At 71.1% G+C, this 55,831-nt stretch carries 53 protein-coding genes, 1 tRNA gene, 3 pseudogenes and 1 riboswitch (1 of these 58 running past the window's edge); of the genes and pseudogenes, 36 read left to right on the top strand and 21 right to left on the bottom strand.

The window, feature by feature from the left end; translation table 11 throughout:
* The 5 genes from ACWGJY_RS14760 to ACWGJY_RS14740 all read left to right on the top strand — a co-directional run.
* Positions 1-1,355: the 3' portion of an FAD/NAD(P)-binding protein gene (locus tag ACWGJY_RS14760; protein WP_453261170.1), read on the top strand. It extends 736 nt beyond the left edge of the window; 1,355 of the gene's 2,091 nt are visible here — the last part of the coding sequence; its start codon lies beyond the left edge, outside the window; its stop codon occupies positions 1,353-1,355.
* Positions 1,356-1,434: 79 nt separating this feature from the next.
* Positions 1,435-1,899 (top strand): DoxX family protein, encoded by a 465-nt coding sequence (locus tag ACWGJY_RS14755; protein ID WP_453261169.1) that lies wholly within the window; start codon positions 1,435-1,437, stop codon positions 1,897-1,899.
* A gap of 280 nt (positions 1,900-2,179) precedes the next feature.
* The gene (locus tag ACWGJY_RS14750; RefSeq protein WP_453261168.1) at positions 2,180-2,848 is read left to right on the top strand and encodes a DedA family protein; all 669 of its coding nucleotides are present in this window, start codon (positions 2,180-2,182) and stop codon (positions 2,846-2,848) included.
* Positions 2,849-3,027: 179 nt separating this feature from the next.
* Positions 3,028-4,248, top strand: a complete 1,221-nt coding sequence (locus tag ACWGJY_RS14745; protein ID WP_453261167.1) for a methyltransferase — start codon at positions 3,028-3,030, stop codon at positions 4,246-4,248.
* 125 nt (positions 4,249-4,373) lie between these two features.
* Entirely contained in the window at positions 4,374-5,030 is a 657-nt protein-coding gene (locus ACWGJY_RS14740; RefSeq protein ID WP_453261166.1) for a nucleoside/nucleotide kinase family protein, read from the top strand.
* On the opposite strand, the gene ACWGJY_RS14735 is transcribed toward ACWGJY_RS14740, so the two are convergent.
* On the bottom strand, positions 4,987-5,412 hold the full coding sequence (locus ACWGJY_RS14735; protein ID WP_453261165.1) for a hypothetical protein: 426 nt from the start codon (positions 5,410-5,412) through the stop codon (positions 4,987-4,989). The genes ACWGJY_RS14740 and ACWGJY_RS14735 overlap by 44 nt on opposite strands.
* A gap of 119 nt (positions 5,413-5,531) precedes the next feature.
* On the opposite strand from ACWGJY_RS14735, the gene ACWGJY_RS14730 reads away from it, so the two are divergent.
* The 3 genes from ACWGJY_RS14730 to ACWGJY_RS14720 all read left to right on the top strand — a co-directional run bounded on the left by ACWGJY_RS14730 (position 5,532) and on the right by ACWGJY_RS14720 (position 8,683).
* On the top strand, positions 5,532-6,236 hold the full coding sequence (locus tag ACWGJY_RS14730) for a MarR family winged helix-turn-helix transcriptional regulator (protein ID WP_453261164.1): 705 nt from the start codon (positions 5,532-5,534) through the stop codon (positions 6,234-6,236).
* Positions 6,233-7,081, top strand: a complete 849-nt coding sequence (locus tag ACWGJY_RS14725) for an alpha/beta fold hydrolase (RefSeq protein WP_453261163.1) — start codon at positions 6,233-6,235, stop codon at positions 7,079-7,081. The genes ACWGJY_RS14730 and ACWGJY_RS14725 overlap by 4 nt, the downstream gene beginning before the upstream one ends.
* 184 nt (positions 7,082-7,265) lie before the next feature.
* A riboswitch (cobalamin riboswitch) is annotated at positions 7,266-7,479 on the top strand.
* A gap of 31 nt (positions 7,480-7,510) precedes the next feature.
* Positions 7,511-8,683 carry a HoxN/HupN/NixA family nickel/cobalt transporter gene (locus ACWGJY_RS14720; RefSeq protein ID WP_453261186.1) on the top strand — a complete coding sequence of 391 codons (1,173 nt, stop codon included), beginning with the start codon at positions 7,511-7,513 and terminating at the stop codon, positions 8,681-8,683.
* A 68-nt stretch (positions 8,684-8,751) separates the two neighbouring features.
* On the opposite strand, the gene ACWGJY_RS14715 is transcribed toward ACWGJY_RS14720, so the two are convergent.
* The 4 genes from ACWGJY_RS14715 to ACWGJY_RS14700 all read right to left on the bottom strand — a co-directional run bounded on the left by ACWGJY_RS14715 (position 8,752) and on the right by ACWGJY_RS14700 (position 11,765).
* A complete protein-coding gene (locus tag ACWGJY_RS14715; protein ID WP_453261162.1) occupies positions 8,752-9,252 on the bottom strand; it encodes a VOC family protein in 501 nt (166 codons plus the stop codon).
* Between the two features lie 516 nt (positions 9,253-9,768).
* On the bottom strand, positions 9,769-10,077 hold the full coding sequence (locus tag ACWGJY_RS14710) for a hypothetical protein (protein WP_453261161.1): 309 nt from the start codon (positions 10,075-10,077) through the stop codon (positions 9,769-9,771).
* 41 nt (positions 10,078-10,118) lie between these two features.
* The gene (locus tag ACWGJY_RS14705) at positions 10,119-10,787 is read right to left on the bottom strand and encodes a methyltransferase domain-containing protein (protein WP_453261160.1); all 669 of its coding nucleotides are present in this window, start codon (positions 10,785-10,787) and stop codon (positions 10,119-10,121) included.
* Positions 10,788-10,868: 81 nt separating this feature from the next.
* Complete coding sequence (locus ACWGJY_RS14700) at positions 10,869-11,765, bottom strand: NAD(P)H-binding protein (protein WP_453261159.1); 897 nt, start codon at positions 11,763-11,765, stop codon at positions 10,869-10,871.
* 68 nt (positions 11,766-11,833) lie between these two features.
* Here ACWGJY_RS14700 and ACWGJY_RS14695 point away from each other — a divergent pair, with 68 nt between their 5' ends.
* The 6 genes from ACWGJY_RS14695 (at position 11,834) to ACWGJY_RS14670 (ending at position 15,626) form a co-directional block, all read left to right on the top strand.
* The gene (locus tag ACWGJY_RS14695; protein ID WP_453261158.1) at positions 11,834-12,643 is read left to right on the top strand and encodes a LysR family transcriptional regulator; all 810 of its coding nucleotides are present in this window, start codon (positions 11,834-11,836) and stop codon (positions 12,641-12,643) included.
* A 576-nt stretch (positions 12,644-13,219) separates the two neighbouring features.
* The gene (locus tag ACWGJY_RS14690; RefSeq protein WP_453261157.1) at positions 13,220-14,323 is read left to right on the top strand and encodes a glycosyltransferase; all 1,104 of its coding nucleotides are present in this window, start codon (positions 13,220-13,222) and stop codon (positions 14,321-14,323) included.
* A gap of 69 nt (positions 14,324-14,392) precedes the next feature.
* On the top strand, positions 14,393-14,779 hold the full coding sequence (locus ACWGJY_RS14685) for a DUF6415 family natural product biosynthesis protein (RefSeq protein WP_453261156.1): 387 nt from the start codon (positions 14,393-14,395) through the stop codon (positions 14,777-14,779).
* A gap of 88 nt (positions 14,780-14,867) precedes the next feature.
* Entirely contained in the window at positions 14,868-15,056 is a 189-nt protein-coding gene (locus ACWGJY_RS14680) for a hypothetical protein (protein ID WP_453261155.1), read from the top strand.
* 29 nt (positions 15,057-15,085) lie between these two features.
* Positions 15,086-15,226, top strand: coding sequence for a hypothetical protein (locus tag ACWGJY_RS14675; protein ID WP_453261154.1), 141 nt, complete (start codon positions 15,086-15,088; stop codon positions 15,224-15,226).
* Positions 15,227-15,311: 85 nt separating this feature from the next.
* Entirely contained in the window at positions 15,312-15,626 is a 315-nt protein-coding gene (locus ACWGJY_RS14670; protein WP_453261153.1) for a hypothetical protein, read from the top strand.
* Between the two features lie 305 nt (positions 15,627-15,931).
* On the opposite strand, the gene ACWGJY_RS14665 is transcribed toward ACWGJY_RS14670, so the two are convergent.
* A tRNA-Val gene (locus ACWGJY_RS14665) sits at positions 15,932-16,003 on the bottom strand.
* 256 nt (positions 16,004-16,259) lie between these two features.
* Here ACWGJY_RS14665 and ACWGJY_RS14660 point away from each other — a divergent pair.
* The 7 genes and pseudogenes from ACWGJY_RS14660 to ACWGJY_RS14630 all read left to right on the top strand — a co-directional run bounded on the left by ACWGJY_RS14660 (position 16,260) and on the right by ACWGJY_RS14630 (position 21,410).
* The gene (locus ACWGJY_RS14660; protein ID WP_453261185.1) at positions 16,260-17,531 is read left to right on the top strand and encodes a hypothetical protein; all 1,272 of its coding nucleotides are present in this window, start codon (positions 16,260-16,262) and stop codon (positions 17,529-17,531) included.
* A 427-nt stretch (positions 17,532-17,958) separates the two neighbouring features.
* Positions 17,959-18,735 (top strand): DUF4383 domain-containing protein, encoded by a 777-nt coding sequence (locus ACWGJY_RS14655; protein ID WP_453261152.1) that lies wholly within the window; start codon positions 17,959-17,961, stop codon positions 18,733-18,735.
* A 210-nt stretch (positions 18,736-18,945) separates the two neighbouring features.
* Positions 18,946-19,659, top strand: a complete 714-nt coding sequence (locus ACWGJY_RS14650) for a FadR/GntR family transcriptional regulator (protein ID WP_453261151.1) — start codon at positions 18,946-18,948, stop codon at positions 19,657-19,659.
* A gap of 39 nt (positions 19,660-19,698) precedes the next feature.
* Positions 19,699-19,974, top strand: a pseudogene (locus tag ACWGJY_RS14645) (enolase C-terminal domain-like protein); the annotation flags it as partial.
* A gap of 266 nt (positions 19,975-20,240) precedes the next feature.
* Positions 20,241-20,861 carry a bifunctional 4-hydroxy-2-oxoglutarate aldolase/2-dehydro-3-deoxy-phosphogluconate aldolase gene (locus ACWGJY_RS14640; RefSeq protein WP_453261150.1) on the top strand — a complete coding sequence of 207 codons (621 nt, stop codon included), beginning with the start codon at positions 20,241-20,243 and terminating at the stop codon, positions 20,859-20,861.
* Positions 20,862-20,946: 85 nt separating this feature from the next.
* Positions 20,947-21,084: pseudogene (locus ACWGJY_RS14635) on the top strand (sugar kinase); the annotation flags it as partial.
* A gap of 113 nt (positions 21,085-21,197) precedes the next feature.
* On the top strand, positions 21,198-21,410 hold the full coding sequence (locus ACWGJY_RS14630) for an FmdB family zinc ribbon protein (RefSeq protein WP_453261149.1): 213 nt from the start codon (positions 21,198-21,200) through the stop codon (positions 21,408-21,410).
* Positions 21,411-21,515: 105 nt separating this feature from the next.
* Here ACWGJY_RS14630 and ACWGJY_RS14625 read toward each other — a convergent pair whose 3' ends face one another.
* The 4 genes from ACWGJY_RS14625 to ACWGJY_RS14610 all read right to left on the bottom strand — a co-directional run bounded on the left by ACWGJY_RS14625 (position 21,516) and on the right by ACWGJY_RS14610 (position 27,149).
* Complete coding sequence (locus ACWGJY_RS14625) at positions 21,516-22,139, bottom strand: O-methyltransferase (protein ID WP_453261184.1); 624 nt, start codon at positions 22,137-22,139, stop codon at positions 21,516-21,518.
* Positions 22,140-22,278: 139 nt separating this feature from the next.
* Positions 22,279-23,109: an HAD family hydrolase gene (locus tag ACWGJY_RS14620; protein WP_453261148.1), complete on the bottom strand. Its 831-nt coding sequence runs from the start codon at positions 23,107-23,109 to the stop codon at positions 22,279-22,281.
* On the bottom strand, positions 23,109-25,835 hold the full coding sequence (locus ACWGJY_RS14615; protein ID WP_453261147.1) for a phosphoribosyltransferase: 2,727 nt from the start codon (positions 25,833-25,835) through the stop codon (positions 23,109-23,111). The genes ACWGJY_RS14620 and ACWGJY_RS14615 overlap by 1 nt, the downstream gene beginning before the upstream one ends.
* A gap of 141 nt (positions 25,836-25,976) precedes the next feature.
* Positions 25,977-27,149: an HpcH/HpaI aldolase/citrate lyase family protein gene (locus ACWGJY_RS14610; RefSeq protein ID WP_453261146.1), complete on the bottom strand. Its 1,173-nt coding sequence runs from the start codon at positions 27,147-27,149 to the stop codon at positions 25,977-25,979.
* Positions 27,150-27,368: 219 nt separating this feature from the next.
* Between ACWGJY_RS14610 and ACWGJY_RS14605 the strand changes: the two genes are divergently transcribed.
* Positions 27,369-28,511, top strand: a complete 1,143-nt coding sequence (locus tag ACWGJY_RS14605) for a TerD family protein (RefSeq protein WP_453261145.1) — start codon at positions 27,369-27,371, stop codon at positions 28,509-28,511.
* A 143-nt stretch (positions 28,512-28,654) separates the two neighbouring features.
* Here the strand turns inward: ACWGJY_RS14605 and ACWGJY_RS14600 are convergent, their stop codons facing one another.
* From ACWGJY_RS14600 to ACWGJY_RS14575, 6 genes are all read right to left on the bottom strand, one after another.
* Positions 28,655-29,398: a TerD family protein gene (locus ACWGJY_RS14600; RefSeq protein ID WP_453261144.1), complete on the bottom strand. Its 744-nt coding sequence runs from the start codon at positions 29,396-29,398 to the stop codon at positions 28,655-28,657.
* 99 nt (positions 29,399-29,497) lie between these two features.
* On the bottom strand, positions 29,498-30,625 hold the full coding sequence (locus ACWGJY_RS14595; protein WP_453261143.1) for a DUF475 domain-containing protein: 1,128 nt from the start codon (positions 30,623-30,625) through the stop codon (positions 29,498-29,500).
* A 51-nt stretch (positions 30,626-30,676) separates the two neighbouring features.
* A complete protein-coding gene (locus tag ACWGJY_RS14590) occupies positions 30,677-31,252 on the bottom strand; it encodes a TerD family protein (RefSeq protein ID WP_453261142.1) in 576 nt (191 codons plus the stop codon).
* Between the two features lie 185 nt (positions 31,253-31,437).
* Complete coding sequence (locus tag ACWGJY_RS14585; protein ID WP_453261141.1) at positions 31,438-32,013, bottom strand: TerD family protein; 576 nt, start codon at positions 32,011-32,013, stop codon at positions 31,438-31,440.
* 176 nt (positions 32,014-32,189) lie between these two features.
* Positions 32,190-32,648, bottom strand: a complete 459-nt coding sequence (locus tag ACWGJY_RS14580; RefSeq protein ID WP_453261140.1) for a peroxiredoxin — start codon at positions 32,646-32,648, stop codon at positions 32,190-32,192.
* 148 nt (positions 32,649-32,796) lie between these two features.
* Positions 32,797-33,228, bottom strand: a complete 432-nt coding sequence (locus tag ACWGJY_RS14575) for a DUF3052 domain-containing protein (protein ID WP_030081424.1) — start codon at positions 33,226-33,228, stop codon at positions 32,797-32,799.
* A gap of 514 nt (positions 33,229-33,742) precedes the next feature.
* On the opposite strand from ACWGJY_RS14575, the gene aceE reads away from it, so the two are divergent.
* Positions 33,743-36,475: a pyruvate dehydrogenase (acetyl-transferring), homodimeric type gene (aceE, locus tag ACWGJY_RS14570; RefSeq protein ID WP_453261139.1), complete on the top strand. Its 2,733-nt coding sequence runs from the start codon at positions 33,743-33,745 to the stop codon at positions 36,473-36,475.
* A gap of 128 nt (positions 36,476-36,603) precedes the next feature.
* Here aceE and ACWGJY_RS14565 read toward each other — a convergent pair whose 3' ends face one another.
* A complete protein-coding gene (locus ACWGJY_RS14565; protein ID WP_453261183.1) occupies positions 36,604-37,017 on the bottom strand; it encodes a peptidase inhibitor family I36 protein in 414 nt (137 codons plus the stop codon).
* A 452-nt stretch (positions 37,018-37,469) separates the two neighbouring features.
* Positions 37,470-39,111: pseudogene (locus ACWGJY_RS14560) on the bottom strand (MFS transporter); the annotation flags it as partial.
* 115 nt (positions 39,112-39,226) lie between these two features.
* Between ACWGJY_RS14560 and ACWGJY_RS14555 the strand changes: the two are divergent.
* The 7 genes from ACWGJY_RS14555 (at position 39,227) to ACWGJY_RS14525 (ending at position 47,300) form a co-directional block, all read left to right on the top strand.
* A complete protein-coding gene (locus ACWGJY_RS14555) occupies positions 39,227-39,880 on the top strand; it encodes a TetR/AcrR family transcriptional regulator (RefSeq protein WP_453261138.1) in 654 nt (217 codons plus the stop codon).
* Between the two features lie 190 nt (positions 39,881-40,070).
* Positions 40,071-41,285, top strand: a complete 1,215-nt coding sequence (locus ACWGJY_RS14550) for an alpha/beta hydrolase (protein WP_453261137.1) — start codon at positions 40,071-40,073, stop codon at positions 41,283-41,285.
* A 208-nt stretch (positions 41,286-41,493) separates the two neighbouring features.
* Positions 41,494-42,372 carry a DUF4429 domain-containing protein gene (locus ACWGJY_RS14545; protein ID WP_453261136.1) on the top strand — a complete coding sequence of 293 codons (879 nt, stop codon included), beginning with the start codon at positions 41,494-41,496 and terminating at the stop codon, positions 42,370-42,372.
* Positions 42,373-42,512: 140 nt separating this feature from the next.
* The gene (locus ACWGJY_RS14540) at positions 42,513-43,880 is read left to right on the top strand and encodes a sensor histidine kinase (protein WP_453261135.1); all 1,368 of its coding nucleotides are present in this window, start codon (positions 42,513-42,515) and stop codon (positions 43,878-43,880) included.
* Positions 43,877-44,566, top strand: coding sequence for a response regulator (locus ACWGJY_RS14535; RefSeq protein ID WP_453261134.1), 690 nt, complete (start codon positions 43,877-43,879; stop codon positions 44,564-44,566). Before ACWGJY_RS14540 ends, ACWGJY_RS14535 begins: the two co-directional genes overlap by 4 nt.
* Positions 44,567-44,755: 189 nt before the next feature.
* On the top strand, positions 44,756-45,922 hold the full coding sequence (locus ACWGJY_RS14530; protein ID WP_453261133.1) for an alpha/beta hydrolase: 1,167 nt from the start codon (positions 44,756-44,758) through the stop codon (positions 45,920-45,922).
* Positions 45,923-46,061: 139 nt separating this feature from the next.
* On the top strand, positions 46,062-47,300 hold the full coding sequence (locus ACWGJY_RS14525) for an acyltransferase family protein (RefSeq protein ID WP_453261132.1): 1,239 nt from the start codon (positions 46,062-46,064) through the stop codon (positions 47,298-47,300).
* A 195-nt stretch (positions 47,301-47,495) separates the two neighbouring features.
* Here the strand turns inward: ACWGJY_RS14525 and ACWGJY_RS14520 are convergent, their stop codons facing one another.
* Positions 47,496-48,521, bottom strand: a complete 1,026-nt coding sequence (locus tag ACWGJY_RS14520; RefSeq protein WP_453261131.1) for an aldo/keto reductase — start codon at positions 48,519-48,521, stop codon at positions 47,496-47,498.
* Between the two features lie 7 nt (positions 48,522-48,528).
* A complete protein-coding gene (locus tag ACWGJY_RS14515; protein WP_453261130.1) occupies positions 48,529-49,017 on the bottom strand; it encodes a MerR family transcriptional regulator in 489 nt (162 codons plus the stop codon).
* A gap of 184 nt (positions 49,018-49,201) precedes the next feature.
* Between ACWGJY_RS14515 and ACWGJY_RS14510 the strand changes: the two genes are divergently transcribed.
* Positions 49,202-50,023, top strand: coding sequence for a serine hydrolase domain-containing protein (locus ACWGJY_RS14510; protein WP_453261129.1), 822 nt, complete (start codon positions 49,202-49,204; stop codon positions 50,021-50,023).
* 61 nt (positions 50,024-50,084) lie between these two features.
* Here ACWGJY_RS14510 and ACWGJY_RS14505 read toward each other — a convergent pair whose 3' ends face one another.
* Positions 50,085-50,756, bottom strand: a complete 672-nt coding sequence (locus ACWGJY_RS14505; RefSeq protein ID WP_453261128.1) for a pirin family protein — start codon at positions 50,754-50,756, stop codon at positions 50,085-50,087.
* Positions 50,757-50,795: 39 nt separating this feature from the next.
* Between ACWGJY_RS14505 and ACWGJY_RS14500 the strand changes: the two genes are divergently transcribed.
* The 5 genes from ACWGJY_RS14500 (at position 50,796) to ACWGJY_RS14480 (ending at position 55,795) form a co-directional block, all read left to right on the top strand.
* Entirely contained in the window at positions 50,796-51,998 is a 1,203-nt protein-coding gene (locus ACWGJY_RS14500) for a PucR family transcriptional regulator (RefSeq protein ID WP_453261127.1), read from the top strand.
* Positions 51,999-52,087: 89 nt separating this feature from the next.
* Positions 52,088-53,038: an ACP S-malonyltransferase gene (locus ACWGJY_RS14495; protein WP_453261126.1), complete on the top strand. Its 951-nt coding sequence runs from the start codon at positions 52,088-52,090 to the stop codon at positions 53,036-53,038.
* A 13-nt stretch (positions 53,039-53,051) separates the two neighbouring features.
* Positions 53,052-54,098 (top strand): beta-ketoacyl-ACP synthase 3, encoded by a 1,047-nt coding sequence (locus tag ACWGJY_RS14490; protein WP_453261125.1) that lies wholly within the window; start codon positions 53,052-53,054, stop codon positions 54,096-54,098.
* Between the two features lie 105 nt (positions 54,099-54,203).
* Positions 54,204-54,452 (top strand): acyl carrier protein, encoded by a 249-nt coding sequence (locus ACWGJY_RS14485; protein WP_006605825.1) that lies wholly within the window; start codon positions 54,204-54,206, stop codon positions 54,450-54,452.
* A gap of 77 nt (positions 54,453-54,529) precedes the next feature.
* Entirely contained in the window at positions 54,530-55,795 is a 1,266-nt protein-coding gene (locus ACWGJY_RS14480; RefSeq protein ID WP_453261124.1) for a beta-ketoacyl-[acyl-carrier-protein] synthase family protein, read from the top strand.
* The last annotated feature ends 36 nt before the right edge of the window (positions 55,796-55,831 follow it).

The raw sequence follows: 55,831 nt of genomic DNA, 5'->3' as shown, positions 1-55,831 counted from the left end.
TCGTCCGCGGTCGCGACGGGTCGCTGAGCTATCTGCCGTCCGGTCGCGAACCCCGGCTGTACGCGGGTTCCCGGCGCGGCATCCCGCACCACGCACGCGGCGACAACGCGAAGGGCGCGCACGGCCGCCATCTGCCGCTGCTGCTCACCCCGGACGTGATAGCGGCCTTCCGCAAGCGCGCGGACTGCGGTGATCTGCCCGACTTCCTGACCGAGGTCTGGCCCCTGGTGGCCAAGGAGGTGGAGGCGGTCTACTACGAGGCACTGCTGACCCGGCGCGGTGCGGGCGACGGGCCGCGCCACCGCTTCCGGGAGCGCTTCCTCGGCAGCGCGCACCGCGGCCGCGAAGAGGCCGCGGCGCTGGACGCCTTCAAGATCGCGCCGGCCGCACGCTGGGACTGGGACCGGATCGCCCGGCCGCACGCACAGCGGTCGTTCGCCGGCCGCGCCGCCTTCCGGGAATGGCTGCTGGGGCATCTGCGCCAGGACGTCGCACACGCCCGGCAGGACAATGTGTCCGGCCCGCTCAAAGCGGCGCTCGACGTGCTGCGCGATCTGCGCAACGAGCTGCGGCAGATCGTCGACCACGGCGGGCTGGCCGGCGCGTCCCGCCGCGACCACCTGGACCGCTGGTACACCCCGCTCAACGCCTTTTTGTCCATCGGGCCGCCGCGGCGCCGGATCGAGGAGATGACCGCGCTGATCGAGGCGGGGGTGCTGGAGGTGGTCGGTCCCCGGATGACGGTCCGGCCCGGCAGCGCCGACGGCAGCAGGCCCGGTTTCACGGCTCACTCACCGGACGTGGTGGGGTCGGAGGTGACGGCGACGGCACTGATCGAGGCGCGGCTGCCGGAACCGGATCTCCGGCGCACCACGGACGCCCTGCTGGCCGGGCTGCTGGCCGACGGCGGCTGCCGGCCGCACACCGCGGACGGCTATGAGACGGGCGGGCTCGATGTGTCGCCGAGCCCGTATCACCTCGTCGAGGCCGACGGCGGGCTTCATCCGCGGCGGTTCGCGGTCGGGGTGCCGACGGAGGGCGTGCACTGGGTGACGGCGGCGGGGGCGCGCCCCGGGGTCGGGTCGGTCACCTTGGCCGACACGGATGCGGTGGCGCGGGCGGCGCTGCGGGCCGCGGTGGCGGGGGCGGGCTCGGGTGCAGGGGCGGGCGCGGGGGCTGGGGCAGGCACGGGCCCGGGGGCTGGGGCAGGGCCAGGGGCGGTCGCGGCTCCGGTGACGGGGCCGGTGGCGGGGCCGGGTACGGGGCCGGGTGGCGGTGCGGTTCCGGCGGCAGGTGCGGTTCCGGCGGCAGGCGTGGCTGCTTCAGGTCAAAGGTCCCGTTCCGCCAGAGGTTGAACTTGCAAGTACTCCTTAGGTTTCCCTAACCTGTGCCTCCGACGGTTACCTCGTCCCCAAAAACCGCAGGAGCCCCCACATGTCCGCACCCCTGACCTCTTTCACTCAGAGAGCGACCCCGCACGTGCTCGCGCTCTTCCGCGTCGTCGTCGGGCTGCTCTTCGCCTGCCACGGCGCGTCCTCGCTCTTCGGCGTCCTCGGCGGCGCCATGGGCCAGGGCGGCACCGTCCCCACCGGCGCCTGGCCGGGCTGGTACGCCGCCGTGATCCAGCTGGCCGGCGGCCTCCTGGCGATGCTCGGTCTGGGCACCCGCGCCGCGGCGTTCATCAGCTCCGGCTCGATGGCGTACGCGTACTTCTCCACTCACCAGGGCTCGGCGCTGTGGCCGATACAGAACGGCGGTGAGGCCTCCGCGATGTTCTGCTGGGCCTTCCTGCTGATCTTCTTCACCGGCCCCGGCCTGTGGGCCCTCGACCGGATCTTCTTCGGTGCGGACGAGCGGGAGCAGGCTCCGGCCGCTCACCAGGAGCCCTCCGCCGCCTGACGCACCGCCCCTGACGGACCCGGCGCTCCCCCGGCCCGCCCCCGCACGGCCCGTACGGCACCTCCGCGCCCGTACGGGCCGTGCGGCGTCCACGACGCCCCCGGCACCCCGACGCCCTGGCCCGCCTCCCGCGCCCCGGCTCCCCCCGCGATCGCCCGATCCCGGGCATTCCACCCCCGTCCGCCGGCCCGCGGGAGCCCAGGCGTACGCTGTATGGCTGTAGGGCCGCCCCTGCCGCACCGAGCGACGTCGCGGCGGGGTTCGGACCGGGAGTACGACGTTGCTGGAGAGCCTGGGGTCCCTGCGCGGCACCCCGTGGGTGTATGTGATCGTCAGCCTCTCGATCGTCCTCGATGTGTTCGTGCCGATCCTGCCCAGCGGAGTCCTGGTGATCGCCGCGGCCACCACGGCCGCCGGCACGGGCAGCGGCACCGGCACCGGCACCTCGGCGGACGCGGTCGGCGTCGATGTCACCTCATCCGTCCACACCGGTGCCCACCTGGCCGGGATGATCTCCCTGATACTGTGCGCGGCCACCGCCTCGGTACTCGGCGACATGGTCGCCTACCGGCTCGCCTGGCACGGCGGCGACCGCTTCGACCGCGCCATAAGCCGTTCCCGCCGGCTGACGGTCGCACAGAAACGACTGGGCACGGCACTGACCCGGGGCGGTGGCGGCATCGTCGTGCTGGCCCGCTTCGCCCCCGCCGGACGCTCCGTGGTCAGCCTCGGCGCCGGCGTCGCACACCGTACGGTCCGCGAGTTCCTCCCCTGGTCCGCACTGGCCGGTCTCACCTGGGCCGTGTACAGCGTGAGCCTCGGCTACTTCGGCGGGCACTGGCTCGGCACCTCCTGGGCGGGAACCGCCCTCTCCGTCGCCGCCCTCTTCGCCGCCGGATCGGCCGCCGCCTTCCTGATGCGCCGGCCGGACCGCGCCACCGCGCACTGACGGCCCGGGGAGCCGGCGGTACGGACCGGGGCGATCCCGCCACGGAGTAAAGTCAACCGTCACACCCCACCCCGCCCACCGTCTCCTGAGAGCGCCTCACCGCTCCCCCGGCGCCGGACCGGCGCCGCAGCAACGGCACCCATGGGACGGGCCCGAACCACTGACGCGAGGCTTTTTCGGTGAACCAACCGCCGGTCGTCGAATGGACCGAGGCCGACGAGCCCCGTTCCGCCCGTTGGCGCTCCGAGAACGGCGCCCCGCCACCCCGCCGTATCGTCATCGCGGACGACCGGACGAAGGCCGACGACGCCTACCGATTCGCCTGCGAGGGCACCGCGCTGCTGTGGCGCGGCGACTTCCACAACGCCCGCCAGCTGCTGACGGCACTGGCCCGCCGCATCGACCGCCGCCCCCGCAAGGCGCCGCCCGCCGATGTCACCCAGGCATTCCATGTGCACCGCGCGGCGCAGAATCACCGGGCCCGCATCCTGGGCATGCTGCTGGTCCCGCTCGATGCCACCCTCGCCGTCCCGCTGCACCGCGCCCCCGATGTCCGCGAGGCCTGCACCAGGGCGTACGGCCCCGGTGAGCCCGCCGCCGGGGAAGCCGGAGGTGCCACCGAAAGCGCCGACGAAGGCGCCCTGCACGGCCCGGCCCCGACCGCCTCGCTCGTCTCGCTGCGCGAACTCCTCGCTCTCATCGGCGCCAACGAATGGCGCAAGAAGGGCGTCGAGATCCCGGCCCTCGGCGGCGACCGGATCCATCCGCATTACGGCGTCTTCTCCCCTGCCCGCGGCGAGTACGTCGACCTGGTGGCCGAGGTGCCGCTGCCCGGCGAGGAGCTGGCGTTCGACATCGGTACCGGCACCGGCGTACTGGCCTCCGTACTCGCCCGGCGCGGCGTCCGCAGGGTCGTGGCCACCGACCAGGATCCGCGGGCACTGGCCTGTGCCCGCGAGAACACCGAACGGCTGGGCCTCGCCGGTCAGGTGGAAGTCATCCAGGCCGATCTGTTCCCGGCCGGCCGCGCCCCGCTGATTGTCTGCAACCCCCCGTGGGTGCCGGCGAAACCGACCTCCCCCGTGGAGCATGCGGTGTACGACCCGGGCAACCGGATGCTGCACGGCTTCCTGAGCGGCCTCGCGGACCATCTGACTCCCGGCGGCGAGGGCTGGTTGATCCTCTCCGACCTGGCGGAACATCTCGGCCTGCGCCCGCACACCGAGCTCCTCGACGCCTTCGCCGAGGCCGGGCTCACGATCCTGGGCCGACACGACATCAGCCCGCGCCATCCGCGCGCCCGCGACGCCTCCGACCCGCTCCATGTGGCCCGCGCGGCCGAGGTCACCTCACTGTGGCGCCTGGGCATCACCGACCGGGGTGCGTCCACCCCTCGTTAGGGCCTGTCGTCAACGCCCCGCCTGCCTCCCTCCGTCCGACCGGCCGGCCGACCGGCCCCGAGACCGTCCCCGTTGGGGGGCCGCACCCGACCGGCGCCCCGCGCCTCAGGCACGATGGACGCACCATGGATCCCCGGCATCTCCTCTCCCGCGCCCGTCGGCTCGCCGCAGCCGCGAGTCCCGGCCGGCGTCGGCTGCTCGGTATCACCGGCCCGCCCGGCGCCGGCAAGTCCACCCTCGCCGCCCACCTCGTGGCGGAGCTGGCCGGTCAGGCCGCGCTCGTGCCGATGGACGGCTTCCACCTCGCCGAGGCGGAGTTGCGCCGGCTGGGCCGTACGGACCGCAAGGGCGCGCCGGACACCTTCGACCCGGCCGGCTATGCGGCACTGCTGGCGCGCCTGCGCTCCCCGGAACCGGACACCGCCGTCTACGCCCCGGCCTTCGACCGCCGTATCGAGGAGCCGGTCGCCGGCAGCATCCCCGTGGCACCCCACATTCCGCTCATCGTCACCGAGGGCAATTACCTCCTTCTCGACTCCGCCCCGTGGCCGCGGGTCCGCGCGCTGCTCGACGAGGTCTGGTACGTGGAACTGGACGCTCCGGAACGGATCCGTCGGCTGGTCGACCGGCACGAGCGCTTCGGGCGTCCGCGCGCCGACGCCGAACGGTTCGTGCTCACCTCGGACGAGGCCAATGCCCGTGTCGTGGCGGCCACACGGGAACGTGCCGACCTCGTCATCACCTTCGCACCCGAAGAGGCCCCGCCCCCACCGAGCGCATAGCCCCGCTCCCCCGCCCCTGTCCGCGGGCGAGCATCCCGGCCAACGACAGCGCGCCCCACCCCACGGACACCGCGACCGCCTTCAGCTTCCGGTCGCGGCCCGGCAGCGTCGCACCGAGCAGTACGGCATCCCCGAAGTCCGCGGCCATTCGCACATATGCGGCGGTACGCAGCGCCGGGCCGTCCGGAGCCAGCACCAGCGCCAGCCCGCTCACCGCATCCCGCCAGGCCAGCGGTCGCAGCGAGGTACGGGTCGCCGGCGCGGTCCGCCCTGCGCCGTCGACCAGCCCCGAGGGCCGGGCCAGCAGATCGGGCACCGCCGCCACCGCCACTCCGTACACGGCCGTGGCCACCCCGACCGCACGCAACAGACCGACCTTCATCCGCCCTCCGCCTTCCTCGTCCACCGGCCGCGCGGGCCGGCTCCTGCCCACCCGCCTCATCAACTCCTTTCCGCGGCAACCCCCTTCCCAAACGACATCACCGATGCCATCATGACATCATGAGTGTCATCGGGGGGGGAGTCGAGGGGGAAACGGGCATGCACATCGACACGCACATGGACACGCACATGGACACGCACATGGACATGCACACCGAGGCGGCCACCGAAGGCACCGGCGGCGGGGAACCGACGCCCGCCGAAGACCTGTTGTACGGCGTCATCCGACGCCTGTGGCCACTGCACCGCACGATCATCCGCGTGGTGGAGCGCGAGCTGACGGGCACGGGCATGACCGCCGGCGAACACGCCCTGCTCGATGCCCTGCGCACCCAAGGCCCGCAGACCGTCCCGCAGTTGGCGCGCGCGATGGGGCTCGACCGGCAGCCGGTGCAGCGCTGGGTGAACCACGCCGCGGAGCTGGGCCTGGTCGTGACGGCCCCGAATCCCGCGCACCGCCGCTCGTCCCTGATCCGGCTCACCACCCAAGGCACGGCGGCAATACGCGGGATCAAGGAGTTCGAGACGTCCGAGCTGCGACAGCGGCTGGCCGATCTGCCCGCCGAGGACCTCCGTACCGCAGCGCATGTACTGGACCGGCTCGGCGAGGAATTCCGGCACCTGGCGAACGGCTCACGCATCCCCCCGGAGGAAGCCGACAGTAACGGCAGTCGCGGCAGTTACGGCAGCAGCGGCAATAGCGACGACAATGGCATCACACCCAGTTCATCGCATCCGGCACACAAAGGACGGCCCGCAAGATGACCCGAGGAATCACCGCCTGGTCCGAGATCGACAACGGGATCGTGCCGATCTACGACGGCGAGCTGTTCTACGAGACGGCCGGCTCGGGCCCCGCGGTGGTGCTGCTCCACGGCGGCATGCTCGACCAGCACATGTGGGACGAGCAGTTCGCCTGGCTGGTCAACTCCGGCCTGCGCGCGATCCGTTACGATTTCCGCGGCCATGGCCTGTCCTCCACCGTGGCCGGGGACCACGCCCACCACGATGACCTGTGCGCCCTGCTCGACGCGCTCGATGTCCCCGCCGCCGTCCTCGTCGGCCTCTCCCATGGTGCGCGGGTCGCACTCGACACTGCCATAGCCCGCCCCGACCGGGTGACCGCTCTCGCACTCGCCTCCCCCGGGATCAGCGGCCGCGCCTTCACCGACCCCTTTCTGCTGGAGCACATCAAGGCGCAGGTGGCGGCGATCGGCGCACCGGACGGCGCGGAACGGTATGTCGAGCACTTCCTGCGGATGTGGGTGGACGGACCGCATCGCGAACCGGCCGCGGTGCACCCGGGATTCCGTGAGCGGATGCGTGCCTCGGCCGAGGCCAATGTGGAGGTGCATGCCGATGGCGGGGGCGCCGGCATGCCCCTTGAGGTCGGCGCCGCCGACCACCTCGGCGAGATCCGGGTGCCGACGGTCGTGTTCGACGGTGACCTCGACAGCAGCGACATCTCCACCAACGCCCATGCGATAGCGCTGACCGTCCCCGGCGCCCGGAGAGTCCGGATACCGGGCGCGGCCCACATGGTCAATCTGGAGAACACCGCACTCTTCGACCACGAACTCCACGCCTTCCTCTCATCCCTGGACTACTGACCCACCGCGCATCACGGCACAGGGACCACGGCCCCAGGAACGACCGCGGCGGCCACGGCCACCCGGGGCAGAACGGGCCGCCGCACGCCAAGTGCTCCCGCACACCCCACGGACAAACCGCATGGACAACCGCATGGACGAACCGCACGGACAAACCCCACGGGCCTCACCCCTCCGGCCGCAGTTAGAGTGAACGGGCCGTGGTGTTCGGGAAGCCGGTGACGGACCTTGTGGTCCCAGACCGGAGCGGCCCTCGCCACTGTGATCGGGGAGTTTCCACCCCTTCCGCGGGCGCACGGCGCGCCTGCGGCGCCACTGACCGCAGCCCGCGGCCGGGAAGGCGGGGGCGGACGCGGGTACCCGTAAGCCAGGAGACCGGCCACGGCATCTCACGAACTGATCCACGAGGTGCTGGAGCGTGACCGCCGGATGGCCCTGCCCACCGATACCCGTAACACCCCTGCTCCCGCCGCTTTTCGCTGGCGCCGGCAGGACACCGTCCGCACCGCGGGCCTGATGGCCGTCATAGCCGGTCTGCATGTCGTCGCCTTCGGCGTGCTCTTCCTGCTCGTGGTGCCCCACCACTACACCGTGGGCAGCCAGGTCTTCGGCGTGGGGCTCGGCATCACCGCCTACACCCTCGGCATGCGGCACGCCTTCGACGCCGACCACATCGCCGCGATCGACAACACCACCCGCAAGCTGATGGCCGACGGCAAGCGACCGGTCTCGGTCGGTTTCTGGTTCGCCCTCGGCCACTCCAGCGTGGTCGTCGCGATGGCCGCCCTGGTGGTCGGCGGCGCCCAGCTCGCGGGCACGCTGCTCAACGACGAATCCCGTACCCACCAGATCCTGGGCACGGTCGGCACCACCATCTCCGGGACCTTTCTCTACCTCATCGCCGCCCTGAACCTGGTCGCGCTGACCGGGATCTGGCGGGTCTTCCGCGGTATGCGCAACGGCCACTTCGACGAGGCCGAGCTGGAGCAGCGCCTCGATGCGCGCGGCTTCATGAACCGCATCCTGGGCCGGTTCACCCGCTCGGTCTCCCGCCCCGGCCAGATGTTCCCGCTCGGCTTTCTCTTCGGGCTCGGCTTCGACACCGCGACCGAAGTGACCCTGATGGTGATGGCGGGCAGCGGCGCCGCGGCCGGCCTGCCCTGGTACGCGGTGCTGTGCCTGCCACTGCTCTTCGCCGCCGGAATGAGCCTGTTCGACACCCTCGACGGCACCTTCATGAATTTCGCCTACCAGTGGGCGTTCTCCAACCCGGTGCGCAAGGTCTACTACAACCTCACCATCACCGGCCTGTCGATCGCCGTCGCCTTCTTCATCGGCACGATCGAGCTGGTGACCGTGCTGCACGACAAGCTCGCCCTCAGCGACCCGTTGACCGGCTGGATTTCCGGCCTCGACCTGGGCAATGCCGGCTTCCTCATCGTCGGCCTGTTCGTGGTCGTGTGGGCCGCGGCGCTGGCGTACTGGCGGCTGGCCGGCGTCGAAAAGCGCTGGGCGGAGCGGGCGGAACGGGCCGATCGGACAGACCGGAGGAAGCAGGTGGAGCGAGCGGGGGCGGCGGATCCTGCCGCGTCGGACTCCTGAGACGCCTCCGCCCAGGAACCCCGTACGCACCCACCGCCCGCATCACCACCAGGACGGGGCCGGCCCGGTCAGGTGGCCGAACCGGCCGCCGCGCCCGTCACCAGATCCGGCCCCCAGCGCTCCAGCGCCGCCGCCAGATCGAGCGGCAGCAGCCGTTCCGGCTGGTCCGGGCCCGGCCAGTCCTCCCGCGGGACCCGCCACATCACCTCGAACTCATTGCCGTCCGGGTCCTTGGCGTACAGCGACTTGGCGACGAGGTGATCACTCGATCCCACCAGCGCGCCCCGCTCGACGAGCTGCGCATGTGCCGCGGCCAGTTCGCCGAGCGTGCCGGTCTCCCAGGCCAGGTGGTAGAGCCCGACCCGTCCGGCCTCCGGCCCCGGTGCGTCCGGCCCCACCGCGAACAGCGCCAGGTCATGATCATTGAGCGAGCCGGGAGCGCTGAGGAACGCGGTCCGCCCCGGCACTTCGACCCCCACCGTGAGTCCGAGGGCCTCGGTGTAGAACGCGACCGACCGCGCCACATCGCGGACGTAGAGCACCGCGTGGTTAAGACGTCGTACGGACATGGAGCCTGCTCTCCGATCTCCCGCAGCGGTACCGCAAGGCGCCGCCGCACCCTCCCCCGCTCTGATGTTCCTCCCCCACTCCATACCTGCCCAGAGTCCTTCGGCCGGTACACCGAGCTTTTCCGGCCCGACCGCCGAAGTCCGGGCAATGGTTCACTTGCGGCCGTCGCCGGCATACAGGCACGGCGATGCGCGACCGGGACCGGGAACGGGAACGGGAACTGTCCAGCTGATCGCGATCGGGTGCGGCCGGGCATCGGCCACGAGGCGGTCATACGCCCTGCGGGCCGAAGTGGCTGCCATGGATGCCATGGGTGCCTCGGCAGTGGATCGTCACGGTGAACGCCGTCGGGCAGCCCGCCAGTCACAGGGAGTAATGGCGATTCGCCGGGGAAGGCCGGTGCGTCCCTACCTCGGCGGGCAGCTCGGCGGGCAGGGGGGACGGTCTTCGCGGCCCCGGAAGCGTGCCACGCCTCCCCCGTCTGCGGATGCTGCGGCACCAGGAAGATACGGCGATCAGGCTCCCGGGACCGCTGCGGCGGCCGACCGCCGGCCGAGGAACGCGGCGACCGACCGGTCGAAGTCGGTCCGTGCCACCGCCGGCCGTGGATTGGCGGCGGCTGCCGTCCGCTGCGGCGCCAGCGCGGCGGCCACCGCCAGCTTGGCGGCCCGGATCGCCGCGGGCGGCTGCCCGGCGACGGAGGCGGCGAGACCGGAGGTGCGGGCGGCAAGCTGCTCCTCGGGCACGCTGTCGTCCGCCAGCCCGAGGGCCACCGCGCTGCGGGCGTCGGCGAGGAGCAGCAGGTGGTCGAGGACCGGACTCATGTGCCCGTTCTCGATGCGGCTGACGGCCTTCCTGTGGACCGTCAGCCGGGGCGCTTGGCCATGACGACCAGACCCGGCCCGCTGTACTCCTCGGCGGGGAGCCGGAGTTCGGCGACCGGGTGCAGGCCGGCCTGCTCGATCAGGTCCACGAGTTGTTCCGGCCGCCATTTGTGTGTCGTCCACTGAACGGGTACGCCCCCGTAGGCCTCGGTGCGCACCGCGTCTTCGTCGCCGACGTGTGTCCCGGTGATGAAGTGCCCGCCCGGCTTCAACGCGCGCGCGAACAGGGCGAGAACCTGGGGAAGGACGTCACGGGGGAGGTTGAACAGTGACCACCACCCGAGCACGCCGCCGAGGGACGCTTCGCCAAGGTCGAGGTCGGTGGCAGAGGCGACACGGAAACGGCAGTGCGGATGAAGACGGCGCGCGTTCTCGATCATGCGAGGAGAGAGATCCACCCCGGACACGTCGAGTCCGCGTTCGGCGAGGTAGGCGGTCACCGTCCCGGGTCCGCAGCCGACGTCGAGAACAGGCCCAAGCTCCCTCACGGTGTCGGCGAAGGCGTCGATCGATGCCTTGAGCCATGGATGACGACGGATGTCGCCGACACCCGTCGTCACCACCATGTGGGCGTAGTTGTCGGCCACGCGGTCATAGGACTCACGAACCACGTCGAGGTCGGCCGGGCGGTCAATACGGTGTGCGCGCATCAGCCAACGATACGAGTCCGCCGCGCGGGCCGATGAGGTGCTGTGCCGGAACGGGGGAAGACCTGTACCCGGTCTTGGTGCTCATGCCAGGACCGCCGGCTTCAGGACCTCTTCACACCATTCGCGGAAGGTTGTCGGGCTCGCGGTCCGAGGGGTGCGCTGCACTCCGTCGTCGAGGCCGTCGTCCTTGGCACGCATCATGTCCACGTAGCCTTCGGCGATCGCGTTCCCGGTCCCGCGTCCGGTGAGTGCGGCGCGGAAGTCGTCGAGCGACTGCCGCTCGTAGCGGACCGGGCGGCCGAGCACGTCGGAAATGGTGCGCGCCATGTCGTTCGCCGAAAGGTCCTCGGGGCCCAGCACCGGGACCTCGCCCGTCCCCGTCCATGAGCGGTCGAGCAGCAGGCCGGCGGCGGCTGCGGCGATGTCCCGGGTGGCGGCCGTCGGCGCTTTGCGGCCGGCGGTGACGGTGTCGGTGAACACGCCGTGGTCGCGGATCGGCGCCACCTGCCACAGCAGGTTGTCCATGAAGGTCGGGTTCGCGAGCGCCCGATAGGCCACGCCTGTACTCGCGATGAGGTCGTCCATGGCCAGCGACGCTGTCACCAGCCCGGCGCGGCCGGCGACAGGGGTGCCGCGGCCGAGCGCCGAGACGCCCACGACGTGTCCCACGCCGTGGGTCTTGAACGCCTCTGCGGCGACGCGAGTGAACCCGGAGTACACCGCGTCCAGGCTCGGTGCCCGCGGGTTCGGCGGGACGAGCCAGAAGACGGCGTCCGCGCCGGCGAAGGCCCGGTCGACGACCTCGGCGTCGCCATGGGAGCCGGTGACGACGTCGACGCGGGCGCGGGCCGCGGCGTGGAGTTTTCCGGGGTCGCGCATGATGACGCGCAGCTCTTCATCGCGAGTGGGGGCCTCGTTGAGCAGGATGTCCAGGAGCCGGCTGCCGATCTGGCCGGTGGGAGCGGTGATGACGATCATGTTTTGAGTCTCGGCGCATGCCCTCTGTGGCGTCCAATACCCTTCCCGGCAATTGATACCTTGACGGCATGGATCTCGACCTGCGCAAGCTCCGGTACTTCGTCGCGGTGGCCGAGCACCGGCACTTCGGCCGGGCGGCGGAACAGCTCTACATCACCCAGCCGGTGCTCAGCCGTCAGGTCAGGTCTTTCGAGCAGGAGTTGGCATGCACTCTGCTGGTGCGGACCACCCGCAGCGTGGAGCTGACCGCCGCCGGGAAGCATCTCTACGAGGAGGCACAGGGCATCCTCGCGGCCGTCGCGGCGGCGGTGCGACGCGTGCACGACGTCGACCACAGCGTCCAACGGCTCGTTGTCGCTTTCTCCCCCGGGCTACACGTGTCGGACGCGATCCGGGCGTTCACACTGCGCCACCCCCATGTCGAGACCGACGTCGTCCCGGCACGCTGGTGGGAACAGGACGCGCCGCTCCGGGACGGCCGGGCCCAGGTGGGGTACCTGCGGCGGCCGTTCGACGACTCGGGGCTGCACACCATCCCTATCGGCCACGAGCCCAGGGTCGCCTGCATGCCCGCGGCGCACCCGCTGGCGCGCCGTGCCGACCTCACCTCCGCCGACCTCGACGGCGAGCGGATGCTCGACACACCGACGCGGCGGACGTCTTCACTTGAGGAGAAGTTCGAGCTCATTGCCTCGGGGCACGGCATCGCGCTCATCCCGCTGAGCGTCGCGCGCTCCTACTCCCGCCCCGACCTCGCCCACCTCCCCGTCACGGACGCCCCCGGGATCGAGACATGCCTGGTCGTCCTCGCGGACCGGCGCGAGAAGCTGCTGCGCGACTTCCAGGAGATCGCCACCGCGACGCTGCGGCGCACCTGAGCGATCAGCGGCCGGGCCACGGACGGGCGAGACGATCGCAGTGGAGGACGTCGAGCACATCCAGGATGTGCTGGGTGCCGCGCACGAGGCGGAACTTCTCGGAGATCTGCCCGTGTGCGGATCACGCAGCTGCCGCAGGCCCGGCGCGGTCGGCCGGGTGAAGGCGTAGCGGCCGAGGAAGTTGATGTGGCCGTACTGGAGCGGGGAGAGCCGGGTGAGCAGCCCGTCATCCACTTCTCCCTGGCCAGCAATTTGGTGCGGGGGCGCCCCGGCGGTCGCCGTCCATTGTCGACAATGTGCGTGGCGTGGGGCGACGGGCCTTCCGCGCGGGCTCCGGTGGCCGTCACGAGTCAGCAGGCGGCGTGTCCAGCAGGCCCGCGCGCCCGGCCGGCGGTGCGCTCAGGACGGAACCGGGGTCTCTTGCTGGTTCCGCTCAGCCAAGAACGCCCCCTGACGTCTGCAGGGGACACGAGCCGATGCACCATGAACAGATCGCTGCAGCCAACCTCGGTGAAACTCTTTGGAGCCTCCATGCCATTACGGATAGCAATCACTGCTGAGCCGATACCTTCACATGTGTCCGCGCTCGATTACGTCACCGGCCCGGCCCTTGAGCAGGGCCACGATGTCGCGCTTTACGCCCCTCTCATGTTCCGCCGCGAAGCCCAGCGGCGAGGAGTGGAGTTCCACAGGGCAGGGACGGACTGGACCTGCGATCCCGCCGTTCAGCAGACAGCAAGTGAGATCTGGAAGGAGTCCGGAAACGGACCCTTCAACCGCTACGTCTTCGGTCGGCTCTGGCCGGATCAGGCCGGGGCGAAGGCCCATGACCTCCTCACCGAGTGGACACGGGCGCGGCCTGATCTGGTGATCGCCGAGTGCAGTGATCTCGGCGCGCACCTTGCGGCGAAGGTCCTGCGTCTGCCCGTGTTCGCAGCGGACAACGGTCTCGGCCCGGTGCTCCTGGATCTCTGGGATACCGACATTGCGCCCGCGTTGACCTCCCTCCACAAGCAACACGGGCAGGACACCCCCGTACTGCCTCCGATGCTCACCCCCGCGCCGGTCCCGTGGTTCCACGAGACGCCCCCGCCCTCGGCGCGCGCGGTCCGGCGCACCGTCGCGGAATTCCGGACCGCCCTCCCCGAGCGGCTGTACCGCTCCCCCTCCGCCCGCCCGCTCATCTACGTGAGCCTCGGCACCTTGACCACCGCGATGTCCGGTCTCCGGACCGTGGTGGGGAGTGTGTACCGGGAGATCATGGCGGCACTCTCCGGAATCGGCTGCGAGGCGATCGTGTCCGCGGGAGACCTCGCAGAGGAGCTGCGGAGCGCGGACCCCCGCATCAGGGTTGTCGAGCATGTCCCGCAACCCGCGCTCCTGCGTCGTGCCGACCTGTTCGTGACGCACGGAGGCCGGGCATCCCTGCTCGACGCGGTGCAGGGCGCAACGCCCGTCCTGGGCATGGGCGTTCTCGCCGACCAGCCCGACAATGCCGCCGCGTTCGCCCGGCGCGGCCTCGGCCGCGCGCTGGAACTCACGGCGACGCGCGGCGAGATCGCCGACGCCATGACGGCCATCCTCGGCAACTCCTGCTACGACGCCGCCATGGCTGCCGCCAATGCCGAGCTGTCACAGCTGCCACCGCTCGACATCACGGAACTGCGGGACAGTGGGTGATTCAACAGTGGGTGATTCATGAGACGACTTCGGGAGTTACTTCGCGGCTCGGCAGCATGATCAATGCCAATGAGTCCGGGAGTCACCGCGGCCTTCCTCGCGGGCCGGATGTGGCCGCCGCTCGCCGTTCCTCCCCATTCCTCCCTGATCCAGGAGACGGTAGACCAAGCCCCGCGCTCTGGCCCGCTCCCGCCGTACGACGAGCTGGTGGCGCTGGAGCAAGCACTACTCGTCATCGTCGCCGGCCTGTGGGCGGCTGTGGACGAAGCGGAGCGCCGGGCCCCGGACGTACCTGGCCGCGAGTGGCTGCGCTCAGGGCTGACCGCCATCCGGTACCAGACCGCCGTCGGCCTCGGCTCCGGCCCGGTGTCCGCGCACATACAGGTGCGCGCTCCGGCTCGGGCATGCCGGTGGCTGCAGGACCGGCACAACATCCTGGTGGACGGTGCGTCATGAGTCGACAACGTCGTGTTCTCACCTACCTCACCTACCTCGCGGCGGTCGGGTTCATGCTGGCCGTCGGTATCGCCGGGGGTGGGCACCGATGACCGCCTACACCCGCTGCGACTGCGGCAGCACGCTGAACCTGAGGGACGTGGAAATCGACTCGGCGACCGGCCCGGCGCACGTCGTGAGGCCGGATGACGAGCTGCTCTCGGTCGCCGCGCAGTGCCAGCACTCCGAGCCCAAAGAGCAACCGATCATCATCCGGCCCAAGCCGAAGAAGGGCTAGCCTGCTGGTCCGCAACGAGAGGGAATGTCATGGAATGGATCAACTCCCGGTATGCCGACCTCGTAGCAGCCGTGCGGACCGCCAAGGCCGCCAAGGCCACCATCGGTAGCGAGGAGGGGCCGCCGCCGGTCCGTGTGTTCCTGGTCCCGGATGCGGACGACGAGAGCTAGCCACACCCCTACGAGTGATAGGCGCCACCCGCCCTGTGAGCCGACCATAGGGCGGTGTCCATCTCGTACGAGAGGTAGCCATGCCATGACCACAGCGACAGCGTTACCGCCGCCGACAGAGACCGCGGTGCGGTACTGCGAGGCGTGCTGGAAACACCCCGCCACGAAGATGAGGAGCACCGACGGGGGGCGCATCTGCGACGGGTGCGCCGAGGCCGGATACCCGCGGCGCGTCGACTTGTTCCCGCCGCTGGGAATCTTCGGTCTGACGGAACGGAAGCTGTCCGCGCCGGAGATGGGGCGGCACGGGACCGGTAGCCCGAAGATGCCGCCGGACCCGGGCCCGCATCTGCCGTCGCCGCCGCCGACCCCGTCCCCGCCCGGGACTCCGCCGGTGTAGCTGCGCCTGCTGCGCCTTGTGCGCTCCACTCGTGTGCTGCCTCGGTGGCCTGCGAGCGGGGTGTTGCCGTGCGCGGTGCCGGGGTCCCACAGGACGTGGAGAGGCGCGCGCCTGGGCGCGCGGGGAGACGTGCCGGCCCCTCTCGCCACAAGCGTTACGTGGCCCCTACACCGGACGACAGTCCCTCGTGCGGGTGCCCCGGTGAGGGTCCACCGTGGGGAGGTGGATTCTTAGTGGACTGCGAACATGAAAGAGGCCCCCGGCTCGAACACTCCGGGGGCCTTTGACCTGACGTTTTACCGCTGTGGGCACAGACGGATTTGAACCGCCGACATCTGCTTTGTAAGAGCAGCGCTCTACCGCTGAGCTATGCGCCCTGGCCGAGCCGACAGACTACCTTGCCTCCTGGGCCGAACGGTAAACCAGTGCTCGAAGTGCGAACTTACCGGCCGGTGTGTTCGTTTCCGGTGAGTGGGAGAATGATATTCGGTCCTGGGGCGATCCGATCGGGAGAGGGAAGTGACGGCGAAAGACACGCAGCCGCTTGAGCAGCGAGAGCGCCGTCGCGTCCGTGGGGGCCCGCTCCGGGATGTGGTGGGTCTCGCGTTGCTGCCGTTGTCGCTGTTGGTGGCGATGGTGCCGATGTCGTTCGCGGGCGGCGGGACGCGTCGCTGGTTCGGGCGCGGGGAGAGTCAGCGGGCCGATGCGCAGGCCGCGAAGGATGCCGCAGCGACGGCGTTCTACGAGCTGGACACCGCGCACCGTGACCTGCGGATCTCCATAGAGACGATCACCGCGGTCGACAATTCGCCGGGCGCGCGGAAGGCCGCGGAGGATTACGAGGGCTTCGGCCGGCGGATCGACGAGGTGAGCCAGCGGTACATCACCGCTGTCGACTCCCATGATCTGGACCGTGACGATCTGGACGGCGCCGCGGTGGCGCGCGCCCGCGCCGATCTGACCCGTGCCAAGGAGGACCTGGATCGCGTCAAGGGCGAGCTCGAACGGTTCGCGCAGGGGCTCGGGCCGCTGCTGCAGACCGCCGAGACGCAGCTGGCGCGGCTGGCCCCGGCCGTGGAGCGGGCGCGGCAGGCGCTGCTGGCGTCGAGCAATGCGCTGGACGCGGTCCGTGCGCAGGGTCTGCGGGCCGATGACCTCGCGGCCCGGCTGGCGGCGCTCGGGCCCGAGCTGACCAAGCTCAATCAGGGTGCCGGGCAGCATGGCGTGCAGGAGACGATCCGGCGCGCCGACGATGTGCTGCGCAAGGCCGAGGGCGTACGGACCGAGGCCGAGCGGCTGCCGGGGAAAGCGGCGGAGATCGACAAGCGGCTGGTGTCGTTGCGGACCCGGGCGCAGGCGATCACCACGCGTGCCGGGCAGGTCGACCCGGTCCTCAGCGAGCTGCGGCGCCGGTACAGCGCGGCGTGCTGGCAGGATCTGCAACAGGTTCCGGAGCAGGCCGCGCAGTCCGTCCAGCAGGCCGAGGTCAAGCTGCGGGAGGCCCAGCGGGCACGTGACGAGCAGCGCTGGGCGGATGCCACGAGCCTGCTGGCGACCGTACGGGCGCTGCTGGACGGCACCGACGAAGCGGTGTCGGCGGCCGGTGACCGGCTGCAGCGGCTCGATGCGGTGTCGTTCGACCGGCAGAAGGAGGTCGAGCGGACGCGCTTCGCGGTCCGGGACGCGCAGCGGCTGGCGATGGCCGGGCGCAGTACTCCCGATCCGCGGCATGCCGGCCCCCTGGACGAGGCGGTGGCGCGGCTGGACCGTGCGGTCGCGGGCCTGGAAGGGCGGCATCCGGACTGGTGGCACTTCCTGACGGAGACCGAGGCGGTGCGGCAGACGGCGGCCCGGGTGGTGCAGGAGATTCGCGGGGCCAGGGGCGGCGCGGGGGCCGACGGCTGAGGTCCGGACCGGCCACCAGTGACTGAGTCCAGCGGCTGAGGGCCAGTGGCTGGCGGCCGCGGTCCAGTGGCTGAGGCCCGGTGACTGAGTCCGGTGGCTTGGGCGGGGCCTTGCCGGGGCGGTGGGTGGTGGCCTGCTGCCGAGACGTGGTGGCCGGTGCTGCCGAGACGTGGCTACGGCGTGCCCGCGGCCCAGGCGGCGTACACGGGGTGCCCGCGGCCATACGGCGTCGGCGTGCCCGCTGCGTACACGGTGCCCGCTGCGTATACGGTGCCCGCTGCGTACCACAGTGTCCGCTGCGTACGGCGTGCTCGCTCGGCGCCCGGGTGTGACGGCCCGGTGTCCCACGATGGCGTGATGTCCCCCGCGGACGGATCCTGGAGAGAAGTACGGCCCAGGCGGCACACCTGCGTGAAGGAGGCCGGAGATGGCTACTGGGGCTACTGGCCAGACCCTGCACGGGCCCTCGAACCCGTTCCACCGGGTGAAGACGCACCACCACACACGGCTCGATGAGCATCTGCCCGTGGACCACCGGCTCAGCAAGGTCTATCGCATCGGCGCGGGACTGATGGGCTTGGTACTGGTCGCATTCGGCATCCTCGGACTGATCCACCACATCGGATTCTTCGACACCGGCGGCGACACCGTTTCCGGGCTGAACACCAATGGCGCCCTGAGCGTGCTCTCGATCGTCTTCGGGGTGATTCTCGTCGTCGGCATGGTGATCGGCGGAAACTTCGCCTCGACCCTGAACATCGTGTTCGGCGGCCTCTTCCTCCTGAGCGGCTTTGTGAACCTGGCGCTGCTGCAGACCAAGGCGAACTTCCTCGCGTTCCAGCTCCAGAACGTCCTCTTCAGCTTCGTGGTCGGCGTGATGCTGCTGGTCTTCGGGATGTACGGACGGGTCAGCGGCGGCCTCTCACATGACAATCCGTACTGGCGCGCCCGGCACCCGGACGAAGCGCGGCAGTTCGACCGCGGTCAGCTGCATCCCGTCTCCGGCATGACAGCGGCACGGCAGGCGGCGCGGGTCAAGATGCAAGGCGCCTCGCATGCCGGGCGCGGTTCGATCGGCGCCGGCACCAGCGGGAGCAGATCCCGCACCGGTAGCGCCACCTCCGCCGGCATGGGTACGGGCACGGGCACGGGTACCGGCACAGGTACCGGCGCGGACACCGGAACCCGTGGCAAGAAGTCCTGAGCCGGGGGCGAGGAGACGTCAGGGCGTACCGAGACGGGATGTGGGGATGCCCGGTACGCCCTGACGGCTGGTGCGGGGTGGTTGATGGCCGGTGGCTATTGGTTGGCGGCCGGTGATCGGTGGGTGGTGATCGGTGGGTGGTGATCGGTGGCCGGTGATCGGTGGGTGGGGGAACACGGGGAGCAGGGAGCAGGGAGCAGGGAGCACACGATGAGCCGTTCGGGGCACACCGCCTCGTCCACCTCGTCCACGGGGCACGGGGTGCACCACGTGGCGGTCGAAGCGCTCGCCAAGCGGATCTTCAAGGGCACTTACGGCGAGGGCGACAGCCTCGCCATGCCGGAGGTAATGGCAGAGCTGGACGTGACTCAGACCGTACTGCGTGAAGCGATCAAGGTACTGACCACCAAAGGCCTCCTCGATACCGACAAAAAGCGGGGCACCTTCGTCCGCCCCCGTGAGGACTGGAACCTCCTGGACACGGACGTACTGCGCTGGAAGCTCGCGGCCGGAGTCTCGTCCGACTTCTACGCCGATGTGCTCGAACTGCGCCGGTCCATCGAACCCGCGGCCGCCGCGCTCGCCGCGGAGCGCCGTACGGACGACGATCTTGCGGCACTGGACGCCGCGCTCAGCGCGATGGCCGCGACCGACAACGATCCGGTGCTGCTCGTACGCGCCGATGCGTCGTTCCACACGGCGATGCTGATCGCCTCGAACAATCGCTTCTACGCGCAGATGCACCGGGTGATCGTGCCGGTACTCGTCCAGCGCGACCGGGCGGTGCTCGCCGCGGACGGCGCGTTCGAGCATCCGCATGCGGTGCATGCCGCCGTGGTCGAGGCGGTACGGAACCGGGACGTCGACGGGGCCTATATGGCGATGCTCGAACTGCTGGACTTGTCGGCACGGGAGCATCCGTAGGGGGCGGGCAGCCATGGGGGGCGCGGGCAGGGAGGGGATGCCCGGCGTGAGTTCCTGGCTCCTCTCCAAGCCGGGGTCGCCATCCTCCAGCCCGACATCTCGCATGCGGGCGGCATCTCCGAGCTGCGCCGGACCGCCGCGCTCGCGGAGGTGTACGGGGCGCAGCTCGCCCCGCACTGCCCGCTCGGCCCGGTCGCACTGGCCGCCAGCCTCCAAGTCGCCTTCACCACCCCGAACTTCCTCATCCAGGAGCAGTCCATCGGGATCCACTACCACCAGGGCGCCGAGCTGCTGGACTACGTGGTGGACGCGGAGGGGTAGACGCGGAGGGGCCGACGCGGAGGGGCCGACGCGCAGCGGAACCCTCGGCCCGTGTACCGGTACCGGTACCAGCACCGGTAGCGGCACCGGTAGCGGCACCGAACAAGCAGGTCAACCCCATAGCTCCAGGCTTGTCCCATGCCGCACACTCCACACACCCGTCAGTCCGGCCCGGAATAATCGAAGGCGTCACCCGCGCGCCCGAACGACCCAGCCGCGCAGTACGCACGCGGCGGGGAGCAGGAGAAAGCAGGAACGCCATGGACTTCAGCACAGCGCTCCGGACCGAGCGACTGGTCGCCATCATCCGGGGCAGGGATGCGGAGGCTTCCTTCCGTACGGTCATGGCGCTTGCGGAAGCGGGCCTTCCGCTGATCGAGATCTCGCTCAGCGGACATGACGCCCTCACCGTGATCCGACGGGCGCGCGCCGAACTCGGCGACGCGGCCTGGCTCGGCGCCGGCACCATCCTGACCGCGGCCGACGCCCGGCGCGCCGCCGAAGCCGGGGCGAATCTCATCGTCACGCCCGGTCTGGGCGCCGGTCTGGAGGAGTCCGTACGCCAGGGACTGCCGACGCTCGCCGGGGTGATGACGCCGTCCGAGGTGATCGCGGCCGATGCGCTGGGCGTCTCGGCCCTGAAGCTGTTCCCCGCGTCGGTCGGCGGGCCCGCCTATCTGCAGGCGCTACGAGGGCCGTTCCCCGAGCTGTCCTTCGTGCCGGTCGGTGGAGTGGACGCGGCGGCTGCACAGGAGTACTTCACCGCCGGGGCGGTGGCGGTGGGTGTCGGCTCACCGCTGGTCGGGGATGCGGCGGACGGCGGGGATCTGGACGGGCTGCGCAAGCGCGCGGCGGAGTTCAGGGCGGTGTGCGCGCGATGACGGGGCAGCAGGGCGCCGACGGCGAGGAGGCACCGCGGGGTGGCGGCGCTGCCCGCCCGGGGCGGGCCCTGGCTGCCGTCCGCGAGTGCCCCGGGACCCCGGGCGCCCGGATGTCTTCACCTTCGGCGAGACCATGGTCGCGCTGCGCGGCAGCGGACCGCTGAAACTCGGCGGCACGATGCAGGTCTCCATCGCCGGAGCGGAAAGCAATGTCGCGATCGGCGGTCGCGTCGGCCGGTGACCGGGAGGGTGCGCCGACCCGTGCGGAGCTGGGCATGCTGGGCGCGCCGCCCGGCACCGTCGTCCGCTGAGCGGCGCCACGGCTAATCTGTGCCCATGCCTCGTTACGAATACCGGTGCCGCCCCTGCGACGCCACCTTCGAGCTGAACCGGCCGATGGCCGAGTCCTCCGCCCCGGCCGCCTGCCCCGAGGGGCACGAGGACACCGTGAAGCTCCTCTCCACGGTGGCCGTCGGCGGCTCCGCAACCGCTCCCGCCCCGAAGGGCGGAGGCGGCGGAGGCTGCTGCGGAGGCGGCTGCTGCGGCTAGGGCCGGCCTGTCCCGGGGCCTGCGCCACGTCCCTGAGGCGCACCGGCCGCGGCCCGGTGCTCCCGCCCAGCTCCGAGGTACGCCGCGGCCCGGTGCTCCCGGCCCCTACCTCTTGCGGGCCAGCGTCACGCCGTCCGCCACCGTGAGGATCACCGCCTCCATGCGGGAGTCCTCCGCGACGTGGTCGTTGAAGGCCCTGATCGCCAGGGCCGACCCGGTAGCCGCCGGGTCGACGACCTCCCCGTGGTACAGGACGTTGTCCGCGACGATCAGGCCTCCCGGCCGCATCCGGGGCACCAGCTCTTCCCAGTAGGCGATATAGCCGCCCTTGTCCGCGTCGAGATAGGCGAGATCGATGTGTGGTTCGGCCGGCATCGCCCGCAGGGTTTCCAGCGCGGGCGCGATCCGCAGTTCAATGCGGTCCCCGACGCCGGCCTTCGCCCAGGCCTCCCGGCCGTACGCCGTCCACTCCTCGGACACATCACAGGCGATCAGCCTGCCGTCCGCGGGCAACGCCTGGGCCATGGACAGCGCCGAAAACCCGGTGAACGTCCCCACCTCGACGACGTGCCGTGCCCCGATCAGCCGCACCAGGAAGGCGAGCAGCGGCCCCTGTTCCTCCGCCGACTGCATCCCCGCCGCCTCGGGAAACTGTTGACGGGTGAGCTCCACGTTGTCCCGCTGGGCGGCGTTCAGCGGTGGGTTGTGGGCGAGGACGTAGTCGTACATCTCCGCGGTGATCGGCGTGCTCTTGGACTCAGCCACTGGCTCTCCTCTGCCTCAAGGATCGCGGCCCCGGCCGGTCACCGGACGATGCGGCCGGCCGCCCCGGCGAGACTAGCCGAACCTCCCCTCCATCGGCCGCTTTTCACCCCTTCCGTCCACCGGGGCCCGTGGACGCGGCGCCGCGGAGGAAGGCCCGCACGATCTCCTCGCCCGCCGCGACGCCCCGCTCGTCGAGCGCCGTGACATGGGGGACGTGCCAGCCGGAGTCGGCCAGCTCGCCGTGGCCGGGGCGCCATCCGCGGTCCGCGGCCAGCAGCAGGTCGGCGTCGAGCAGGGAATCGCCGGCCGCGAGGATCCCGGACGCTCCGGTACGGCGCGCCACCTCCGCCACGGCTGCGCTCTTGGTCAGCGGCCGCGGCACGGCATAGATCTTGCGGCCCTGGAGGGACACGGTCCAACCGCGCTCACCGGCCCAGCCGGTGAGGTCCTTGACCCAGGTGTCCGGCAGCAGCGGCCGCTCCACGACGAGATAGGCGAAGAGGTCCTCGGCGACGCGCTCCTTGAGCAGCCAGGCCGGGTCGGCGGTGCGGACGAGGTGCGCGCGGATCTCGTCCAGGGGGGCACACTGCGCGGCGAGCCGCCCGGCGACGGTGCGCTGCCAGTCCGGGTCCGACTCGCCCCGTACGAGCAGATGGCCGCCGTTGGCGCAGATGGCGAACTCGGGTGCCGGTCCGGGGAGGTGAATGCGTCCGTACTGTTCGCGGGTGCGGGTGGTGGCCGGCACAAAGGTGGTGCTGCCGGCCAGTTCGGCGAGCAGCCCGGCGGCCGTCTCCGTCATGTAGGACAGCGGCTTGCGCTCGTAGGTCTCGACGCACAGCAGCCGGGGGGCCTCGGCGTCGGGCATGGTGAGGCCCAGCGCGGCGGCCGAATAGATCAGGGTGCGGTCGAGGTCGCTGGCGACGATCACGCTCATCAGGAGGTCACCGCCTTGCCGTCGGCGCCCGTGGCCCCGCGGGTGAAGCGGGGGTGGATCAACCCGACACAGGTATAGGGCAGTTCACCGACCTCTTCGACGGGCACGCCCCGTTGTTCCGCCAGGAGGCGCACATGATCGAGATCGGCCCCGGCCCCCTGCCGGGCCAGGATCTTCCAGGGGACCCGGCGCAGCAGTACGCGGGTGGTCTCGCCGACACCGGGTTTCACGAGATTGACGTCGTGGATGCCGTATTCCTCGCTGATCCGTTCGACGGCGGCCCAGCCCTCCCAGGTGGGGGCGCGGTCGGCGGCGGCCAGTTCCTTCACCTCCGCGACGACCTCGGCTGCCACGTCGTCGAAACGGGCGCTGACCGCATCCAGGAACGCGCGTGACACATCGGCCGCCGCCAGGTCCCGGTAGAACTTCGCGCCGTGGAAGTCGTCCGGGCCCACGAGGTCGTCGCGCAGCACGGTGCGCGATATGAGGCCGGAGACGGTGGAGTTGAGGCAGGCGGACGGGATGAGGAAGTCGTCCCGGGTGCCGTAGGTCTCGACGCAGCCGCCGGGGTCGGCAAGCACGGCGATCCGCGGGTCGAAGCCCGGGAAGTCCTCCAGGGCCTGGGCGAGTTCGCGGGTGATGGCGCCCTTGCCGGTCCAGCCGTCGACGAAGACGACGTCCGCCGGGTCGTGGTGGGCGGCCAGCCAGCGCAGTGCGGTGGTGTCGATGCCCCGGCCGCGGACGATCGAGACCGCATAGTGCGGCAGCTCCAGGCCGTGGGTGCGCAGCGCCCAGCGGCGCATCAGCACGCCGACGGGTGTCCCGGCCCGCGCCAGCGACACCAGCACGGGGTGTGGGCTGCGTTCCGCGAGGACGGTCTCGGTGACGGTCCCGACCGCCCGCGCGATCCGGCTCGCGGAGGTCCGCAGCGCGCTGTGGAAGAGCGCCTGGTACTGCTCGCTCGGCTGGTATTCGACGGGCAGCGACTCGGCGTAGTGGGCACCGCCGCGCTGAATCGCCTCCTCGCGTTCCTCGGTCGGCGCTTCCAGGGTGACGCCGGAGAGATCCTGCAGCAGCCAGCCGACCTCGTCGGCGGTGTAGGAGGAGAAGGCGGGGCCGCGCAGCGGCTCGGGAAGGGCCATGGGCCGGGCCTGTGGTTGCGGGGCGTACGAGGGGATGACGGCGAGCAGCAGCCGGTCGGTGTGTGCGGCGAGCCGGTCCAGCAGACCGCCGGTGGCGTGCAGCTCCGGGAGGTCACCGGGCGAGTCCACGACGGCCACGATGGCGTCGAAACGACGGTCCGGGTCGGTGCCGGGCGCGACGTTGTAGGCGTACCGCTCCCCCGGCCCGTCGGCCGGCCGGTCGTGGGCGGGGAAGGACAGGCGGGTCCGTATCGCGTAACCGGGGTCGTCGACGGCGAGCACCGGTGAGCGGGTGGTGGTGGAGAAGAAGACCCCCGTGCCGCCGGTGGACGCCGCCGGCGGTCCGGATCGCGGCGCGGTGGCGCCCTCCCCCGCTCCGGCGCACTCCCCCGCTCCGGCGTCCTCCCCCGCTCCGGCGTCCTCCCCCGCTCCGGTGCCCTTCCCCACTCCGGCGTCCTCCCCCGCTCCGGTGCCGTCGTCGGCCGGCGCCGGGGCGGCGCCCTTCCCCTCCCCGGCCACGAGAGCGTCCAGAGCCTCGGCTATCCGCAGCGGCGCGTACATCAGCTCCTCGTTGCCGAGGACGAGGATGCGGCGGGCGCCGTTCAGCTGCCGGGCGATCCGGGTCGCCATGCCCGGCAGCGCCGCCTCCAGCCGTTGCCGGTGCGCGGGTGTGAAACCGTGCCGCCCGCCGTCCGGCAGCCCGGCGGGCCAGCCGAGGTCGGCCCGGACGGCATCGGCTCCGCGGCCGCCGGCCGCACCCGGAGCGTCCGCCGCACCGGACCCGGCGCCGACGGCCCCGGAATCAGCACCCGCAAAGGTGCTCCCCGTGGCAGGCACCGGGGCCCCGGCCGCAAGGGCCTCCTGTGCGGCGACGAGTTCCTGGCCGCGGGCCAGGACGTCCCCGGGCAGGCGCACACCGCCGGCGGCCAGTGCCACGAGGTCGACGCGGGCGCCCAGTTCCGCGGCGAACTTCTCCAGTCGGCCGCGGTCGGCGTCGGAGCGCATGTCGACCAGGGCGACGACCACGTACCGCTCGCGCGGGAAGCGCGTGTGCAGGGCCTTGATGGTGTTCAGGACGGTCCTGCCGGTGGAGAACTCGTCGTCGACGAGCACCAGCGGCCCGTCCCCGGCGAGGAGTTCGCGGTCCTCCGGGAGCAGCAGATGCGAGGTGGCGTGGCTGTGCTCCTCTTCGAACCCGCCCACCTGCGCGACGCCCGCCACCGGCCGGCGGGTGGAGTGCAGATACGGCGCGAGCGCCAGGCCGTCGGCCACCGAATGTCCCAGGCCGGTGGCGGTCTCGGCGTAGCCCAGTACGACGGAGCGGGCAGCGGCCTCGTCCCCCAGCAGCGTCCGCACACGGCGCCCCAGCCCGTAGCCGGCGCCATGGACCACACCGGGGCGCTGTGGCACATGCTTGCCGAGCACGTTCGACACGAGCAGATGGGCCCGCTTCGGGTTGCGCCGCAGCGCGAGCCCCAGCAGTTCCGGCAGCTCGTCCCCGCCGCTCAGTGAGACCCCGAGCCGACCGGCGACCCACTCTCCCGTCCAGACCACGCGTTCCGTCTCCTCCGTCGTACCGCTCATGTCATTTCCCGCACGTCATGTCCCGCACGTCATGTCCCGCACGTCATTCCCCGCACGTCATTCCCCGCACGTCATTCCCCGCACGTCGTTTCCCGCACGTCATTCCCCGCACGTCATTCCCCGCACGTCGTTTCCCGCACGTCACGTCTGCGGCAGGCTCGCCGTCAGCAGCTCCACGAACCCGGTGCCCTCCCGGGCGACCCCGAACGCCTCGGCACGCAGCAGGGTCCGCTCGGCCCAGGCGCGATGCGGCTTCACCTCGTTCATCTTGTTCGTGTAGGCGGAGCGCAGCACCCCGCCGTCGCCGCGTTCGGGCCGCAGGATGTCGACCGCGTCGCTGAACTCCTCGTGGCTGACGACCGAGAGGGCGTGTACCGGCGCGACATGCGAGGGATGGATGCAGGTCTTGCCCTGCAGACCGTTCGCGCGGTCGAGTTCGATCTCGCGCAGCAGGCCGTCCATGGCGTGCTCGATCAGGGCCGTGCGCAGTTCCTCGGCGCGTCCGAGGAACGGGCTGCGTCGCAGCTGAGGCTTGAACATCCGCTCCTGCAGCCGGAAGTACTCCCACACCGGGCCGGTGACCGTGAAGCCGGTGCCGTCCGCCCGGCCCAGCACATTCACCACGTCGGCGATCACGGAAGCGACGATCTGGACGTCGTATGCCGTCATGTCGGGGGCTCTGCGCAGTCCGTAGGCGGAGCAGAAGTCCGTGACGCCGAGCCGCAGGGCCAGCACATGGTCCCGGTATTTGTCCACGGTCCTGGCGATGCCCTGAAGGGTCTCGGCGCGGCTCTCCAGATGCAGCAGCTGCGGGGATTCCAGCACCGGCATCGCGAACAGCCGGCGGGCGCAGTCGGACTCGGCCGTGGTCAGTGCCTCCAGGAACGGTATTCCGCGCTCCTCGGTGAACTTCGGAAGTACAAAACCAGACAGCCTGTGCACGGCGGAGCCCATCCGGCGCACCAGATCCGGAATCTGGCCGGGTGCGCGGACGCGGATGAACAGCAGCGGAAGATCCCTGCCCGCGCCGGCCGCCTCGTCGAGCAGGCCGAGCTGCCGTACGAGATTCTCCTCGCCGGCCTGGACATCCCCGTCGCCTATGGAGTCCTCGAGGCAGAGCACCATGGACTTCACGCCAAGTCCGGCCTGTTTGAGGACATCCGCGGCGAGTCGCGGGCGGGTGGCGGGGCTGTAGAGCGTGGCCCCCAGAGCGACCGCGAGCGTACGAGCCGGGGAGTCGGCGGTGAACTCCACCGGCTCCTGGTGGAACAGTGCCTTCCGAATCTCGGGCGGAAGGTGCCCAAAATGACGCATATAACTCCCCGTGTACATGCGGGACCCGGGCACCCCCGCTGCGTCTCGCTGTCTGGATCCAGCCGGTAATCGTACGTGTGTGGGGGCTTGGTTAGTTCCCGCGTGCGTGAAAATCACGTAACCCGCAAGGGGCACCCAGGTGTCCGCGCCCGCGGGCTCCGGCACGGCTCGCGGCCCCCCGCGTTGTCGCTGCGACCTCAGGGAAGGCAGGATTGCGGCATGACGCACGCGATGCTGAAAGGGTCGAACGTACCCCTCGACGCCACGGCTGTCCGGGCCGTCCTGCGCTGGACGCCCGGCGCCGGCGTTCCTGATGTCGACGCCTCGGCCCTGCTGGTGGGGCCGGAGGGACACGTGCGCTCCGACGAGGACTTCGTCTTCTACAACCAGCCACGGCATCCGAGCGGGCTGGTGCGGCATCTGCCCAAGACCCGGCTCACGGACAGCCTGACCGACACCATCGAGGCGGATCTGTCGGCGCTGGATGCGTCGGTGGAGCGGGTCGTGCTGGCCGCGTCGTCGGACGGTGGCGCGTTCGCGGGCGTCACGGATCTGCGGGTCCTGCTGTACGACGCGGCGGCGAGCGACGACGAGCCGGTCGCGGTCTTCGATGTGGTGCCCGAGACGGGCGATGAGACGGCCCTGATCTGCGGGGAGTTGTACCGCCGCGCCGAGGGCTGGAAGTTCCGCGCCCTGGGACAGGGGTACGAGAGCGGTCTGGTCGGCCTGGCCACCGAGTTCGGGATCTCGGTGGACGAGAACGAAGCGGCCGCCGACGGTCCGCCGGCCTCGGAGGCACCGGTGTCTGCGCCTCCCGGCCCGGAGCCCTCGCCGGCCGCCGGCCCGGCTCCGCAGAGCGAGCCCGGCCCGTCCGGCGCCCCGTCCTCCCCCGCCCCGGCGGCGAGCGGCCCCTCCACCGCCGCGGCGACCCCGCCGCCCAGTACCTGGCCCGAAGAGGCGTCGGGCCCCCCGTCCGCGGCGGACCCGCAGACGTCTTCGGCGTCCGGCCCCGATGCCGTCACCCAGTATGTGCCGGACGCCATGCCGGAGCCGTTCTCGTCCGCACCGCTGCCGACGTCCGCGGCGGCCTCCCCGGCGCCCCCGCCCACCGGCGGCGGCTACGGCTACCCGCAGAACGTTCCGCCACCGCCGACGCAGCCCCCGGCCCAGCCCGCCTACGGAAACCCGGGGCCGCCGCCGCAGTACCAGCCCCAGCAGCCGCCACCGTCCCCGTACGGCGTTCCGCCACAGCAGCCGTACCCCCCGGCCCCGGCGTACGGCTACCCGACGCAGCAGCAGCCCTTCGTGCCGGACCCGTCCTTCGCCCTGCCGCCCCAAGGCCCGCAGTTCCAGCGCCGTTAAGACCCGCAGTTCCGGCGCCGTTAAGGCCCGCGGTTCCGGCGCCGTGAGGGACGGCCGGCGGGTCCCCCCGGCCGCGCGGGCGCGGGCCGGGCCTGACGCGGTGCGGGCGGGACGCAGCGGAAGCGGCGGGCGGCACGGGCGGGTCACGCGTTGGTCTTGTAGCCCCGCCCCCACTGCAGCCCCCAGCCGTACAGCCGGTCCAGCTCCGCCTGGAAGCCGTAGACGTACTTCGCCTCGCGGCGCACCGTCAGCTCGCCCTTGACGTTCTCGAGCATGAAGATGGCGCAGGAACGGGCCTGGGGCGCCCGCTCGTTCAGCTTGAGCTCCACCCGCGGCCCGCTGCTCGGATAGAGCGTCACGACCGCATGCGTACGGTCGAAAGCCGGCGTGCCGTCGTAGATGTAGACGAAGATCAGCAACCGCTTGATCTCCTCGCGGTGGTCCAGGTTGATGTAGAGCGTCTCGCCGGACCCCGAACCGAAGCGGTCATCACCGCTGAGCTTGACGAAGGGCGGCCCGTTGAGGTCGCCCAGAAAGTTGCCCAGCGGCTGCACCACGCCCCTGGTGCCGTCCTTGAGCTCGTACAGACAGGCCAGGTCCAGGTCGACATTGACCACGGCTGGCCCCTGCGCCTGTACGACCTCGGGCTTGAACAGCTTGCCCGGATGCCGCAGCAGACCGCCTGGGCCGTGCCCGCTCCGTTCATGAAAGTCGGACGTCCGCATCCGCCAGTGCAGATTGACCCGCAGATGCCCGGTGGCCGCGCCCTGCTTGGTCAGCGAGACGACCGGATTGCGCTTCGTCAGCTCGACGACGTAGGACGCGCCGCCGCTGTCGAAGTCGAACTTCGTGGCGCCACCGCGCCACAGATTCCCCAGGAACGACACCCTGCCCACCCCATCGCTCGGCCCCGAAATCACCACGGGACGGTCCGAGGTCCGCACCCCGGGCCGCCCCGCAGAGAGCGTTCCTCAATCAGCGTCGCGTCACACTCCGGACGTGACTTCCGACGTCGTTCCCGCGGTATCCCCCGGTTTGCCCTCGCGCCGGTTCCGGATCACGGACGAGGCGAAGGAGAGACCGATCAGCGCGATGCCCACCAGGCCGGTGACGACCTCGGGGATCTCGTACTTGATCGTGGCGAGCAGGATGACGGCCAGCGCGCCGATCGCGTAGTGCGCGCCGTGCTCCAGGTAGACATAGTCGTCGAGGGTCCCCTTGCGGACCAGGAAGACCGTCAGCGAGCGGATGTACATCGCGCCGATGCCCAGACCCAGCGCCATCATGAAGATGTCGTTGGTGATGGCGAAGGCGCCGATGACGCCGTCGAAGGAGAAGGACGCGTCGATGACCTCGAGGTAGAGGAACATGAAGAACGCGGCCTTGCCGGCCAGGCCCACGGCCGCGCCGGTGCCCTTCGTCGCAGGAGCCGCCCCGGTCTCCTCGCTCTCGTCGTCCTCGTCCTCCAGCTTGTCCTCGAAATAGCCGGAGATGCCGGCGACGACGAGATAGGTGATGAGGCCCGCGACGCCGGACAGCAGCACCGTGGCGGTCTTGTCACCGGCGCCGTGCGCGGCGGCGGTGGCCACCGTCATCGAGCTGACCAGCAGGACCACCAGCGCGACGATGACGGACAGCATGTCGAGCTTGCCCATCTTGGCCATGGGCTTCTCGATCCACAGCAGCCACTTGTAGTCGCGCTCCTCGAATATGAAGTCGAGGAAGATCATCAGCAGGAAGATCCCGCCGAAGGCCGCGATGGCGGGGTGGGCGCTGGTGACCAGTTCCTGGTAATGCGCCTTGTCGTTGATGGCGAGGTTGACCGCCTCGATCGGTCCCAGCTTCGCGGTGATCGCGACAATGACGACCGGGAACACCAGCCGCATGCCGAACACGGCGATGAGGATGCCGAAGGTGAGAAAGATCTTCTGCCAGAAGGCGTTCATCTTGCGCAGGATGCCGGCGTTGATGACGGCATTGTCGAACGAGAGCGAGATCTCCAGGACGGACAGGATCCCGACAATCGCGAGCCCCTGCCACCCCCAGAGCACGCCCGCCAAGGCGAGGCCGACCACCGTGATGGCGAACGACCAGCCAAAGGTTTTCAGGAGCACTGCTACCCAATCCCTCGCTGTAGGGGTCCCCCGCGCGCAGCGCGCGGCGCTTTACGAAACGTTGACCCCGAAGTCTAGAGCGATGCCCCGCAGACCCGACGCGTACCCCTGCCCCACCGCCCGGAACTTCCATTCGCCGAGGTAGCGGTACACCTCACCGAAGATCATCGCGGTTTCGCCGGAGGCGTCCTCGCTGAGGTCGTAGCGGGCGAGTTCACTGCCGTCGGCCTGATTGACGATGCGGATAAAGGCATTGCTGACCTGGCCGAAGCTCTGGCCACGCACCTCGGCCTCGTGGATCGAGACCGGAAAGACGATCTTGTCGACCTGCTCGGGCACCTGCGAGAGATCCACCAGGACCGACTCGTCGTCGCCCTCGCCCTCACCGGTGAGGTTGTCACCGGTGTGCTCGACGGAGCCCTCGGGGCTCTTGAGGTTGTTGTAGAAGACGAAGTATTCGTCCCCCAGCACCCGGCCCGACCGGCACAGCAGCGCGCTGGCGTCGAGATCGAAGGGTGCTCCGGTCGTGGACCGCGCGTCCCAGCCGAGGCCGACCATGATCTGCGTGAGATCCGGCGCGGCCTTGGACAGGGAGACATTGCCCCCCTTGGCAAGCGTGACGCTCATCGTTCGCTTCCTCCCCGGTGTCGGTGCGGGCCGTGCCCGGCCCGGCCCGTGTCTTCAAGCGCGTCCGGCGCCGCACTCCCCGCATGGGGGCGTACGGCGCCGGACGTGGTCATTCTTGGCCGGACAGCCACTGCGGCATCGCTGCCCGGTCCGGACGTTGACGATCAGATGCCGGATCCCGGCGGTCAGACGTTGACGCCGAAGTCCTGCGCGATGCCGCGCAGGCCGGAGGCGTAGCCCTGGCCGATGGCCCGGAACTTCCACTCCGCGCCGTTGCGGTACAGCTCGCCGAAGACCATGGCGGTCTCGGTCGAGGCGTCCTCGCTCAGGTCGTAGCGCGCCAGCTCGTTGTTGTCGGCCTGGTTGACCACGCGGATGAAGGCGTTGCGGACCTGGCCGAAGCTCTGCTGGCGGTTCTCGGCGTCGTAGATCGACACCGGGAAAACGATCTTGGAGACATCGGCCGGCACCGCGGCCAGATTCACCTTGATCTGCTCGTCGTCGCCTTCACCCTCACCGGTGATGTTGTCGCCGGTGTGCTCGACCGAACCGTCCGGGCTCTTCAGGTTGTTGAAGAACACGAAGTTCTGGTCGTTGGCCACCTTGCCCTGGTCGTTCGTCAGCAGGGCGCTGGCGTCCAGGTCGAAGTCCGTACCGGTGGTCGTACGCGCATCCCAGCCCAGACCGACGACGACCGCGGTCAGATTGGGGGCTTCCTTCGTCAGCGAGACGTTGCCGCCCTTGCTGAGGCTGACTCCCACGAGTCCTCCCATAGATTCGAGGGGTACGTAAAGATCTGCGCCCCCATCGTGCATGGCATCGGATCAACGAATTGATCCTAGTGACCGGTTCCCACCGATTGCCGATATCGCACCTGGATCCGTACGGATTCGGCCCGGTGGGCGCAGGCAGGGGGCCCCGGGAGGGTGCGGCCGCCTCAGAGGGTGTCGAGCGCCTTGACGTACTCGTTCAGGTCGCGGGCGTCGGGCAGGCCGTTGACGACCGTCCAGCGCACCACGCCTTCCTTGTCGATGATGAACGTGCCGCGCACCGCGCAGCCCTTCTCCTCGTCGAAGACGCCGTACGCCCGCGAGGCCTCGCCGTGCGGCCAGAAGTCCGACAGCAGCGGGTACTCCAGCCCCTCCTGCTCGGCGAAGACGCGCAGCGAGAACGGGGAGTCGTTGGAAACCGCCAGCAGCTGGACGTCGTCGTTGGCGAACTTCGGCAGCTCGTCACGGAGCGCGCAGAGCTCGCCGGTGCAGACACCGGTGAAGGCGAAGGGGTAGAAGAGGAGGACGACTGCCTTCTCACCGCGGAAGGCGGAGAGCTTGACCAGTTCGCCGTGCTGGTTCTTCAGCTCGAAATCCGGAGCCTTCGTGCCGACCTCGATCGCCATGGGGTGCTTCCCTTCCGCTCACTCGCAACAGGACGCGGCCAACCCTACGCGCCGGGGTGCACGTCCGGGGAACCTGCCCTGAACAGGGCCGAGCCCCCTCCGGAACAGGGCGGAGAGGGCTCGGTGGCGAATGCCGGGACGATACGGCTCAGCGCTTGCCGGCCTTGGGCGTGACCAGCCGGCTGCCGGCCCAGTCCTTGCCCGCGTTGATGCTCTTGGTCTGGGACAGACCCGCGGTCTGCGCGGCCTCATTGATGTCGCTCGGCTCGACGTAACCGTCGCGGCCGGTCTTCGGGGTCAGCAGCCAGATCTGCCCGCCCTCGTCGATCAGCCCGATGGCGTCCACCAGCGCGTCCGTGAGGTCGCCGTCCTCGTCGCGGAACCACAGCAGAACGACGTCACACACGTCGTCGTAGTCCTCGTCGACGAGATCCTGGCCGATCACGGTCTCAATGCCTTCGCGGAGATCCTGATCGACGTCGTCGTCGTAGCCGATCTCCTGGACCACCTGTCCGGGCTCGAACCCCAGCCTGGCGGCAGGGTTGGTCCGCTCCTCCGCGTGGTCCGCGGTCGCGCTCACGGATTGCCTCCTGTCATGTTTCGGAAATGCTCGGGGACCCCGCGCGTGCGCGGAGCATTGGGCGTAGTCCACACGGGCCGGACGGATCGCGCAAGTACCCGGCGGTCCAGACCGCCGAAACGGTGACGTTTGGACGCGTCTCGCCGCAAGCACGACCCCAGCGGCACAGGCTGAAGTGATTCACGCCACAGCCTTCTGTGAAGTTTATCGGGTACTCGCGCGGGGCTCGTCCCTTCGGGGGGCCGCGGCCGGCTCCGGACCGTTTTCGGGGGCCGCACGTCCGTACGCGAGGCACTTTCGACATGGGCGTATGGTTGCGATTTGGCCGACCCGAGAAATCGGCCTTTTCAGCGCCCTCTGTCTACGGATGGTTACCCATCGGTAGAGGTGACGTATCCCTGTGGCTCGGTACACGATGGAAGACGGCGCGACACCAAGGCAGAGACAGCATTCGTCCCGTGCGCAGCATCAATAGCTTGCAGGGCACGACACGAACCGAACACGAAGGAACAGCGTGGCTTCCGGATCCGATCGAAACCCGATCATCATTGGCGGCCTTCCCAGCCAGGTCCCGGACTTCGATCCCGAAGAGACCCAGGAATGGCTTGACTCGCTCGACGCAGCCGTCGACGAGCGGGGCCGGGAACGTGCCCGCTACCTCATGCTCCGCCTGATCGAGCGGGCGCGCGAGAAGCGGGTGGCCGTGCCCGAGATGCGCAGCTCGGACTACGTGAACACCATCGCGACCAAGGACGAGCCGTTCTTCCCGGGCAACGAGGAGATCGAGCGCAAGGTCCTGAACGCGACCCGGTGGAACGCCGCGGTCATGGTCTCGCGCGCCCAGCGTCCGGGCATCGGCGTCGGCGGCCACATCGCGACCTTCGCCTCCTCCGCCTCCCTCTACGACGTGGGCTTCAACCACTTCTTCCGGGGCAAGGACGAGGGCGACGGCGGCGACCAGATCTTCTTCCAGGGCCATGCCTCGCCGGGTGTCTACGCCCGCGCGTTCCTTCTGGACCGGCTGTCCGAGGCCCAGCTCGACGCCTTCCGCCAGGAGAAGTCCAAGGCTCCCGACGGTCTGTCCAGCTACCCGCACCCGCGGCTGATGCCGGACTTCTGGGAGTTCCCGACCGTCTCGATGGGCCTCGGCCCGCTCGGTGCGATCTACCAGGCGCGGATGAACCGCTACATGGAGGCGCGCGGTATCGCCGACACCTCCAAGTCGCACGTCTGGGCCTACCTCGGTGACGGCGAGATGGACGAGCCCGAGTCGCTCGGCCAGCTGTCCATCGCCGCCCGTGAGGGCCTGGACAACCTGACCTTCGTCGTCAACTGCAACCTCCAGCGCCTCGACGGCCCGGTCCGCGGCAACGGCAAGATCATGCAGGAGCTGGAGTCGCAGTTCCGCGGCGCCGGCTGGAACGTCATCAAGCTGGTGTGGGACCGCAGCTGGGACCCGCTGCTCGCGCAGGACCGCGACGGCATCCTGGTCAACAAGCTCAACAGCACGCCGGACGGTCAGTTCCAGACGTACGCCACCGAGACCGGCGCGTACATCCGCGAGCACTTCTTCGGTGACGACCAGCGGCTGCGCGCGATGGTCGAGAGCATGACCGACGACCAGATCCTGCACCTGGGCCGCGGTGGTCACGACCACAAGAAGATCTACGCGGCGTATGCGGCGGCCAAGGCCCACAAGGGCCAGCCGACGGTGATCCTCGCGCAGACCGTCAAGGGCTGGACGCTCGGCCCGAACTTCGAGGGCCGCAACGCGACCCACCAGATGAAGAAGCTGACGGTCGCGGACCTCAAGGGCTTCCGTGACCGGCTGCACCTGCCGATCCCGGACAAGGACCTGGAGGACGGCCTGCCGCCGTACTACCACCCGGGCCGGAACTCCGAAGAGATCCAGTACATGCACGACCGCCGCAAGGGGCTGGGGGGCTATGTGCCCACCCGGGTCGTGCGCGCCAAGCCGCTGCAGCTGCCGGACGACAAGGCCTACGCGGGTGCCAAGAAGGGCTCGGGTCAGCAGAAGATCGCCACGACCATGGCGTTCGTCCGTGTCCTGAAGGACCTGATGCGGGACAAGGAGATCGGCAAGCGCTTCGTGCCGATCGCGCCCGATGAGTACCGCACCTTCGGCATGGACGCGTTCTTCCCGTCGGCCAAGATCTACAACCCGCTGGGCCAGCAGTACGAGTCGGTCGACCGCGAACTGCTCCTCGCGTACAAGGAGTCGCCAACCGGCCAGATGCTGCACGACGGCATCACCGAGGCGGGCTGCACGGCCTCGCTGATCGCGGCGGGCTCCGCCTACGCCACGCACGGCGAGCCGCTGATCCCGGTCTATGTCTTCTACTCGATGTTCGGGTTCCAGCGCACCGGTGACCAGTTCTGGCAGATGGCCGACCAGCTCGCGCGCGGCTTCGTGCTCGGCGCCACCGCCGGCCGTACGACGCTGACCGGCGAGGGCCTGCAGCACGCCGACGGCCACTCCCAGCTGCTGGCGTCGACCAACCCGGCCTGTGTCGCCTACGACCCGGCCTACGGCTACGAGATCGCGCACATCGTCAAGGACGGTCTGCGGAGGATGTACGGCGAGAACGCCGAGGACATCTTCTACTACCTGACCGTCTACAACGAGCCGATCCAGCACCCGGCAGAGCCGGCCGACGCCGATGTCGAGGGCATCCTCAAGGGTCTGCACCGCATCAAGGCCGGGGAGAAGGGCGAGCACGCCGCCCAGATCCTCGCCTCGGGTGTCGCGGTGCCCTGGGCCGTCGAGGCCCAGCAGATCCTGGCGGACGAGTGGAACATCAAGGCCGATGTCTGGTCGGCGACCTCCTGGAACGAGCTGCGCCGCGACGCGGTGGAGATCGAGGAGCACAACCTTCTGCACCCGGAGGAGGAGCAGCGCGTCCCGTACGTGACGCAGAAGCTCCAGGGCGCCGAGGGTCCGAAGGTCGCGGTCTCGGACTGGATGCGGGCGGTTCCCGACCAGATCGCGCGCTGGGTTCCCGGCACGTACCAGTCGCTGGGCGCCGATGGCTTCGGCTTCGCGGACACCCGTGGCGCGGCCCGTCGCTTCTTCCACATCGACGTGCAGTCCATCGTGCTGAGCGTGCTCACCGAGCTCGCCAAGGAGGGCAAGGTCGACCGGTCGCTGCTGAAGCAGGCGATCGACCGCTACCAGCTCCTGGACGTCACGGCTGCCGACGCGGGTGAGGCCGGCGGCGACGCCTGACCTCCGCGCGGCCGGCTGCCGCATCCCTTCCGCCGCGCCCCCCGACCAGCGTCCTTCGCCGGTCGGGGGGCGCGGCGGTGTGCGGCGCGGCACGAGGGTGCCTGCCGGGAGGCCCGTGGCCGGTCCCGTCAGCGCTCCCACACCTTGAACGCCCGTACCTGGTACGGGGAACGGGGCACCCAGCTGCCGCCGCCCGGGTAGGTGTCGAACTCGGCGGTCTCGGCGCATTCCGCGCTCTGGTAGGTGGTGACCGGCCGGCCCGTGCGGTTGGCGAGCGCGGCGGCGCCGGCTTTCCCGGGCAGCGGGACACAGCTCTCGATGTCGGTGTCGGACAGCTCGTAGGTGCGCCGCTCGCCGCCGAAGCCGGCCTTCGGCCACAGGCACAGCTGTCCTGCCGCACAGTCGCCCGAAGCGGCGGTGCTGCGGCCGCCGGTGGCTGCCTGCGCGGCAGGGGTACCGAGGGCGGGCGGGACGGCGAGGGCCGTGGTGAGCGCGGCGAGGCCGGTGAGGAGCGCGGTGGTGTGGGACGTACGCAGACGCAGACGCACAGGAATCTCTCCCCCGTGAAGTGGACGATGACGGCCCGCGGCGGGCGGCCCGCGGCGGGTGCTGCACATCGAGCTTCGCGAGGGTGCGGTGCGGTTGCCAAGGCCGTGGCGGGGCCGCCACCCGGATCAGGTATGTGGACAAGAGGAGCCGCCCGGAGCGGGGCAACGGTGCACGGCGTTGACGGGGGACGGACCACCGGGACCAGCTGCGGAAACCATTCGTCCCCCGGCCTGCCGGGGTTCGGCGGGTGCGCGCCACCCCTGGACGCGACCGGTGCCCGGTCCGGTTCCCGGGACGGCTCATCCGGATGAGGGATTCGGCCCTCCGCAGCCGGGCCAACTGCCGCCGGGCACCGGGCGGGAGGGGCCGGAAACAGCCGGGGGCGGCCGGTTGACGCCCGGCGCTGACGCCACCACGCAACGGCGCGCGGCCCGGACGGGGAAAAGCCTCGTCCGGGCCGCGCGCCGGGTGCTGCGGGGTGCCGGTCAGAGGTGACCGACGCCGGCGCCCGCCTCGGCGTTCGCGCCGCGCTTGGTGAAGACGGCGACGACCGCGGCGAGAACCGCCACACCGCAGGCAACCGTGAAGGCCAGGCCCATGCCGGACACAAAGGTGTCGTGGGCGACGGAGGTGATCTTCTGGGCGAACTCCGGCGGGGTGCCCTTCGGAACCGGCGCGATACCGGCCGAGACGGCGTCGGACGCCTGGGACATCTGCGCGGGCGGGACCGGCGGGAGGCCGGCCGACTTCCAGTTGCCCGGGAGGTCGTGGTCCACGCGGGAGGCCATCACCGCGCCGAGCACGGCCGTACCGAGACTGCCGCCGACCTGCATCGCGGCCTGCTGGAGACCGCCGGCGACGCCGGACAGCTCCAGCGGGGCGTTGCCCACGATGACCTCGGTGGCGCCGACCATGACGGGCGCGAGGCCCAGGCCGAGCAGCGCGAACCAGAGGGACATCGGGCCGGTGCTGCTGTGGGTGTCGAGACCGGACATGCCGTACATGGCGACGGCGGTGAACACCATGCCGCCGACCAGCGGGATGCGCGGGCCGAGCTTGGTGATCAGGGCGCCGGCGAGCGGCGAGCCGACGATCATCATGCCGGTGAGCGGAAGGAGGTGCAGACCGCTGTCGACGGGGGACATCCCGTGGACGTTCTGGAGGTAGAACGTCACGAAGAACAGGCCGCCCATGAAGGCGAAGGCCATCAGCACCATCAAGGCCGTGCCCGCGGTCAGCGGCAGGGAGCGGAACATCCGCAGCGGGATGAGCGGTTCGCGGACCTTGGTCTCCAGGACGGCGAACAGCGCGAAGAGGACCACCGCGCCGATCAGGAAGCCCCAGGTCTTCATGTCGCCCCAGCCCCACTCCGAGGCCTTGATCAGCGGCCAGATGAGGCAGAACATCGCTCCGGAGAGCAGCACGATGCCCGGGATGTCGAACGAGCGCGGGGCGTTCACCGCGCGGTGGTCCTTGAGGATCATCAGGCCGAGGACCAGCGCCAGCACACCGACCGGCACATTGATGAAGAACACGGACTGCCAGCTGACGTGCTCGACCAGCAGTCCGCCGACTATCGGGCCGCCGGCGGTGGAGGCACCGATGACCATGCCCCAGATGCCGATGGCCATATTGAGCTTCTCGGCCGGGAAGGTGGCGCGCAGCAGTCCCAGCGCGGCGGGCATCAGCAGCGCGCCGAACAGGCCTTGCAGCACGCGGAAGGCGATGACCAGCGCGACCTCGTGGGAGAACCCGATGGCGCCGGAGGCGGCGGCGAAGCCGAGGATGCCGATCAGGAAGGTCTGGCGGTGGCCGAAGCGGTCACCGAGCTTGCCCGCGGTGATCAGCGAGACGGCCAGCGCGAGCATGTAGCCGTTGGTGATCCACTGCACGTCGGCGAGCGAGGCGCCGAGGTCGGTCTTGATGGCCGGGTTGGCGATGGCGACGATCGTGCCGTCCAGGGCGACCATCATGACGCCGATGGCGACGGAGAAGAGGGTCAGCCACGGATGGCCTCGCAGCCCCTTCGGGGGCTCCGGTACGGAAAGGTCCGGCGCGGCGACGGCGACCGGGGTCTGAGAACTCATACCAGAAGGCTAATGTCAGCCGCTGACATTTGACAAAGCAATTCATGAGTCGGTAACTGTCATCTGGCTCACAGGTAACCTGAGCAGCGAGAACACCACGGAGAGGCGGCTCAGGATGGCGACCCCGACGCCGCATACGGCACCCACGGGCCTACGGGAACGCAAGAAGCAGCGCACCCGCGACGCCCTGATCCGCGCGGCGCTCGAACTGTTCACGGAGCAGGGGTACGAAGCGACGACGATCGACGAGATCGCGGAGACGGTGAATGTCTCCCAGCGGACGTACTTCCGCTACTTCGCCAACAAGGAGGACGTCGCCTTCGCCGTCCAGGAGATGGTGGAGGCCCGCTTCCTCGACGAGCTGACGGCGCGCCCCGCGGCGGAGGCACCGCTCACCGCCCTGCGCAGCGCCGTGATGGTGGCCTGGGACGACATCGGCAGCGCCATCGCGTCGGTGATCCCGGTGGAGCTGCACATGCGCTCGTACCAAATGATCGAGTCGACGCCCGCGCTGGTCGCCGCGCATCTGCGGCGCTCCTCCGAACTGGAGGAGCAGATAGCGCGACTGATCGCCCGGCGCGAGGGGCTGGACGTCGACGCCGATCCGCGGCCGCGGGTGCTGGTCGCCGCATTCAGCGGGGTGATGCGGGTGGCGGGCAAGGTGTGGGGCGAGGGGCAGGACTGCAGCGTGGCGTCCATCCGCGAGCTGACCCGGTCCTATCTGGACCATCTCGGGCCGGCAATGGACGACGGCTGGCGGAAAGGCTGACCCCGTACTCCCCGTAACGGGCACCCATCTCTACGCGATCACTCCGGGGCGCCCCATGAGACCGCATCTGCACAGCTGAGCACGGGAAATGGACGATCAGTGTCCGGTTTGGTCGAAATACCCACCGTGAAACGTGATCTCACTCACGGTCACAGCGGGCAGCCTGCCGCGTCTCCTAGGGTGGCTCGCGGTGACTTCCTTCCCGGGCCTCGGCCCCTCCTCCAGCTTCCTGCAGTCCTCCGTCTGGCGTGCCGCGCTCGCCCTGGCGGTGGTGTTCGTGATGCTTGCCCTGACCGGCTGGACGGCCGTCAGAGGTACCAAGGAAGACGCCAACCCGCTGGCCACCGCCAAGAAGGCCTGGCAGCACGCCACCTTCCACGGGCGCCCGCTGCCCGACGCAGGCGGTTCGCCGGCCACGCTCCGGGCCTTCTTCGCCACGCTCGGCCGCGCCGAGAAACAGCAGCTCGCCGACCGCTATCCGCTGGTCGTGGGCAATATGAACGGCGCCCCCGTGCAGCTGCGCTACCAGGCCAACCGGATGGCGCTCGACGACGCCCGCGGCATCGAGAAACAGCGGATGGGCGACCACCGGCTCACCCCCGTCGGCCGCCAGGAAGCGGGCCAGCTGATGCACCGCTTCGAGTCGATGATGAGTCCCGGCCGGCAGATCCTGGCCTTCGATCCGGCCGGCGGCGGCCGGGCCGCCGAGGTCTTCGGCGACCTCCCGGCGGCGCACCGGGTCTCGGTCGTGGTGCCCGGTGTGGACACCAATCTGTCCACCTTCGAGCGCACCGCGCGGGCGACGACCGCGCCCGTCGGCATGGCGCAGTCCCTCTACGGCGCCGAGCGCCAGGCCCGGCCGGGCGCCCGTACCGCCGTGATCGCCTGGGCCGACTACACCTCACCGGCCGGCATGGGCGTCGAGGCCGCCACCGGGCAGCTCGCCGAGGCCGGCGCGGTCCGGCTGCGCGCCCTGGTGGACACGCTGCCCTCCTCCGACACCGTCTCGCTGTTCTGCCACAGCTACGGGTCCGTGGTGTGCGGGGTCGCCGCCCGTACGCTGCCGTCCAATGTCGAGGACATCGCGGTGGCCGGCAGCCCCGGTATGCGGGCCGGCAGCCTCGCCGGGCTGGGCACCCGCGCCCGCGTCTGGGCCATGCGGGACGCCGACGACTGGATCCAGGACGTGCCCTACCTGGAGGTCGGCGGGCTCGGTCACGGCGCCGACCCGGTCGATCCGTCCTTCGGCTCCCGGATCCTGTCCGCCGAAGGCGCCGTCGGGCACGCCGGCTACTTCGCCCCGGGCACCCGCAGCCTGCACAACTTCGCGCTGGTCGGGGTCGGCGCGACCGGCACGGTGGCCTGCGCCTCCGACGACCCGCACTGCAGCTCGGACCAGGTCTGAGGGCCGCCAGGCCCGGTGACCGGCTCCCGCGGGCACGGCCCGGCGCCCGGGGACGGGCCGGGCCCGCGGGAACCACATCCGGCCCCGCGGACGTCAACGGGACACGGGACGAAGCGGGTGGCCGCGGTGACGCGCCGCGGCTCCGGCGGACGCCCTGGGCTGTCCGGAGGGGGGACGGGCGGGCAACCGCCCGCATACGATGAGTCGCATGGGTGATGTGCTGGCCGGTTTTCATGCCGTCTGGGAGTTCGACACGGACTCCGTACTCATCCGCTTCGAACGGGGGATCCGCAGGCCGAAGCTGTTCCAGGCGCTCGGCGAGCGACGCATTCCGTACGAGGCGCTGAGCTCCGTCGGGGTGACCGAGGGCAGACGCGGCACGGTGGTGCTGCACGCCGTGCCCCGGCCCGGCGCCGATCCTTTGATGGAAGCGGCCGACGGGCAGCTCAAGGAGGACGCCGATCCGTACCGGCTGGTGCTGCCGGCCGAGCGCGAGACGCTGGCCGGGTACTACGCCGACGAGCTGCGCACGGTGCTCGGCCCCGACGCGAAGGAGCCCGCCGACCGCCTCCTGGTGGCCGCGCCGGAGCCCCCGCTGCACTTCAAGGCGTATGACGGCAAGGCGTCCTTCGACGGGCATTCGGTCGGCTTCCGGTGGTTTTGGACGGGCGCGTCGTCGGCGAAGTGGAAGTGCGGCGACCAGACCTTCACGGTCGGGGAGCTGGCCGGGGTCGAGTGGCGGTCGCCGGAGATCCTCAACGGCTATCTGCGCCTGCTGGAGCGCGGCGCCCGCGAGCCGGGGACGGGCGAGGCCGACCAGGATCCGGCCGCGGTGGTGTTCGGGCTGGGGTACGGCCCCGTTCACGAGTCGCTGCCGTTCGCTGCCGCGGTGCTGCAGGCCGTACGCGCCGCCGAGCCGGCACAGGAGACGCCGGAGGGCGAACCGCGCCGCCGGACCGGGGACGCGCGCCGGGATCCCGCCGATATCGCGGACCGGATACGGCACCTCGGCGCGCTGCACGGGGCCGGCCTGCTGACCGACGACGAGTTCAGCACGAAAAAGGCCGAATTGCTGGCGGAGCTGTAGGGGTCCAGGAGCTTTCGGGAAGCGGCGGGGTGGTGGCGGGCCCGGACCGGGAGCCGGGAACTCATACCGTGGTAGGGGGTACAAGCCCGGCCCCAGGTATGACGCCGCGGCCGTGCTGCTCCGCTTGGATGGAGGGCGCGATGACCGGACCCTCTCCCACCCCAGCACGCGAGCCGACCCGCCAACGGGCGTTGCGCGCCGCACGGCAGGCGCTGCGCGTCCTCACCGTCGAACTCGGCACCCCGACCGAACCCGGCACCCCGCTGTTCGGCAGCGTCCAGAATCCCTGGCTGCGCCGGCTGCCGTATCTCATCGCGTTCGGGTTCGCGGTGTCCCTGCTGCCGACGACCATCACCGTCCTGCGCGCCGACTACGGCATGAGCGGCGGGCCGGCCGGCGCGCTCGCCACCGCGCAGACCGCGCCGCTGCTGCTCGCGGTGAGCCGGCCGTTGCAGGCCTGGTGGGTGATCTTCACGGCGGATGTGGTCTGCGCCCTGGCGCTCACCGGCGCCGACGGCGTCGCGGGCCGCGCCTGGCCCTGGCCGCCCATGGTGATCGTCGGCTATCTCGCGCTGATGCTGGCACTGTCCCTGCGCGAACGCAGCCGCACCCTGACAGCCGTCTGGCTGACGACCGGTGTGGCGGGCATCCTCTCCGAGGCGATCACCCCGCAGCGCAGCGGCAGCACCTGGGTGCTGCTGTTCGTCCTCGCCGGTGTGGTGCTGCTGATGGGCGCCACGCTGCGGGAACGCGGCGACGCCCAGCGGAAGTTGATCGAGCAGGAGACCATCAGCGAGGCCGAGCGCGCCCGTCGGACGCTGCTGGAGGAGCGCACCCGCATCGCCCGGGAGCTGCACGATGTCGTCGCCCACCACATGTCGGTGATCACCGTCCAGGCCGACAGCGCCCCGTACCGCATCAGCGGGATTCCCCGGGAGGCCGAGGACGAGTTCGGGGCGATCGCCGCGACCGCCCGCGAGTCGCTGGCGGAGATGCGCCGGCTGCTCGGGGTGCTGCGCAGTGCGGAGACGGAGCGGCACGGCGGCCCGGAGAAGGCTCCGCAGCCCGGTATCGGCATGCTGCCGAAGCTGGTCGAGGGCACCGTACGGGCCGGTGTGCCGGTGGAGTTGTCGCTGCCAGCGGACCCGGTGCCGCTCGAACCGGCGGTGGATCTGTCGGCGTACCGCATCGTGCAGGAGGCGCTGGCCAATGTCGTACGGCATGCCCCGGGGGCCGCGACCCGGGTGTCGGTGACGACGGCGGCGGACGGCTCACGGCTGACCGTTCTGGTCGTCAACTCCCCGCCGCCCGCGCCGTCCGCGCCGCTGGAGACCACCGGCACCGGTCATGGCCTCATCGGTATGCGGGAGCGGGTGCGGCTGGTGGACGGGTCGCTCGACACCGGTCCGCTGCCCGGCGGCGGATTCCGGGTCGCCGCACAGCTTCCCCTCTCGCCTCCACCCGCCCCGGCGGCCTCCCTTTCACCGAAGGATTCCGACTCCGTATGACCACGCGTGTGATCATCGTCGACGACCAGGCCATGGTGCGCGCGGGCTTCGCCGCGCTGCTCGCCGCGCAGCGCGACATCGAGGTGGTGGGCGATGCGCCGGACGGTGTGCAGGGCGTGGAGCTGAGCCGCCGGACGCACCCCGATGTGGTGCTGATGGACGTCCGGATGCCGGAGATGGACGGTCTGGAGGCCGCCCGCCGGCTGCTCGATCCGCCTCCCGGCGTGCCGCACCGCCCGAAGGTGCTGATGCTGACCACCTTCGATGTCGACGACTACGTCTACGAGGCGCTGCGCGCGGGTGCGTCCGGGTTCCTGCTCAAGGACGCGCCGCCGGGCGATCTGATCTCCGCGGTCCGGGTCGTGGCGGCCGGAGAGGCGCTGCTCGCGCCGTCCGTGACCCGGCGGCTGATCGCCGACTTCGCCCGCCGGCGGCCGGCGCCCCGCAAGGGCCGGGCCGCGCTGCGGCTGAAGGGTCTGACGCCGCGCGAGACGGAGGTCCTGGAGCTGATCGCCCGCGGTCTGTCGAACCAGGAGATCGCCGATGCGCTGATCGTCGCCGAGCAGACCGTGAAGACCCATGTCAGCCGGGTGCTCGCCAAGTTGACGCTGCGGGACCGCGCGCAAGCCGTGATCTTCGCGTATGAGTCGGGGCTGGTCTCGCCCGGGGAGCAGGAGCAGCAGTAGCGGGCGCGGGGGTGGGAGCGGTGGCGTCCCCGGGGCGCCTGCTGTCCGCGGCTCCTCCTTGAGGACGAGACCGGCCGCTCCCCCGTACCCCGGTATCACCCGGCAGTTGGCTCCGCGGTGTGACGCCGCGTCATACGCCCTCTTCCTACGTTTCCCTCCGCCACACCAACGGGAGAGGGAGACACCACCATGTCCAGGCTGCGAACCGTCGCTCGGCGCGGCCGGCGCACCGTCATCGGCGCCGTGCTCGCGGTGGCCGTGGCCGCCGGCACCGGAGGCTGGGCGGCCGGCACCGCGCAGACGGCCGTCACGGGCCCGCCGCCCGGTGCCGCCGCCTGGCGCGCCGACCGCTTTCTCGGCGTCCGGCTGCCGGACCCGGCGACCGCACGGCCCGCCGATACCGCCCGCTTCTTCGCCACGCTGACCGACGGGCAGCGGCAGTCGCTGGTGGCCCGGCATCCGCTCACCGTCGGCAATCTCGACGGTGCACCCCCCGCTCTGCGGTACGCGGCCAACTCCCGTGCGCTGCGGGCGGAACGGGACCGCCTGCTGGCCCGTGCCATGGATCCGGCCGGCACCCTCCAGGACCACCGGCGGGCCAGGGAGGCGGCCGCCCGCTGTGCCTCGCTGCTCTCCCCCGGCCGCCGGATACTCGCCTTCGATCCCCGCGGGCGCGGCCAGGTGGCCGAGGTGTACGGCGACCTGGCCACTGCCGAACGCACCGCCGTGATCGTGCCGGGCTCGGACATCGACCTGGCCTCCTTCGACCGCACCAGGGACCCCTACGGCACACCGGCCGGCATGGCCGGGTCGCTGCGGAGCCGGCTGGCCGCCGACGCGCCCGGGACCCGTACCGCGGTCATCGCCTGGGCGGGGTACACCACGCCGGTCGGCATCGGCCCGGACGCCACGACCGGCCGGCTCGCCGATGCCGGCGCGCCGCGGCTGGCCCGCTTCCTGTCCGGCCTGGCCGCCGTCGGCGCCCCGGCCCCGGCCGTGCTGTGCCACAGCTACGGCTCGGTGGTCTGCGGACTGGCGGTATCGCAGCTGGGCGGCGGCGGCCTCGCCGACCTGGTGGTCTTCGGCTCTCCCGGCATCCGCCGGGACAGCGTGGCGGAGCTGCGCACCTCGGCCCGGGTCTGGGCGGCGCGGGACGCATCCGACTGGATCGGCGACGTCCCCCACGTCGAGCTGCTGGGCCTGGGCCACGGCCCGGACCCCACCGACCCCGCCTTCGGCGCCCGCCGGGTCCCCGCCGAGCGGGCCGTGGGCCACACCGGCTATCTCGCCCCCGGTACGGACTCCCTCCGCAACTTCGCGGCCATCGTGCTGGGCCGCTACGGCGCCGTGCGCTGACGCCGGTGCGCACGCCTGCGACGGGCGCCGGCCCGGCCGGCCCCCGCGCACCGGCGCACACCGGCTGCCGGGCGGTCTCTCCCCCGCCGGGCTCTCCCCCGCTCCCCACCCCACCGGTCCAAGGACTCAAGGACGCCTCATGGACACCGCATTCCTCGCGCCTCTCGCAGGCGCCGCCCGCAGGGCGGTCCGCACGATCGGGGACCGTACGCCCGCCGACCGCGACCGTGCCCTCGACGGTCTGCGCGCGCTGGCGCTGCTCGCCGTGCCCGTCGGCCACTGGCTGATCGAGGGCTTCGGCCTCGATGCCGGCGGCGCGCTGCACAACGCCAGCCTGCTGACCGCCTTCGGCGCGCTCGCGCCCGCCAGTTGGGTGCTGCAGATGCTCGGCATCTTCTTCCTGGTGGGCGGCCATGCCTCGGCGCTGTCCCTCCGGCGCGCCACCGGGCGGGGTGAGCCCGCCGGGGTCTGGCTGCGCGGCCGGATCGCCCGGCTGGGCCGCCCGGTGCTCGGGGTGACGGCCGTATGGGCGGTGCTGCTGCCCGTCCTGTACGGCCTGGGGGTGCCGGAAGCGACGCTGCGGACCGGGGCGACGCTGGTCATCCAGCCGCTGTGGTTCGTCGGCGTCTATGCGGCGGTCACCGCGCTGACGCCGTACTGCGTGCGCGCCGCCCGGCGGATGGGGGTCTGGGCCGCGGCACCGCTGTGGGCGGTCGTGGCCGTCGTGGACTTCCTGCGCTACGGGCCGTTCGCCGACGCCATGCCGTCCTGGCTGAGCCTGCTCAACCTGCTGCCCGGCTGGCTGTTCGCCTATCAGCTCGGGGTCTCGTGGGGCGAACGGCGGCTCGGCAGGCGCGCCGCCCGGTCGCTGCTGCTCGGCGGCGCCGCGCTGTTCGCCGCGCTGCTGCTGTTCTTCCACTACCCGGCGAGCATGGTGGGCGTCCCCGGTCAGGACCGTACGAACTCCCATCCGCCGTCGCTGCTGGTCCTGGCGCTGGCCGCCGCCCAGTCCGGCGCCGCCGTCCTGCTCCGGGACCGGCTCGCCCGGCTCCTGCACCGGCCCGCCCTGTGGGCACCGGTCACGCTCGTCAACCTCTCCGCGATGACGGTCCTGTGCTGGCACCAGACGGCGATGCTCTCCGCGGCCGTGCCCGTGTCGTTCCTGGGCGAGGTGGCCGGGCTGACCGCGCCGCCCGACACCCTCGGCTGGGTTCTCGCCCGGCTGGCCTGGCTGCCGGTCTTCGCCGCGGCGCTGCTCCTCATCGGCCGCACCACCCACCGCTTCGAGGCCCCCTGGACCGGTGCCGGCCGGGCCCGCCGGGCCGCCGCGGCGCTGCTGGCCGCCGGGTTCACGGTCTTCGCACTGGGGCTGGCGTAGGGCCCGGACAGGGTGCGGCTTCGGTGCGTCCGCCCCGCCCCGCGGCCGTGGCGCACGGTCGCGGGCCGGGGCGGACGCACCACGACGAGGCGGACGCACCACGACGGGACGGACGGGACGGACGGGACGAGGCAGGGCGGACGGGACGGGGCAGGGCCACAACCCGGCGCCGCCCCGTAGGCCCTCCTGCAGGCCCTACTCCCGTCCGGCCGAGGTGTGCGACATGTCCGCGTACCGCGCCCCCGCGACCTGCCCGGCGATCGGCTCCAGCAGCGCCAGGTCCTGCTCGGTCAGCCGGATCCGGGTCGCGCCGGTGTTCTCCTCGACACGCGTGCGCTTACGCGTACCCGGGATCGGTACGACGGCCAGGCCGCGAACCGTCGCCTGCTGCTGCACCCAGGCCAGCGCGATCTGGCCGGGCGTCGCGCCATGGGCGTCGGCGACCGTGCGGACCGGCTCCAGCAGCGCGGCGTTGGCGGTGGCGTTGTCGCCGGTGAAACGGGGCTGCGTACGGCGGAAGTCATCCGCGGTCAGCTCCTTGTCGGCGCTCACGAACGCCCCGGTCAAAAAGCCCCGGCCGAGCGGCGAATACGGCACGAGGCCGATACCGAGCTCGGCCGCGGTCTGCACCACGCCCTCCTCGACGTCCCGGCTGAACAGCGACCACTCGGACTGCAGCGCCGCGATCGGATGCACGGCATGCGCCGCGCGCAGCTCGGCGGCGGTCACCTCGCTCAGCCCCAGGTGCTTGACCTTGCCCTCGGCCACCAGCTCGGCCATGGCGCCGACCGACTCCTCCAAAGGGACGTCCCCGTTGCGCCGGTGCATGTAATACAGGTCGATCTCGTCGATGCCCAGGCGCTTCAGGCTGCCTTCGACGGACTGGCGGATGTACGGCCGGTCGTTGCGGATGACGCGCTTGTACGGGTCGTCCGGAGCGTCCGGATCGGGGGATATCGCGAACTTGGTGGCCACCACGATCTCGTCGCGGTGCGCCCGGACGAACGGGGCGATGAACTCCTCGTTGGCGCCCCTGCCGTACAGATCGGCGGTGTCGAAGAGCGTCACGCCCAGTTCCCGGGCCCGCTCCAGCGTGGCCCGCGCCTCATCGGCGTCGGTCGGGCCGTAGGCGAAGCTCATGCCCATGCAGCCGAGGCCCTGCACCCCGACCCGCGGTCCGCCGGTGCCCAGCTCGACCGTCTCGATCTTGTCGCTACCCATGGAGACCTCAGAACCTCTCGGACGCCCGGCGGGCGTCGGCATAGATGTCGATCTTGTAGTCGAGTACGTCCAGCGTGCTCTGCAGCTCGGCTATCCGCTGCCGTACGTCCTCGCGGTGCGCGGTCAGCAGCCGCTCGCGCTCGGCGAAGGTGCGCTCCCCCTCGCGGACCAGCTCGGCGTAGCGGACCATGTCCGCGACCGGCATACCGGTCAGCCGCAGCTTGGCCACCAGGTCCAGCCAGTCCAGATCGCGGTTGGTGAAGCGCCGCTGCCCGGTATGGGTGCGGTCCACGTGTGGCATCAGGCCGATGCGCTCGTACCAGCGCAGGGTGTGGGCGCTGAGCCCGGTGTGTTCCGCCACCTCGCTGATCGTGTACTGGTCCCGGCCTGCGGGCCGTGGGTGCAAGAGCCCGGTGCCGCAGCCGGGCGGCCTCCTCGGCAGCCCGCCGGCCACGGCCGTGCCGCCGGTGACCGGTTCGCTCTGCGTTACCGTCATGCCCCGTCTCCCCTGGATCGCCGGATCTCTCCCGGCTCTGCGCCGGATGCCTCTCGACGTCCTCAACGCTAGAGACTTCGAGTGCACTCCAAGCAAGCCCGGATCAGGAGCAGCCTTGACCGGAATTTGGGGACGTGAGGGCCGGTCCGTGGGCGAAAAACGGACAGGCCCTAGGCTCGTGGGCATGCAGAGCCTGCGGATGATCGAGAACTGGCCGGTGCCCACCGCTGCGGCCGCCGTCGTACGAGCCGATGGGTCGGTGGCCGGATCCTACGGGCCCCTGGAGCACCGCTTCCCGCTGGCGTCCGTGACCAAGCCGCTGGCCGCGTATGCCGCCCTGCTGGCCGTCGAGGAGGGTGCCGTCGAACTGGACGAGCCGGCCGGGCCCGAGGGGTCCACGGTCCGTCATCTCCTCGCCCACACCTCGGGGCTGGCCTTCGACGAGCAGCGCACGATGGCCGAGCCGGGGACCCGCAGGCTGTACTCCAACACCGGTTTCGAAGCGCTGGGCGACCACATAGCCAAGGCGACCGACATCCCCTTCCCGCAGTATCTGCAGGAAGCGGTGCTCGCACCGCTCGGGATGACCGCGACGGAACTGGCCGGCTCCCCCGCCAAGGACGGCATCTCCACCGTCGCCGACCTGGTCCGTTTCGCCGCGGAACTGCAGGCGCCGCGGCTGCTCGCACCGCAGACGCTCGCGGCCGCGACCGAGGTGGCCTTCCCCGGTCTGACGGGTGTCCTGCCGGGCTACGGCCACCAGAAGCCCAACGACTGGGGGCTGGGCTTCGAGATCCGCGACGGCAAGTCGCCGCACTGGACGGGCAGCGCTTCCTCGCCCCGCACGTTCGGGCACTTCGGGCAGTCCGGGACGTTCCTGTGGGTGGACCCGGACGCGCGCGCGGCAGGTGTGGCGCTGACCGACCGCGCCTTCGGGCCATGGGCCGTCGAGGCCTGGCCGCAGCTGACCGACGCGGTGCTGGCCGAGCTGGCGGGGACGGCCTGACGGCGCCGGACGGACCAAAGACCGCGGGCGGTCCCGGCCGGCTCCGGGCCCGCCGCCCGGCTCACCCGTACGCCGGCTCCGCCCCCATCTCCCACACCAGGCACTCCGCCGGCGCCAGCCCCTTCAGCTCCAGCCCCACCCCGTCGGTGATCCCCGCCGCGTCGCCGGCCTCCAGACGCTCCGCGCCGAGTTGTACGGCCCCGCGGACCACCTGGACATACGCCCGTACGGCATCGGGGACCGCGGTGCGCTCGCCCTCGGCGAGACGGCGCAGATGCAGCAGCGCACCGGCCCGACCGACCGCGTACGGGGTGCCGTCGGCAATGCCCCGCACCACCTCGTACGACGGCTCCCCGCCGGATTCCAGCGGTGCCAGCCACATCTGGACGAAGCGCAGCGGCTGCGCCCCGTCGTTGCGCTCCACATGCCGCACGCCGCCGGCCGAGCTGAGCCGCTGGAGATCGCCGGGGCGTACGGTGGTCCGGTGGCCGGCCGAGTCGCGGTGGGTCAGCTCGCCCTCGACCACCCAGGTCACGATCTCCGTGTCGCGGTGCGGATGCTCGTCGAAGCCGGCGCCCGCGGACAGCCGCTCCTCGTTGCAGGCGATCAGCGCGCCGAAGCGCAGGTTGTCGGGGTCGAAGTGCGGCCCGAAGGAGAACGCGTGCAGCGACTCGATCCCGGCCTCCGCGTCCCCGCCCGGATACCGTTCATGGCCCCTGCGCACCTGAATCATGGGCCCACCGTAGCCCCGCCCCCTCACCTCCCCGCCCCGATGGTGCAGGCTTGTCCCGTGTCTGAACCCGCATCGCGCGACGCGCACCCGCACTCCGCCACCCTCCGGCGCCTGGAGAATTCCTCCGGCAAACTGGCGGCCGCGGCCATCGCCCGCATGGACGCCACACTGTCGTGGTACCGCGCGATGCCCCCGGAGAACCGCTCCTGGATCGGCCTGGTGGCACAGGCCGGTATCGCCGCGTTCACCGAGTGGTTCCGGCATCCGGAGACCCCGCAGGCGATCAGCACCGATGTCTTCGGTACGGCTCCGCGCGAGCTGACCCGGGCGATCACGCTGCGGCAGACCGTGGAGATGGTCCGGACCACCATCGAAGTCATGGAGTCCGCGATCGACGAGGTCGCGGCGCCGGGCGACGAGTCCGTGTTGCGCGAAGCGCTGCTGGTCTACGCCCGGGAGATCGCCTTCGCCACCGCCCAGGTCTACGCCCAGGCCGCCGAGGCCCGCGGCGCCTGGGACGCCCGGCTGGAGTCGCTGGTGGTCAACGCGGTGCTGTCGGGAGAGGCGGACGAGGGCGCGGTCTCCCGTGCGGCGGCGCTGGGCTGGAACTCCCCCGAGCATGTGTGCGTGGTGCTGGGCACCGCCCCGGACGGGGACAGCGAACTGACCGTGGAGGCGATCCGGCGCGCCGCCCGGCACGCCAAGCTCCAGGTGCTGACCGGGGTGCTGGGCTCCCGCCTGGTGGTGATCGCGGGCGGCTCGGACAATCCGCTGAAGCCGGCGAAGGCGCTGATCGGCCCGTACGCCGCCGGTCCGGTGGTGGCCGGCCCGGTCGTCTCCGATCTGCTGGCCGCGACCCGCTCCGCACAGGCCGCGGCCGCCGGACTGCGGGCGTGTGCCGCCTGGCCGGACGCCCCCCGGCCGGTGCTCGCCGACGATCTGCTGCCGGAGCGCGCGATGGCCTCGGACCCGGTCGCCCGGGAGCAGCTGGTGGAGGAGATCTACAGACCGCTGCAGGAAGCGGGGTCGGCACTTCTGGAGACGCTGAGCGTTTACCTGGAGCAGGCGAGCAGTCTGGAGGGCGCCGCCCGGATGCTGTTCGTGCACCCCAACACCGTGCGTTATCGGCTGCGACGTGTGACGGACGTCACCGGCTGGTCACCCTCCGATGTGCGCTCGGCGTTCACCCTCCGTGTCGCGTTGATTCTGGGACGTCTGGCTGACGGTGAGGCGCAACCCTAGACTTTTGTCGGACACCAACAATTCCCCCGATGGTTCTTCGTCCCTGTCCCCACGGGCGGGCGGAACCACCCACAAGAGAGAGTGTGAGGGTGCTCGTACTCGTCGCTCCCGGCCAAGGCGCTCAGACGCCCGGCTTCCTGACTCCCTGGCTCGACCTCCCCGGTGTCGAGGACCAGCTCCGTGCCTGGTCGGACGCCATCGACCTGGACCTGGTCCACTACGGCACCAAGGCGAACGAGGAGGAGATCCGCGACACCGCGGTGGCGCAGCCGCTGCTGGTGGCGTCCGCCCTGATCTCCGCCCGGCAGCTGTTCGCGACGGCCGACGCCCTCGCCGCGCAGGTCGGCGCGGCGGCCGGCCACAGCGTCGGTGAGCTGGCCGCCGCCGCGCTGACCGGCACGGTCTCCGACGAGGCCGCGATGACGCTGGTGCGCCGGCGCGGCCAGGCGATGGCCGAGGCCGCCGCCGTCACCGAGACCGGTATGGCCGCGCTGCTGGGCGGCGACGAGGCCGTCGTCATCCCGCATCTGGAGCAGCTGGGCCTCACCCCGGCGAATGTGAACGGCGCCGGGCAGATCGTTGCCGCGGGCACCGCCGAGCAGATCGCCGCGCTGGTGGAGAACAAGCCGGAGGGCACTCGCCGGGTCGTACCGCTGAAGGTGGCCGGCGCGTTCCATACTCACCACATGGCACCCGCTGTCTCGGCCCTGGAATCGGCGACCACCCAGCTGTCGGTCGCCGATCCGCACACCCGCTACGTCTCCAACAAGGACGGGCAGCTGGTCTCCGACGGCCGGGAACTGGTGCAGCGGCTGGTGGGCCAGGTGGCCAACCCCGTGCGCTGGGACCTGTGCATGGAGACCTTCAAGGAACTCGGAGTCACGACGCTCATCGAGGCGGCTCCCGGTGGCGCCCTCACCGGCCTGGCCAAGCGCGCCCTCCCCGGCGTGCGGACCCTCGCCCTCAAGACGCCCGACGACCTCGACGCGGCCCGCACGCTGATCGCCGGACACGCCGACAACGCCGCACCGGCCGAATAGGAGTCCGAAGCGCATGACCTCGAAGATCAAGCCCTCGAAGGGCGCCCCGTACGCGCGGATCATGGGTGTCGGCGGCTACCGCCCGACCCGGGTCGTGCCCAACGAGGAGATCCTCCAGCACATCGACTCGTCCGACGAGTGGATCCGCTCGCGGTCCGGTATCGCGACCCGCCACTGGGCGGGCCCCGAGGAGACCGTCGCGACCATGTCGGTCGAGGCGTCCGGCAAGGCGATCGCCGACGCGGGCATCACGCCCGGACAGATCGGCGCCGTGATCGTCTCCACCGTTTCGCACTTCAAGCAGACCCCGGCGATCGCGACCGAGATCGCGCACCGTATCGGTGCCGGCAAGCCGGCCGCGTTCGACATCTCGGCGGGCTGTGCGGGCTTCGGCTACGGTCTGACCCTCGCCAAGGGCCTGGTCACCGAGGGCTCGGCGGAGTACGTCCTGGTCATCGGCGTCGAGCGGCTCTCGGACCTGACCGACCTGGAGGACCGCGCGACGGCCTTCCTCTTCGGTGACGGCGCCGGCGCGGTGGTCGTCGGCCCGGCCACGGAACCCGCGATCGGCCCGACGGTCTGGGGCTCGGAGGGCGACAAGTCCGAGACCATCAAGCAGACCCTCGGCTGGGACGTCTACCGCCCCACCCCGGTCCCCGGAGGGGATGCCCCCGAGGGCCGTCCGGCTCCGGAGGAGATCCGCTACCCCGCCATCACACAGGAAGGCCAGTCGGTCTTCCGGTGGGCGGTGTTCGAGATGGCCAAGGTCGCCCAGCAGGCGCTGGACGCGGCCGGGGTCAGCCCGGACGACCTGGACGTCTTCATTCCGCACCAGGCCAACATGCGGATCATCGACTCGATGGTGAAGACTCTGAAGCTGCCGGAGAGCGTGACGGTCGCCCGCGATGTGGAGACCACCGGCAACACCTCGGCCGCCTCCATTCCGCTCGCCATGGAGCGGCTGTTGGCGACCGGACAGGCCAAGAGCGGCGACACCGCGCTGGTCATCGGCTTCGGGGCGGGTCTCGTCTACGCCGCGACGGTCGTTACCCTCCCCTAGGCAAGATCTGCGCAGCGCCGTACGTCCCCGGACGTGTCGGCCATCGCACGGATCTTCACCGCAAGTAACTCAGTTTCCCCATAAAATGACCGAAGGAGCGCCATCATGGCCGCCACTCAGGAAGAGATCGTCGCCGGTCTCGCCGAGATCGTGAACGAGATCGCCGGGATCCCCACCGAGGACGTCCAGGTGGACAAGTCCTTCACCGACGACCTGGACGTCGACTCGCTGTCCATGGTCGAGGTCGTCGTCGCCGCCGAAGAGCGCTTCGACGTGAAGATCCCGGACGACGACGTCAAGAACCTCAAGACGGTCGGCGACGCGACCGACTACATCCTCAAGCACCAGAGCTGATCCAGCTCCTGCGCATGTCGCCACCCCGCGGTGGCGCCGTCGATTCAGACCCCTCTACCCGTGGAGTAAGAATTCCCGTGAACGCGACCAATCGCACCGTGGTCGTCACCGGTATCGGCGCAACCACACCGCTGGGTGGCGACAGCGCTTCGTCCTGGGACGCCATGCTCGCCGGACGTTCCGGCGTCAGCACGCTCGACCAGGACTGGGCGGCCGACCTGCCTGTCCGGATCGCCGCACAAGCCGCTGTCGACCCGTCCGAGGTCCTCCCCCGGGCGCAGGCCCGCAAGCTGGACCGCTCGGCGCAGTTCGCGCTGATCGCGGCCCGTGAGGCCTGGGCGGACGCCGGTTTCACCGCCAAGGCCGGCGAGGACACCTCGGTGGACCCCGACCGGCTCGGCACCGTCGTCGCCTCCGGCATCGGCGGTGTGACGACCCTGCTCGGCCAGTACGACGTGCTCAAGGAGAAGGGCGTCCGCCGCGTCTCCCCGCACACCGTGCCGATGCTGATGCCCAACGGCCCGTCCGCCAACGTCGGCCTGGAGGTGAACGCCCGCGCCGGTGTGCACACCCCGGTCAGCGCCTGTGCGTCCGGCTCCGAGGCGATCGGCTACGCCATCGAGATGATCCGTACGGGCCGTGCCGACATCGTCGTCGCGGGCGGTACGGAGGCGGCCATCCACCCGCTGCCGATCGCCGCCTTCGGCAACATGATGGCGATGTCGAAGTCCAACGACGACCCCGAGGGCGCCTCCCGCCCGTTCGACACCGCACGCAACGGCTTCGTGATGGGCGAGGGCGCCGGCGTCATCGTCCTGGAGTCGGCCGAACACGCCGCCAAGCGCGGCGCGCGGGTCTACGCCGAGGCCGTCGGCCAGGGCATCTCCGCCGACAGCCACGACATCGTGCAGCCCGAGCCGTCCGGCAACGGCATCGCGCACGCGCTGCAGAACCTCCTTCAGGCCACCGACCTCGACCCGGCGGAGATCGTGCACGTCAACGCGCACGCCACCTCCACGCCGCAGGGCGACCTGGCCGAACTGAAGGCACTGCGCAAGGTCTTCGGCGACGACGTCGACCACATGGCGGTCTCCGCCACGAAGTCGATGACCGGCCACCTCCTGGGCGGCGCCGGCGGTATCGAGACGGTCGCCGCGATCCTGGCGCTGTACCACCGGGTGGCTCCGCCGACGATCAACCTCGACGAGCTCGACCCGGAGGTCGACGGCGACATCGTCCGCGGCGAGGCCCGCAAGCTGCCGGCCGAGGGCCGGATCGCGGCCCTGAACGACTCGTTCGGCTTCGGCGGCCACAACGTGGTCCTGGCTTTCCGGACGGTCTGACACACGCGCGAGGGGCCCGCCCGGTGACGTATCACC

The sequence above is a fragment of the Streptomyces sp. NPDC054765 genome, from assembly GCF_053612065.1.
Note: the sequence above shows the minus strand (reverse complement) of the source record. Positions and strands in the feature narration are given on the sequence as shown.

Bases quoted from the DNA above. Each gene is read 5' to 3' on its own strand.
- ACWGJY_RS14505 (WP_453261128.1), bottom strand. From the start codon at position 50,756: ATGATTCAGGTGCGCAGGGGCCATGAACGGTATCCGGGCGGGGACGCG.
- ACWGJY_RS14490 (WP_453261125.1), top strand. From the start codon at position 53,052: ATGACCTCGAAGATCAAGCCCTCGAAGGGCGCCCCGTACGCGCGGATC.
- ACWGJY_RS14540 (WP_453261135.1), top strand. From the start codon at position 42,513: ATGACCGGACCCTCTCCCACCCCAGCACGCGAGCCGACCCGCCAACGG.
- ACWGJY_RS14545 (WP_453261136.1), top strand. From the start codon at position 41,494: ATGGGTGATGTGCTGGCCGGTTTTCATGCCGTCTGGGAGTTCGACACG.
- ACWGJY_RS14510 (WP_453261129.1), top strand. From the start codon at position 49,202: ATGCAGAGCCTGCGGATGATCGAGAACTGGCCGGTGCCCACCGCTGCG.
- ACWGJY_RS14520 (WP_453261131.1), bottom strand. From the start codon at position 48,521: ATGGGTAGCGACAAGATCGAGACGGTCGAGCTGGGCACCGGCGGACCG.
- ACWGJY_RS14650 (WP_453261151.1), top strand. From the start codon at position 18,946: ATGAGCCGTTCGGGGCACACCGCCTCGTCCACCTCGTCCACGGGGCAC.
- ACWGJY_RS14620 (WP_453261148.1), bottom strand. From the start codon at position 23,109: ATGAGCGTGATCGTCGCCAGCGACCTCGACCGCACCCTGATCTATTCG.
- ACWGJY_RS14705 (WP_453261160.1), bottom strand. From the start codon at position 10,787: ATGCGCGCACACCGTATTGACCGCCCGGCCGACCTCGACGTGGTTCGT.
- ACWGJY_RS14730 (WP_453261164.1), top strand. From the start codon at position 5,532: ATGAGTGTCATCGGGGGGGGAGTCGAGGGGGAAACGGGCATGCACATC.
- ACWGJY_RS14615 (WP_453261147.1), bottom strand. From the start codon at position 25,835: ATGAGCGGTACGACGGAGGAGACGGAACGCGTGGTCTGGACGGGAGAG.
- ACWGJY_RS14685 (WP_453261156.1), top strand. From the start codon at position 14,393: ATGAGTCCGGGAGTCACCGCGGCCTTCCTCGCGGGCCGGATGTGGCCG.
- ACWGJY_RS14640 (WP_453261150.1), top strand. From the start codon at position 20,241: ATGGACTTCAGCACAGCGCTCCGGACCGAGCGACTGGTCGCCATCATC.
- ACWGJY_RS14700 (WP_453261159.1), bottom strand. From the start codon at position 11,765: ATGATCGTCATCACCGCTCCCACCGGCCAGATCGGCAGCCGGCTCCTG.
- ACWGJY_RS14670 (WP_453261153.1), top strand. From the start codon at position 15,312: ATGACCACAGCGACAGCGTTACCGCCGCCGACAGAGACCGCGGTGCGG.
- ACWGJY_RS14500 (WP_453261127.1), top strand. From the start codon at position 50,796: ATGGTGCAGGCTTGTCCCGTGTCTGAACCCGCATCGCGCGACGCGCAC.
- ACWGJY_RS14720 (WP_453261186.1), top strand. From the start codon at position 7,511: ATGGCCCTGCCCACCGATACCCGTAACACCCCTGCTCCCGCCGCTTTT.
- ACWGJY_RS14610 (WP_453261146.1), bottom strand. From the start codon at position 27,149: ATGCGTCATTTTGGGCACCTTCCGCCCGAGATTCGGAAGGCACTGTTC.
- ACWGJY_RS14715 (WP_453261162.1), bottom strand. From the start codon at position 9,252: ATGTCCGTACGACGTCTTAACCACGCGGTGCTCTACGTCCGCGATGTG.
- ACWGJY_RS14535 (WP_453261134.1), top strand. From the start codon at position 43,877: ATGACCACGCGTGTGATCATCGTCGACGACCAGGCCATGGTGCGCGCG.
- ACWGJY_RS14515 (WP_453261130.1), bottom strand. From the start codon at position 49,017: ATGACGGTAACGCAGAGCGAACCGGTCACCGGCGGCACGGCCGTGGCC.
- ACWGJY_RS14555 (WP_453261138.1), top strand. From the start codon at position 39,227: ATGGCGACCCCGACGCCGCATACGGCACCCACGGGCCTACGGGAACGC.
- ACWGJY_RS14655 (WP_453261152.1), top strand. From the start codon at position 17,959: ATGGCTACTGGGGCTACTGGCCAGACCCTGCACGGGCCCTCGAACCCG.
- ACWGJY_RS14740 (WP_453261166.1), top strand. From the start codon at position 4,374: ATGGATCCCCGGCATCTCCTCTCCCGCGCCCGTCGGCTCGCCGCAGCC.
- ACWGJY_RS14485 (WP_006605825.1), top strand. From the start codon at position 54,204: ATGGCCGCCACTCAGGAAGAGATCGTCGCCGGTCTCGCCGAGATCGTG.
- ACWGJY_RS14530 (WP_453261133.1), top strand. From the start codon at position 44,756: ATGTCCAGGCTGCGAACCGTCGCTCGGCGCGGCCGGCGCACCGTCATC.
- ACWGJY_RS14605 (WP_453261145.1), top strand. From the start codon at position 27,369: ATGACGCACGCGATGCTGAAAGGGTCGAACGTACCCCTCGACGCCACG.
- ACWGJY_RS14675 (WP_453261154.1), top strand. From the start codon at position 15,086: ATGGAATGGATCAACTCCCGGTATGCCGACCTCGTAGCAGCCGTGCGG.
- ACWGJY_RS14590 (WP_453261142.1), bottom strand. From the start codon at position 31,252: ATGAGCGTCACGCTTGCCAAGGGGGGCAATGTCTCCCTGTCCAAGGCC.
- ACWGJY_RS14630 (WP_453261149.1), top strand. From the start codon at position 21,198: ATGCCTCGTTACGAATACCGGTGCCGCCCCTGCGACGCCACCTTCGAG.
- ACWGJY_RS14625 (WP_453261184.1), bottom strand. From the start codon at position 22,139: ATGTACGACTACGTCCTCGCCCACAACCCACCGCTGAACGCCGCCCAG.
- ACWGJY_RS14580 (WP_453261140.1), bottom strand. From the start codon at position 32,648: ATGGCGATCGAGGTCGGCACGAAGGCTCCGGATTTCGAGCTGAAGAAC.
- ACWGJY_RS14735 (WP_453261165.1), bottom strand. From the start codon at position 5,412: ATGAAGGTCGGTCTGTTGCGTGCGGTCGGGGTGGCCACGGCCGTGTAC.
- ACWGJY_RS14755 (WP_453261169.1), top strand. From the start codon at position 1,435: ATGTCCGCACCCCTGACCTCTTTCACTCAGAGAGCGACCCCGCACGTG.
- ACWGJY_RS14695 (WP_453261158.1), top strand. From the start codon at position 11,834: ATGGATCTCGACCTGCGCAAGCTCCGGTACTTCGTCGCGGTGGCCGAG.
- ACWGJY_RS14525 (WP_453261132.1), top strand. From the start codon at position 46,062: ATGGACACCGCATTCCTCGCGCCTCTCGCAGGCGCCGCCCGCAGGGCG.
- ACWGJY_RS14680 (WP_453261155.1), top strand. From the start codon at position 14,868: ATGACCGCCTACACCCGCTGCGACTGCGGCAGCACGCTGAACCTGAGG.
- ACWGJY_RS14725 (WP_453261163.1), top strand. From the start codon at position 6,233: ATGACCCGAGGAATCACCGCCTGGTCCGAGATCGACAACGGGATCGTG.
- ACWGJY_RS14710 (WP_453261161.1), bottom strand. From the start codon at position 10,077: ATGAGTCCGGTCCTCGACCACCTGCTGCTCCTCGCCGACGCCCGCAGC.
- ACWGJY_RS14660 (WP_453261185.1), top strand. From the start codon at position 16,260: ATGGTGCCGATGTCGTTCGCGGGCGGCGGGACGCGTCGCTGGTTCGGG.